This is a genomic window from Streptomyces smaragdinus, assembly GCF_009604385.1.
In the GTDB taxonomy this organism is placed as follows: Bacteria; Actinomycetota; Actinomycetes; order Streptomycetales; family Streptomycetaceae; genus Streptomyces; species Streptomyces smaragdinus.
Map to the genome: position 1 here is coordinate 1 of NZ_WEGJ01000021.1, position 54,333 is coordinate 54,333.

Here is a 54,333-nt window from a genome sequence, read left to right on the forward strand (position 1 = left end):
ACGGGCGTGCCTTCCCGACCCGCGCTGCGAACGCGGGCCTCTACTCGGTGACTTGTAGATCACTCGGGAAGGTACGCCCTTCGCGTCCCGTCCCGAAGACCGATCCACAAGTCCTGAGCATTGCTCCCTGCTTGAGGATGCCCAGTTGATCGCCTCGGAACTGGTCACCAACAGCGTCGCTCATACTCCGTCGCGCTTCCTGCAGGTCATCGCAACCCGCCTGACCGAGGACCGTGTGTGCGTCATAGTCGCCGACACATCGACGGCATCGCCCAGCAGCGGCAGCGCCTCCCAGGACGACGAACACGGGCGGGGTCTGGCAATCGTTGAGGCGATCGCGGACAGAACAGGCACAGACACCTTCGTGTGGGGCAAGCGCTCATGGGCGGAGCTGACCACGGCACCGCCCCCAGGGTCGTAAACCACCTGCTGGCGGGATCCTCTGGCAGCCTGCACTGGCTGCGCAGCTTCAGACGTCTAGCCGCCGCACTCACCGGAATCGGAGCACGCCCATGACCCGGTGGCTTGGTATCGCCCTGCTACCCCGAACAGAAGATCTACTCACAGCAATCCGGATCCAGAGCGACCTCAGCCATGAACACCTACTCCAGCCCGCCTTGTCCTGCGACGGCTGCCTCCCCCACGTCACCCTGTTCCAGGGGCCGTTCGTCGAGGCACTGGACATCAAGCAGGTATTGTCGGACATCACGCACTCACTGGTCCTACCCGACCTCCTATGTCTCGACTTCCAGCTGATCGAGTACAGGCCAGTTGGCTGGCTGTTTCTGACGCTGTCTCGCCCCGCCCTATTGGAGCAACTGCAGGAAGCAGCGATCGCCACCCTCACTCCCTACCTGGACCGCAGTGCACTCCGGTCGTCGACGGACGACCTCCACTGCACCGAGGCCGAGCGCGCAAGCTCCAAAGCTCACGGTTACCGATACACCGGGATGGCATTCCGCCCGCACATCACTCTCGGCCGCACAAGCGAAGAGACAGCCCTCGACCTGGTCCAACACGCCTCCGAGCGAGTAACCACCCCTCCGACCTGGACATTTGACCGACTGAGCCTCTACGCCATGGGCAAGGACGGCGCGCACTCCGCGATCTTGGCCGAGATACCCTTCGCCGATGTCCGACGCAGGGCGGCACGTCCGACATCGGCGCCCGATGGCTGACTAACCCCGCCGCCCTCAGGCTCGTGCCCGAACGAACGTGCCGGGCCGGCACACCGAGAGCCTCACCCGATCTGGAGAAGAAGACCGGCTGGAAGTACTCGACCGTCGCGACCAACATCACCAAACTGTGGGGCTTCGCGGACTCCCACCAGACCTAGTGTCCTGAGTCGCTATTTCGTGTGCAGTAGGCGGCGAGGGTGTCGAGGATGGCGTCGGCGGCCTTGGTCCAGACGAACGGCTTGGGGTTGTCGTTCCACTCGTTGATCCAATGACGGATGTCGCGTTCCAGCTCGGTGACGCTGCGGTGGGCCGAGCGGCGGAGTTTGCGGCAGGTCAGCTCTGCGAACCAGCGCTCGACGAGGTTCAGCCACGACGCGGAGGTCGGGGTGAAGTGGAGGTGGAAGCGCGGGTGCCGCAGCAGCCACTTCTTGACCGCCTCGGTCTTGTGGGTGGCGTAGTTGTCCAGGACCAGATGCAGCTCCAGATCCTTTGGGACGGCCGCATCGATGGTCTTCAGAAAGCGCAGGAACTCCTGGTGCCGATGGCGCCGGTAGTGCTGGGCTATGACCGAGCCTGAGGCGATATCTAGCGCAGCGAACAGGCTGGTCGTGCCGTGCCGGATGTAGTCGTGCGTCATCCTCGCCGGCGTACCCGGCGCTAGCGGCAGCACGGGCTGGGTACGGTCCAGAGCCTGGATCTGCGACTTCTCATCCACCGCCAGCACCAGCGCGTTCTCCGGCGGGGCCAGGTAGATGCCCACCACGTCTCGGACCTTGGTCACGAACTCGGGGTCGGTGGAGAGTTTCCAGGTCTGCACGATGTGCGGCTTGAGTCCGAACGCCCTCCAGATCCTGGAGACCGCGGACTGCGACATCCCCGCCACATCGGCCATCGACCGCGTCGACCAGTGCGAATCCCCCGTCGGTGGCGCCTGGTCCAGCGTCCGGGCGACCAGGCTCTCGACCTGCTCGTCCGTAATCGTCCGCGGGGCTCCAGAACGCGGCTTGTCCACCAAGCCCTCCAGGCGGTCGGCGACGAACCGTGCCCGCCACTTACGTACGGTCTCCCGCGAGATCCCCAGTTTCTCTGCCACCTGCGCGTTCGGTCGTCCTTCCGCACACGTCAGCACGATCCTCGACCGCAACACCAGCGCCTGAGACGCCGTCTGCTTCCGCAACCAGCCCCGCAGCACCCTGCGTTCGCGATCGGACAACACCAGCACCAGCGGCTTAGGACCAGGCATCACCCCACCCTACAACCGCCAGCGAAATTCCGACTCAGACGCCAGGACGGCATCGCCGTGTCGTGAGCCAGGTAATCCTTGCACCGTGCCGCATTCAGATCGCCGCTCCGTATCCGGTCGAGCCGTCCAAGAGCCGAGCGAACCTATCCGGATGAGCCACGGCGATAGCCCGAGCCTGACGGAGCACGTGGACTGCCTCGGGCGGGTAACGCCCGGGGCCGAGGGGGAAGGCGGTGTGCAACTGCTCCTGCAGATCGACGTCGGGGCAGTGCACGAACGCCTCCAGCGCTGCCAGCCAGAGATCGGGCCACAGATCTGCCACGTAATGGCTATCTCGTTGGTCCACCACCGGCCGACGCGGCGCCCAGGCCCTGACCCAGTAGGCGGCTGACGCAGCGTTCGCCCTGGCCGCCCACTCGCCTACACGCGCCGCCTGGATGAGGTAGTCCAGCACGCGTCGACGACCCAGCGCCGCGATCAGCGGGTGGACCAGTTGGTCGGTCCGGTTGGATTCCAGCAGGAGCAGCCTCAGCACGTCCGGGGACAGCCGACGGGTCAACTCCACGTCTCGGGTAAGGGCGTCGCCGATACGCAGTCGCGTGGCCTCGACGAGCTCGTAACGCCTGCTTACCGGGTCAAGCTCGACGGGGAACTCGATCGGGGTGGCGCTCTCGCTGGGCGAGATGCGAGCCCAGAGCATCTCCAGCCCATCCAGTAGCGGATCTGGCGTCACACTGCCTCCCCTTGCTCGCCCTGCCTTCGCGATCGGACTACACCAGCACCAGCGGCTTAGGACCAGGCATCACCCCACCCTACAACCGCCAGCGAAATTCCGACTCAGGACACTAGCAGATAGACGCAACACAGGCCACCTGTAATGCGTCTGGTTCGTTTCGGTCACGGCATTTCGCTTGTACGGATGAAGCCCTCGAGTCCTTCCTCCCAGCGTTTCTCAAAAAATTCTTCGGAAGTTTCTTCGGCTTGCATGTCGGGGTTGTTCGATAGCTCCTCCCAAGATGGAACTGGGTCAGGGCTGAGAATTACTCCACAACGCACCCGATTGTTTTGATCGACACAAACAAGTCGCCCATCTATATACTGAGCCACCTTCCGCAGCTCATATCCCGCAGGTCCAATTTCCGCGACGAATTCGAAAGGCAGCTCATCGCGAGGCGAGTAATCGAGAGTTATCAAATACCACGGCTTAGGCTCAGCCCCATGCTTCCGTCGAAGCCGAGCAGCCAGTGTCTGCTGAGGCTGAAAAGGGGGACGCCGTACACAGTTCACAGCGTGTGGTTTACATGAAGGCCATGCGCATTGAGAGCCGCATGGCCCTGAAGGGCGCCAACCGAGAAGTGTGGAAATTCTTGAGAGCTCAGCCGCTCCTGAGATCCTGGTGAGAGATAGTTGCTCGATACGTCGAAGGATGACACCATTCTCTCCCTTCGAGGCGATAGCAAATCCATCTTCCCGTTGAGCATTTCGCTCGCGTTCCGCAAAACTAATCGCCTTCAAAGATGTAACCAACTCTGGCCGATCAGCCAACAGACGATCCAGGGCGCTCCACAGTCCCACCGCCCACTCCAGGGTTTTCCCGTGCGCCGACCGCGAATTTCCCGAATAAGTCTCAGCCACAGACAAGGCGATACTAGCGACACTCGATTCGAAGAAGAGGGAATTATCATACTCTAGCATCGGACCGATCGCTTCGCGGAAATCGTCGAGTTCAATGAGAACGCCATCCGCAATCTCGCCAGAATTCATATAATCCCGAACGAAATTATCAATCGAATGCCTCAACGGCGACTGAAGCGCGTCCAGAAGAGGAAGGAAGCGAATCAGGCACAAAATTCCGTTCATGACACCTATTCAATCCATCGTTTGAGAAGTGCGATGATTCGGGTGGATGTTTGTTCGGGAGATTACTTCACCCACCCGAACAAACACCCACCCCAGGGCCGATCAGTAATCGCCCAGGTCGACGAACTGGGACGCCCATGTCCTGAAGCGATCGTCGAGCTCCTTTCGTTCGGCCCAGAGCGCCTCCACGTCCTCAGGGGGTTCGAGGCCGAAGGTCTGGTGTAGCCAGGTGAGGTACTCGTGGTGGCCGGGGCTGTGTTCCTCGGCGCTGTCGGGAGTGTGGAAGCCCATGTCGGAGAAGGGCTCGCTGTCGATGGCCAGGAGCTGGAACAGCTCAGGCAGGTTTCGGGCGATTACGTAGAGGGCGCCTTCGTCGCCGATCATGACGATGGGCAGGGTCGCGAGGTCTCGTCGGTCGTCGCACCGCCACAGGGCGTAGTCCGAGCCCGAGCCGTTGGCCTGGGCGAAGGGGATGAAGCGGGTCAGGAAGTCCGGGTGGTCCGACCAGGTGTCGAGGCCTGAGTCCGCGTTGTACTCGCGTAGCTCGAAGCCGTCCGAGTAGTAGATCGGGCCGAGCCGGTTCTCGAACTCCTTGAGGAGGTTCAGTTCCGGGATCGGTGAGTACGCCTCGCTCATGTGGCCTCCTGGGCGGGGGCGCCCTGCGCCTGGGACGTCTTGAATCGTCAGGTGATGCTATCCGCGTGAGATGACACTCGGGCGGTTCCACCAGCCCGCGCTTCAGGCGGGAATTTTGTCCGGGAGGGCTGTTTGTTCGGGCTGTGTCCGGCGCCCGGGGCGAGATCGACGTACCGTGGTCAGATTCGATCACGGACGGAAGGGCGTCGCCTGATGGCCGACAGGATTGAGCTTCCCACAGTGCCGTTTCCGCTCAGCGCGTCGCACGACGGTGTGTGGCGGCGCGACGAGGGAGGTCTCGTCGCCGATGCTCCGGGCCACACGGACTTCTACGTCAACCCCGGCGGGGCCGAGTCCGGTGACGCCGAGAGCATGCTCAACGCCGCGACCCTGCTGGGCATGCCGCCCGAGGGGGACTTTCAGTTCAGCGCTCGGGTCAGCGTGGGGTTTCGGGCTCAGTACGACGCCGGGGTGTTGTTCCTGTGGAGCGGTGCGGCGAGCTGGGCCAAGTTCTGCTTCGAGTTCTCTCCCGACCGGGAGCCCATGGTCGTTTCCGTCGTTACGCGCGGAGTGTCCGATGACGCCAACGCCTATACCGTTCCCGGGCAGTCCGTCTGGCTGCGGGTTTCTCGTATCGGGCGGACGTACGCGTTTCACGCCTCTGGGGACGGCAAGACGTGGCGGTTCATCAGGGTGTTCAGCTTGGGTGACGAGGTGGGCAGTCATCGGATCGGGTTCGAGGCCCAGTCGCCTACCGGGGACGGGTGCAGCGTCACCTTCGACGACATCCGGTTCGTGTCGGAACGGTTGGTCGAGCTCCGCGACGGGTCCTGAGCCGGGGCCTCCCCGGCGGCCGGCGGGGTCGGGATCGTCGTCGCCAGCCAGCCGTCCGGGGTCGCGGTGAAGTGGGGTGCCGCGGTCGTCTCCCACCAGGAGCGGATCGCCGTCGTGCGCACCGTCTCCCGGGTGCGTTTGTCGACGTACTCCACCGGGCGCTCCCCCGTGCGGCGGACGGTGACGCGGCCGCGTTTGCAGCCGTCGGGGTAGTCGGTCCACGTCACGCCGGCCTCGGTGCGGAGTAGTTCCTGCATGCCCTCCGTGGATACGCCCTGCAGGCGGCGGTGGGAGAAGTGGGACTGGGCGGCCATGCTGATGCTGTTGCGGATCGCGTCGCGTTGGCGCCAGAGGAAGTAGTTCGCCGCCTCCACCGGGTCCGGGATCGTGAAGACGCGGGCGTCGAACAGGGCGCGTTTGCCGGGGCGGCGTTCGTTCAGGACGGCGGTGGCCAGGGATGCGGCTATGGAGAGCTGCTTTGCTGCGACGCCGCCGAACCAGGGTTCCGTCTCCTCCGCTTCGAAGTCGGTGAGCAGCACGCTTATCTCGTCCGATTGGGTGTACGAGAACTGAGCTCCGGAGATCTCCTGGCACAGTGCCTCCGCGACCGCGTCCATGTCGGACATGAAGCCCTCGTCGAAGGGCTTCTTCGCACCTCGGAGGTAGGAATGGAAGGCCCGCCCGTCGACCCGGAGCAGGGTTAGGGTGCGGCGCGGGAGGATCGCCCGGTGCGCCGCCTCGTAACGCTTCATCCGGTCGCCGAGTGCGGTGGAGTCTGCCATGCGGCTCAGTGTGGCAGTGGGGTGTACGACGCCGCTGTTCGTTTTCCGTAGCTGGCCGAGCCTCGCCCTCCTCGTCGCACAGCAAGGACACACCGGTCCCGGGATGAAGATCGTCGGGCAGTAGGGTCGTGCTGCAACACGACGCGAAGGGACTGGTCGGTGGCGCGGGTTGCGGTGATCGGTGGGGGTATCGGCGGGCTGGGGACGGCGCTCATGTTGGGGCGACGGGGGCACTCCGTGGTTCTGTTCGAGCAGGATGCTCGGCGGGCCGGGGGTGATGTGGATCGGGACTTCTTTCGGTGGGAGCGGCCTCGGGTGCCGCAGGCGAGTCATCCGCATTCGTTGCTCGCGCCCGTGCGGTCCGTGTTGCGGGCCGAGGTGCCTGATGTTTATGCGGATCTGTTGGTACGGGGCGCGCGGGAGTATCACGAGTTCGACTGGTTCGACGAGCATCCGCCGGAGCGGGACGGTGACGAGGAGCTGGTGACTCTGCGCACCCGGCGGATCGTGCTGGAGGCCGCGCTCACCGCGGTCGTGGGGCGGGAACCGAATGTGGAGGTTCGCCAGGGGTGTCGGGTGAGCGGGCTCGTCTTTCGGGAGGGCGAGCGGGTCAGCGGCGTGCGGGCCGGCGACGCGACGTATCCGGCGGATCTTGTCGTCGACGCGTCCGGTCGTCGGTCGCCGGTGCCGGGGTGGCTGAAAGCAGCCGGCTGCCGCCCGCCCGTCGTCGACAGTCACCGGGCCGGGATCGTGTACCTGTGCCGCTGGTACCGGCTGCGTCGCGACGGGCCGCAGGATCCCGGGCGGGTGAAGACCGGGTCCGCCGCTCCGTACGCGCTCGCCGGGATCTTTCCCTCCGACAACGGCACCTTCGCCGTGAGTGTCGTCCTGGCGGCAGGGGATCCGAGTCGGGGCGCGCTGATGGATCCGGCGGTGTTCGAGGCCGTCGCGCGGCGGTTCCCCTCGATCGGGGCGTGGCTGGGGCTGGATCCCGAGCCGTGCTCCGACGTGCTGGCGATGGGCGGGCTGGACAATCGGTGGACCTCCCTCGTCGATGACGCCGGGCCGGTTGTTACGGGGCTGGTCAGCGCGGGAGACAGCCTCATCCACACCAATCCCACCTTCGGTCACGGCGTGGCCCTCGGACTGCGGGCGGCTCAGTACCTCGCCGCCCATACGGACCAGATCGTCGCGGACCCCATGGGCTATCACCGCTGGGCGGAGCGGACTCTCCGCCCCTGGTTCGACGCCCAGGTGACGTCCGACGAGAACAACGGGCGGCGGCTCGCAGAAGGTTCACCGGCCGGTGATCGGCGGGCCGCCGCCGTGGCCGTGTGCGCCTTCGAGGACCCCGTCGTCATGCGGGCCCGGGCTCAGGTGCGGCATCTCGTACACCTGGCTGACGACGCGTACGGCACCGATGAGATCGACCGGCACGTCACCGCCTGGCTGGACGCTCACCCGGACTTCACACCGACGCACGACGGGCCGACGCGGGAGGAGTGGGACGCGCTCGTCGGTGGGCGGACAATGCCGGGGTGACTTCGCCCAGGATCCGTGTCGCCGCGTATGTCATCCGTGCCGGGCGTGAGCTGCTGGTGTTCGACCATGTCGGCATGCCCGAGGCCGGCACCCAGATCCCCGCGGGCGGTGTCGAGGAGGGCGAGGGGCTGCGCGAGGCCGTCCTCCGGGAGGTCGCCGAGGAGACCGGGCTGCGGACCGCCGTCGTGGTGCGGGAGCTCGCCACGGAGGACAAGCCCCATCCCACGACGGGTGAGCCGCGGCGCACCGTCTTCTTCCGCCTCGAGGTGCCGGGCGATACGCCCGACGCGTGGGTGCACGAGGTGAGCGGTGACGGGGGTGACGCCGGGCTGCTGTTCGCGTGCCGGTTTCTTCGGCTTCCGCTGGAGGAGCCTCTCGTCGACGATCAGCATGTGTGGCTCGATCTCTAGCCCCGGGCCTTCCGGCGTGCGCCGCTAATTCCCCTGTCGCGACTGCGGGCTGTACGGGACCCTGGGCGCATGCCTCGACGCCTCATGTTCGTACAGCTGAAGACTGGTTACGACACCGACCGTGGGCCCTCGTGGATCGGTTGGGTCGATTTCTCGAAGACGTGGAGTACCGCGTATTTCCGGGGAAGGACCCTGCGCCGGGCAGGTGGGATGTGGGACGCGAACTTCTACGACACGAAGACCGACGAGGAGTTCTGGATCTCCGGACCGAAGCGTGACCGCACGGACACCCGCTACGGCCCCTCCGGCCCGGAAGTCGAGCCGGATGCCGTCGCGACGTACTACGCGTTTCTGGATGGCGCGCCGCTGCCGGGCCGGGAGAACGGCTGACTCCCTGCCGCCCGCCCGGCAGCAGCGGAACGCACGTCGGGGGTTTCCATCGGGTCGTCGCGGAGATCGGCGATTCTGGCTCGGGTGAGGGGGCTGTCGGGGGCCTGGTCGATGGCCTGCAGCCGGCTGTTTTCCTCGCAGTCCCACAGGGATTCGGTGTGGGCGTAGTCCAGGCCTGTCCGGTCGATCGCTGCCAGCGCCTGCAGGTAGGCGGCCCGTTCGTAGGAGTGCGGGGTTCGCAGCCAGAACCAGCGCAGGTGTGTCAACGCGTCGGTGGCCGCGGAGCCGAAGCGGGCGAGGCGGCGCGCGCCGGCGTCGGGGCCGCACCAGGTATGGGTCCTGCGCAGTTCGGCGAGGCGGTCGATCAGGAGCGGTATCGCCTCCGGTACGAGCTGGTCGGCGAGTGTGGTCGCGCCGAGGTAGGCCAGCCGCGGGAATTCGTGGTGCGCCCAGGCGTGGGCTGCCGGGACGGCGGCGGGGCCGAGGTGTTCAACGGCTCGGTAGATCTCGGGGAGGAGGCGGGTGTCGTCCGGGGTGACGAGTGTCGGTACGAGAGGGAGCAACGCGTCCAGCGCGTCGCGGTGGCGCAGCTCGCGGAGGGCGTCGACGCGGATGCGGTTCTTGGGTTGCTGGGTTTCTGTGAGCAGGCCGTACAGGGCATCGATCGTGTGTCCGGACAGGTCGCGGCGAGACGGTCGGGGAACGGGGTGACTGATGTCTATCCCGAATCGGATCCACGCGGGGTTGGTCAGGGGCGGTTCCAGTACGTCGACGATGCGGGTGCGGGCAATGTCGCCGAGGTCGTCCCACCAGGGTGTCGGCCAGTGGTGCGCCACTTCCTCGAGCACGTACATCCAATGCGCGCCGTCACGGATGTGGGCGCGCAGCGCGTCACGGGCTTCGTTCGATCCGTCCAGTGCGAGGACCACCAGCACGTCCGTGGCGCGGGCGTGTTCGTGCGAGGAGCCCGACAGCTGTTCCGCCACGGGCGTCGGGGACAACCGGAGGTCGCGGATCAATCGGGCCAGGTAGATCGCTCGTTCGTCGGGGAAGCTCCCTGACCAGTCGCGCCGGATCGAGTCGTAGACGAAAGGTGCGGCCTGCTGGGGATCCTGCGCTGCTCGTATCGCTCCGAGACCCCGCCCGCGTTGCAGGAGTCCCTCCACGGATTCGGGGTGGGCGTAGAACATCTCGTCTTCGTCGGTCATCATTCGAGACCATGCCCGAACGGACGCCGGGCTACCAGGCGATTTCTCCGGCACGCACAGCCCGCCTGAGGTCGGACGACTCCGGTAGGCGTGGCCGTCTCGTCGGCCGGTCGCCCTGGGGGCCGGGGACGGCGACACCCGTGCGTCGGTCACTCCGCGGGCGTCGCCGCCGATCTGCCGCGCGGGGCGCTACACCTCGTGCGTCGCGAACAGCTCCAGGCGCCCGCACTTGGCGCAGCGGTACGCCTCTATCTGGCGCCGGAGCCGCCACATCCGCTTGGCGCCGCCGAAGATTCCGCGTTCCAGTCTGCCCTCGATCCAGCGGGCGTAGCCGCGGGAGCCGTCGCCCGCGTCCTCGATGAAGCCTTCGGCGAGGCCGCCGACCGTGCCGCAGTTGGGGCATGTGTAGGTGTCCACCTGCTTGATGACAGGGGGTGGAGGGGGCGCGGTTCCGGGATTCCGGGTCGGGGGTGGGGAATTCCGCGGGCGGCCGGGTTTCCGCCTCGCGCGGGCCCGTGGCCGGTGAGCCGTAAACGCCCCAGGTTGCGCGGCGGTTGACTGTTCATTGACAAGCGTAAAGGCGTGGCCGTAGCTTCCCGATCAGCAGCGTCGTCGAGCAACTCCCCCCACCGGAGGACGCCATGGCCTCAGCCACCGCCGTAAGCCACCGCGCGCTCGACGGCGCGGCGTACCGGCTCGAGAGCGATCTCGACCTGCGGGAGCCCGCCACCTCCGCCCTCGAGGTCATCGTCGGCGGGCGGCTCGTGGAGTTCACCGCGGGCGACGCCTCCCTCGGGGATTCCGTCGCCGCGTCCCTGGGGGTCGAGGGGTTCGACTCCGAGCTGAGCTTCGCCGGGGGCATCCTGCAGACCGCCGTCACCGAGGAGCGCGAGCCGCGGTCGGGGCTCGTCGAGCGGCCGTTGCTCGTGGTCTGGCGCGGGCGGCGGTACGCCATGGTCACGCGCCTGTACGACATCGGCACCACCGAGGTCCTCGGCCTGCTGCGCACCCTCCGCGTCCAGGAGACCGCGAACGGCCTCACCCTCACCCCGGACCGCACCGCGGGCAGCGCGAACGCCGCCGCGGCGACCGTCATCAAGGAGATTCCCGGACTCGGGCTCCTCGAGCTGACCCGCCGCACCAAGGCCCACGCCGCCCAGTTGCCCCCCTGGAAGGGCGTGGCGACCGCGGCCGGAGACCTCTACCGGGACACGTTCACCGACGGCACCCCCTTCTTCGTCCTCTCCGGCCCCGAGGTCTGGGCGACGGTGGCCCCCTTGCCGTCCACGACCGTCGAGAAGGTCCCGGACCTCGTCGGCCGCCTCACCCTCGCCCTCGCGTGACCGCCTTCTACGGCGCCCTCTGCGCCCTGACCACCGCCCTCACCCTCCTCGCCGGCGCCGCAGCCCACCTCACCCGCCCCACAGCCCTCCCCCACGCCCTCCGCACCCACCGCGTCCTCCCCCCAAAAGCCGTCCGCCCCCTCTCCCTCACCGTCCCCCTCACGGAAGCCGCCCTCGGCGTCGCAGCCGTAACCGGCTCCCGCATCGCCCTGGCCGCAGCCGCCGCCCTCTTCGCCGCATACGCCGCCTACTCCCGCCGCGTCCTGACCCACGGCGCCGGCGGCCCCTGCGGCTGCTCCCGCACCGAGGTCCCCATGTCCGTCTGGGTGACCCGCCGCGCCGTCGCCCTCACCGCCGTCGCCGCGGCCGGCGCCGCCCTCGGCCCCGGGACACCCTCCGGCGCCCGGCTCGCGACCCTCCTCCTCGCCGCCCCCGCCTGCGCCGCGCTCCTCTGGTCGCTCCCGGCCGCCATGCACCAGCCCGCACCCGTCACCGCCGAAGGACGCCCATGGACTTCACCACCAGTGCGCTGATCGCCTCCTGGGCCGCCATCCTGCTGCTGGCCCTGGTGGTGTCCGGCCTCATCCGCCAGGTCCACCAGCTCACGCGTGAGCGGACCCAGCACCACCCCACGGCCGTCGGCATCCAGCCGGGCGCGGCCGCCCCGGGCCTGGCCGGAGTGCTGGAGCCGGGGCGGGACGGTGTGCTGCTGTTCCTCGACGCCGACTGCCGTACCTGCGGCGAGGTGCTGACGGAGGCCGCCGCCTGGGCGAGCCGGCACGGCTCCGGCGAGGTGCAGCTGCACGCCGTGTACGCGGGCGCGCCGGTGTCCGGCGGGGAGCTGCCGGTCACCGGTCACCGGCCGGACCTGTTCGAGGCGTACGACGCGATCGCGACCCCGTTCGCGGTGGCCACCGACCCGCGCGGCCGGGTGCTGCGGTCCGAGCCCCTGGGGTCCGCGACGGCGCTGCTGCGGCTGCTGGACGACATCCACCCGGGACAGCTGAGGAGTGCCTCATGACGACGCTCGACGACGTACCCCTGCTGCGCCGCCCGGGCGGCGCGAGCCGCCGCCGCTCACCGGCCGAGCGCGGGTTCGCCCTCCCCCGGCGTACGGTGCTGCAGGCGGCGACGGCCGCCGGGTTCGCCGCGATGGGGGTGTTCTCCGCCGCCCGGGAGGCGTACGCCGACGGCTACGACATCTGGACCGGGGCGTGCCCCTCGTACGCCGACGGGCACAACTGCTCGCCGGGGTGCGGTCCGAGCACCGTGTACACCGACGCGTGCGCGACGTCGGGGACGTACGCGGGGTTCCACAAGAACGACGGCGTGACGTGGACCCTGCGGCCCAACCAGTGCTACTCGGGCACGTACGACGGCTGGCTGTGGCGCTACAGCAGCGCGTGCGGCGAGTGCGGCTGCGGTATCGAGCGGCGCTGCCACGACGGGTACCGCAACACCGGGTCCGGGTGGGTGAAGTCGATCTGCCGTTACACCACGGAGTGCGACTGCCCCGGCTCGGTGACCTGGCCGACCATCGCCAACGGCGCGACGGGGCCGGACGTGTACGCCGTGCAGTTCCTGGTCACGTACCGCGGCTTCAGCACCACCGCCGACGGCATCTTCGGCGCGAAGACCGAGACGGCGGTGGAGAAGTTCCAGACGGCGAACGGACTGAGCCCGACGGGCAGCGTGGGCGCGGCGACCTGGCCGGTGCTCGTCGTGACCGTACGCCGCGGCGACATCAACACGGCCGTGCGCGCCGCCCAGTGGGAGCTGAACAAGCACGGGTACGGGCTCACCGTCGACGGCAACTTCGGCACCCTCACGGACACCGCGGTGCGCGGCTTCCAGAGCGCGAACGGGCTGTCCGTCGACGGCGTCGTGGGCCCGAACACCTGGCGCGCGCTCACGGGGACGGTCTGAGTGACCACACCGGCCGAGGCCCGGATCCGGTTCGCCGACCCGGCGCTGCCCGTCGCGGTGCTGGCTGTCGCGGCCGTGGTGTCGGCCCTGTACGCGCCGGCGCTGACGTGGGCGGTGACGGGCGGGCTCGCCGGGTACGCGCTGTCCGGCTCCGTTTGAACGCGTAACAGCGCATTCGCGCTGGCCTCGCCAGGTTGGCGGGCCTTGCACCGGCAGGTCAGGATCCTCGGCGTGTTCACGACCGGGCTGCTGCTGGGCGCCCTGCTGTCGGTGGCCGTCCTGTGGCTGCTGTCCGGACTGTTCGCGCCGGTCCCGGCGGTCTGGCGGGAGGGCGTGATCGTGGCGGCGGCGGTGCTCGCGGTCCTGCGCGACCTCGGGGTGCTGACGGTGCGGCTGCCGCAGAACGCCCGGCAGATCCCGCAGGACGTGCTGAAGCGGGATCTGGTGCGCGGGACGCTGCAGTTCGGCTTCGAGATGGGCACGGGGGTACGGACCTACGTATCGGCCTCCGCCCCGTACGCGCTGGTCGTGGCGGTGCTGCTGGCCGGCGGCGGCTGGGCCCCGGCGCTGGCGGCGGGCCTGGGCTTCGGCCTGGGCCGGGCGCTGACGCCCGCGCTGCGGCTGGCGTCGGGGGCGGCGGAGGAGTGGGACGCGCGACTGACGGTGCGGCTGACGGCGATGAAGACGGTCGCGGCGGGAGCGATGGCGGTGGCGTTCGCGGTGCTGTGGGCGGCGGGGCTCTCGTAGGGTGGGCGCCATGGCGCGATTCGACGAGATCCTGGCCACGTTCTGGGCGCCCGACGAGAGTTACGGCAGTCAGCCGGCGCTCACGGACGAGGCGGTGCGGGAGGCCGAGCGGGTGCTCGGGGTGACGCTGCCGTCGGGGCTGCTCGAGCTGCTGCGGGTGCGCAACGGTGGGGTGGTGGCCGCCGGTCACCGGGTGTTCCGGACCAGCCGGCCGACGTCGTGGGACGAGGACCGGGTGCCCTTCGAGACCGTGCTGGGCATCGGGAAGCCGGGGCTCATGAGGTCGCTGCTCGACTCACCCTATCTGGCCGAGGAGTGGGGGCTGCCGTCGCCCGTCGTGATCCTCTCCGGCGAGGGACACTGGTGGATCGCGCTCGACTACCGGGAGTGCGGGCCCGCCGGGGAGCCGTCGGTGACCTGGTTCGAGACCGACTTCGACACCGAGCTCGCCCTGGCCGGGGACTTCCGGACGTTCGTCGAGGGACTCACACCCTCCTGACGCCGGACACTCGGGCGCGCCGTCCGGAGGTTCCGTACCGACCCCGAGAAAATGACGCCCATGGCGAGCACAGGACATCACGCCGGTTCGTACCGCGACGGCCGGGGGCGCAACGAGACGCCCGAGGAGCGGGCCGACCGGCGGTGGGGGGAGCTGCTGCAGGAGCTGCGGGTCACGCAGACCGGGGTGCAGATCCTCTTCGGGTTTCTGCTCACCGTGGTGTTCCAGCCGGGGTTCGACGGGCTGGGCGACGCCGACCGGCGCATCTACGTGCTGACGGTGATGCTCGGGGCGGCGGCGACGGGAGCGCTGATCGGTCCGGTGTCGATCCACCGGTTTCTGACCGGGCGGCGGCTGAAGCCGCAGACGGTGGAGTGGGCGGCGCGGCTGACGATCGTGGGGCTGTTCCTGCTGCTGTGCACGATGGCGTCGGCGCTGCTGCTCATTCTGCGGGTCGTGACGTCCGACGGTCTGGCGCTGTGGCTGGTGGGCGGGATGGTGGTGTGGTTCGCGGTGTGCTGGTTCCTGCTGCCGGTGTGGGCGCGGCTGGCTTCGGCGGAGGAGTGACTACGGGGTGGAGCCCCAGGAGAGCCCCACCCCGTTGGAAAAGCATCAGCCGAGCGTGCAGGCCTGGCCGTTGAGGGCGAAGGACGCGGGCGAGGAGTTCGTACCGCTGTAGTTCGCGATGAAGCCGAGGGTCACCGAGCCGGCCGCCGGGATACGGCGGGTGTAGTCGGCCGGGGTGACGGAGACGTCGGCGCCGGTCTGGTGGGGGGTGCCGCCCCACATGTTCTGGATGACCTGGTTGCCGGGGAAGGTCCAGGTGAGGGTCCAGCCGTCGATCGCGGTGGTGCCGGTGTTGGCGATCTGCACGTCACCCTGGAAGCCGCTGCCCCAGTCGCCGGCCTTCTTGTACGTCACCTTGCACTGGCCCGGGTTCTGGTCGGGGGACTTGGTCGTGAAGGTGACCGTCGCCGAGCGCGGCGAGCGCAGGCCGGCCGCGTCGCGCGCGTAGACGGCGAAGGTGTACGCCGTGCTCGGGCTCAGCGACGTCAGGGTCGCCGAGGCGGTGGACGAGGTGGACCAGGGGGTCTCCGTGGTGCCGGTGACCCGGACGATGTCGTAGCCGGTGACGCCGACGTTGTCCGTCGAGGCGGTCCACGTCAGGCGGGCGCCGGTGGAGGTGACGTCCGAGGCGGCGGGGGTGCCGGGCGTCGTGGGCGGGACGAGGTCGTCGTCGCCGCCTCCGCCGTAGATCCCGGCCTCCTTCGCGGTCGCCGCGATGCCGTTGGGGCCGTTGAAGATGCGGGTGCCCCAGGGGGTGAGCTGGGCGGGGTCGAAGGCGGTGACCATGTCGAGGTACTCGACGCCGCCGCCGTTGCCGCTCCACGACCATCCGAGGTAGCCGAGGCCCAGCTGCTGGGCGGTGCCCATGATGGCGTCCTCGTCGGGGTCGCCGTCCGAGTGCATGTTCCCGAACTCGCCGACGACCAAGGGCAGCTTGGCGGTGACGAAGGCGTTCAGATAGTCCTGGACCTTGGCGGCGGTGTTGTAGACGCCGTACATGTGGATCGAGAAGATCGTGTTGCGGTCGGGGTCGGCGGCGAACACCGAGGCGGCGTTGGCGCGCATCACGCCCGCCCAGTCCTGGCCCCAGTTGGGGGCGTCGACCATGATCGCGTTGTTGAAGCCGGCGCCGCGCAGTTTGGTGATCGCGGCCTTGGTGTCGGCGGTCCAGGCCTCGTAACCCTGGTTGCCGTAGGGCTCGTTGCCGATGTTCAGGATGACGTAGTCCTCCTGGCCCTGGAGCGCGCTCTTGACGCTGATCCAGTAGTCGGCGGCCTGGGAGAGCGTGGCGGCGCCGGCCTGCTCGCCGTAGCCGGTGGTGTCGTGGACCTCGAGGACGCAGATGAGCTTGTTCTGCTTGCAGCGGTTGACAACGTTGCCAACGTCGGCGGCGTCGTTCTTGGTCCAGCGCTGGCCGGAGGCGAGGACGACCCGGATCGCGTTGGCGCCCTTGGCCTTGATGTCGGCGAAGGAGGCGGTCTGCGTCTGGTACCAGGTGTGGGCGTGGCTGACGCCGCGCAGCACCAGGTCGGAGCCGTCGCCCTCGACGACGCGGCCGGCCGCGCTGACGTGGATGCCGGTGGGGGCGGCGGCCGCGGGTGGGGCGGTCCAGAGGCCGGCCAGGACCGCTGCGGCGCCGAGGAAGGCTGCCGCGCGGGTCAGTGCTCTCATCTTTCGACTCCTGTCGGAGGTGGGGGCGAGGATATGGGAGCGCTCCCATAGAGCCACGATGTCGCGTGCGCGTCAAGTGTTCGCACCGCGGTCGACCTGAGACATCTCAGGGACAGGGCAGGGCAGAACATGACAGAGTGGAGGGCGCGTCGGGCGGACGCCCGGGGCGCCATCAGCAAACGGGGGAGACACCGATGGGCGTACGACACAGGACCGCAGGACTGCTCGCCGGGACCGCGCTGGTCACCGGCGCACTGCTCGCCGCCGCCGGGCCGGCCGGGGCCTACAGCCCGAACCCGACGGGGCGCGTCCAGTACCGCGACACCGACACCTGCCCGTGCTCGCTCTCCGACCCGTTCGACGGGACGTACTTCGAGCAGGACGCGGGCGGTTCGGCCGTCAAGATCGAGCTGATCGACTCCGCCGGCCGGTACCTCGGCAAGGTGGAGTTCCACCCGTACGACGAGAAGCTCTGGGTCTACGACACCCTGAACGACGGCGACGGGTTCTCCACGAACATCACGTACTGGTCGGGTGGGACCGCGCACGACCTGGGTACGTACTCCCCCGCGGGCACGGACGCCGTGATGGACTACACGGTGAAGGACTTCGACATCCCCGAGGGCGCCTCGGTCGACATCCAGGTGTACGACGACGCCGGAAGGACGGACTACGTCGCCGGCGCACGCGGTACGGGGAGCGCGACCGCCTGACAGCGGAAGGAGCCGTATGGCGGGGAAGCCCGACAGCACGCAGGCCGACCTCGTCGTGACCGGCTGCACGGTCCTGACCCACGACCCCGACGGCGCCGTCGCGTTCACCGAGGACGCGGCGGTCGTCGTACGGGGCGGCGTGATCGACCGCATCACCCCCGCGGCGGAGGCCGACGCGCTGCCCGCCGCCGAGCGGATCGACGCACGCGGGCAGGTCGCGCTGCCGGGGCTGATCAACTGCCATACGCACGCCGCGATGACGGCCCTGCGCGGGTACGCCGAGGACGTCCCGGTGGAGGAGTGGTTCAACGACTGGATCTGGCCGGTCGAGAGCAACCTCACCCCCCGGGACGTCGAGCTCGGCACCCTGCTGGCCTGCGCGGAGATGATCCGCGGCGGGGTGACCACGTTCGCGGACCACTACTTCGCCATGGACCGGGTCGCCGCGGCGGTACGGGAGTCGGGCCTGCGCGCGAACCTCGGCGCCGCCTTCTTCTCCTCCCAGGGCCCCGAAGGCCGCGACGCCTCCCTGGAGTTCGCCCTGAGCCACCGGGGCGCCGCCGGCGGACGCATCACGACGTCCCTGGCCCCGCACGCCCCGTACACCGTCACCGACGCCGACCTGACCGCGACCGCGGAAGCGGCGCGCGAGCACGGCCTCCCGGTGCACATCCACGCCGCGGAGAACCGCGAGCAGACCGAGGCCGGCCTCGCCCGTGACGGGATCACCCCCGTCCAGGCCCTGGACCGCGCCGGCCTGCTGGACGGCGACCTGCTGATCGCCCACGGCACCGGCCTGACGGACGCGGACGTGGCCCTGCTCGCGGGGGCGGCGGGGCGGGTCGGGGTGGCGACGGCGCCGCGCGGCTACCTCAAGTTCGGCTGGGGCACCACGCCGGTGCGGGCGCTGACCCGGGCCGGGGTGCCGGTGGGGCTGGCCACGGACGGGGCGGCGTCGAACAACAACCTCGACGTGTGGGAGAGCATGACGCTCACGGCGCTGACGCAGAAGGCCGCCGAGGGCGATCCGCGCTGGGCGACGGCGCGGGAGGTCCTGTCGTACGCGACGACGCAGAGCGCCCGGGTCGTCGGGCTGGGCGACGCGATCGGATCGCTGGCGCCGGGCCGCCGCGCGGATCTGGTGCTGGTGGACCTCTCGGGTCCGCACACCCAGCCGGTGTACGACCTGGCGGGCACGCTGGTGCACAGCGCGCGCTCGAGCGACGTGACGACGACGGTGGTCGACGGCCGGGTCCTGATGCGCGACCGCCGGCTGCTCACCCTGGACGTCCCGGCGATCGTCGGGGAGCTCACGGGGCGGCTGGCGGCCCTCACCGACCGTGGCCATGACCGGCGGATCCAGACCTACCGGGGGTGAGGGCGCTGGATTCGGGGGTGGCTGGAGCCGCGCCAAGCGGGTCCGCGGCTCCACCCTCCCCCTCGTACGCCCGGGCCCGGCGCGGCCGGGGCGTCCTTCACGGACTGTTCGCCGTGGATCTCCACTCAACAGGAAGCACGCTGTGCACGGATAGACGCATTGCGTCACCTCGGTGTGTAATGCGACATGCGAACGGAGGGGATCCATGACCGTGTCCGACCCGCCCGATACACCGCCGATCGTCGACCTGGTGTCCACGGACATCGACGCGACACGTGAGCTGACCGCCTCTTTCTTCGGCACGCTGGTGATGTACGAGCCGCCGGCCCGCCCGGCCGGCTTCCGGTTCGGCGTACGCGGCATCCGGCTCGGCCCGCTCTGTGTCTCCCGGGTGACGTCGGACTATCCGAGCCACTGGATCGCTCCGGGGGTGAATTCCCTGTACGTGCTGGTCATGCCGCGTACGGGCGGGGTCCGCATGGCCCAGTCGGGGCAGAGCGGCGAGGCGGTCGGCGGCGGTGACACCGCGGTGACGCTGTCGCCGCTGGCGCCCACGTACACGACGTACGGCGCCGGGAGCTCCGCCGTCGACGTGATGATCGATCATCAGGCGGTACGGGCGGAGCTGGAGGAGGAGCTCGGCCGCCCGGTGCGCGCTCCCCTGGCCTTACCGCGCGGGCTGCGGATGACGGGTCCGGCGCGGGCCTTCGCCCGGCAGGCGCACATGCTGGCCGCCGAGCTCGACGCCGCCGGCCTCGGCCCCAGTGCCCTGGACCGGCCCCGGGTACGGGACAGCCTGGGGGCGGCGCTGCTCACGACGTTCGTGCACACGCTGCCGCACCAGTACTCCGACGACCTGGCCCGGCCCGCCCCGTCGCCGGCACCCCGGCAGGTCACGCGGGTGATGGACGCCGTGCAGGCCGATCCCGCGTATCCCTTCACCGCCGCGGACCTCGCCCGGATCGCCGGTGTGAGCGTGCGCACACTGCAGCGCGGGTTCATCGCGTACATGGGGATGCCGCCGATGGCGTATCTGCGGGAGGTGCGGCTGCAGCGCGCGCACCGTGAGCTGCAGGTGGCGCGGGCGACGGACACCACGGTCACGGATGTCGCCTACCGGTGGGGGTTCACGCTGCCGTCGCGGTTCGCCGGGTACTACCGCGACCGGTACGGGGTGCGGCCGTCCGACACCCTGCAGGGATGACGAAAGCCGCCCGGCCGGCCCCGATGCGGGGCCGGCCGGGCGGAACGTATGTGTGTGGGCTGGTCACAGGGACTTCGGGCCACAGACCGGCCAGGCGTTGACGCCCTGCTCGGCGAGGACCTTCTTGGCGATGTTGACCTGCTCCTTGGGCGTGGCCTTGTCGGCACGCGGGGCGTGCTTGTGGCCGCCGAAGGCCTTCCAGGTCTGCTGCGTGAACTGCAGACCGCCGTAGAAGCCGTTGCCCGTGTTCGCGTCCCAGTGGCCGGAGGCCTCGCACTGGGCGAGCTTGTTCCAGTTCGACGGGACGGCGGAGGCGGCCGACGCGTTCCCGGTGGCACCCATCATCAGCACACCGGCCGTACCGAGAACGGCGGCGGCGCCGGAGATGCGGGTCAGACGGTTCGTGCGAAGGGCGGAGAACACAGATGCAACCTTTGTTCGGGGACGGAGACCGTGCCGTGGGATCCGGGGTCCGGCTCCTGGGCACGTCATCCACTCTCCCGTCCGGCACCCCCTCGATCCCACGGGCTTCCGACAGGTATCGGGGCGGTCGAAGGTCCCGCGCGGCCCCCGTCCCGAGCGGGCCGAAAGGTACGGGACTTTGGTCCTGAAGCGGGCATATTGCCTGGTCATGGGGGTTCGGAGAGCCGCCGCCGCGGTGTAGGTTGCTCGCGGCATGATCGCGACGGCGTACGGAGGGCTCATGGGCAGCGACCGCGCACGGGATCTGGGACTCGGGGTGGGGCGGTTTCCGACCGGCCCGTACAACGCGCTGACGGATGTGCCGGGCGTACGGGTCGGGCACCGCACGGTGCGGGTGCCGCCGGACGTGCACAGCGGCGTGACGGCGATCGTGCCGGAGGGTGTGTCGCCGGTGGCGCCGCTGCCCGCGGGGCTGTTCGCCGGCAACGGGTACGGCAAGCTCATCGGGGTGACCCAGCTCACGGAGCTCGGCGCGCTGGAGACGCCGATCCTGCTGACGTCCACGCTGTCGGCGTTCCGGGCGGCGGACGCGCTGGTCGGGGCGCTGCTGGAGGAGCCGGGTCATACGGAGGCGACGAGCCTGAACCCGGTCGTCGGGGAGTGCAACGACGGCTTTCTGTCCGACATCCGCTCGCGGCCCGTGCGGGAGGAGCATGTACGCGACGCCCTGGCCGCGGCGGCGGACGGTCCCGTCGCCGAGGGGTGTGTCGGCGGGGGTACGGGGCTGGGGGCGCTGGGGTTCAAGGCGGGGATCGGTACGTCCTCGCGGCGGCTGGAGGTGGCGGGCGCCGAGGTCACGGCGGGGGTGCTGGTGCAGGCGAACTTCGGCGGCACGCTGCGCGTGGGCGGGCGGGAGGTGACGCCCCGGGATGTGGCGGTGCCGGGCGGGCGGGTGCCGGAGCGGGGGTCGTGCATGGTGGTCGTGGCGACGGACGCCGCCGTGGACGCGCGGCAGCTCACGCGGCTGGCGCGGCGGGCGGTGTTCGGGCTGGCGCGGGCGGGGGCCTCGTACGGGCACGGCAGCGGGGACTACGCGGTCGCGTTCGGTACGCGGCGGGGCGCCGTTGCGGTGCCGGACGGGGAGCTGAATCCGCTGTTCGCGGCGGTGCTGGACGCCGTGGAGGAGGCGGTCCTCAATTCCCTGCTCGCGGCGGTCACCACGACCGGGTTCCGGGGGCGGACGCTGCACGCGCTGCCGGCGGCCCGGCTGCGGGAGCTGCTGGGGCGGTGAGCGGCGTCAGGTGTCGGACGGGCGGAGGTGTGCGCCCGCGATCTCGTTGGCGGTGCTCATGATCCCGGCGTAGAGCTGGGTGCAGGTGAAGAACCGCTGGGTCGAAGCCGGGTCGGTGGTGACCTCGGCCACCAGGGCGCAGGTCTTGCCGTAGTAGTCCGCGATCTTCCCGTCGAGCGTGGTGACCCGGTCCAGGGTGTCCTTGAACCCGGCCTTGTCGTCCCGCTTCTGGATCGCCTCGTGGAGCCGGCCGAGGATCGTCTCCACCTCTTTCACATGGGCCTCGCAGCCGTCGCCCACGCCCGACTTGCAGCCCTCGGGGCGGTTCGAGGTGGCGTCGGTGATCTGGTCCTGCCACTCGTTCTCGATCTCCAGCGAGTCGTCGCCCCCGCCGCCCGCGCAGCCCGCGACGGCGACCAAGAGAATCCCGCCGGCCAGCAGTGATCTCAGCCTTCCGAACGTACGCATGGAACCCCCACCACACCCGTTTCCCCCCGCCCCCACCGGGCGAGCCGCCGCGAGTGTAGTGGAAGTGGGCAGTGTTTCCGGGGGTGTTGACCGTTTCGCGATCGTGCAGGTGGGCCCCCTTGCGGAGCACTGGTTAGGTTAGGCTAACCTTCGCTCATGCGAGCTGGTGAAAAGGGCTCCGCGGCACCGGATTCCCGGGAATCCCGGGGCCCGCGCGGGCATGAGCTGTCCGCCACGGACGTGACCGTGGCCTACGACGGCGTGGACGTGGTGCACGGCGCCTCGATACGACTGCGCCCCGGCGAGGTGACCGTCCTCGTCGGGCCGAACGGCAGCGGGAAGTCGACGCTGCTGCGGACCGTCGCCCGCCTCCAGCGGGCCCGCGCCGCCACCGTGCTGATCGACGGCGACACCGACGGCCTGGCCCTCTCTCCCCGGGACTTCTCCCGGCACGTCGCCCTGCTCACCCAGGGCCGGCCCACACCCGGCGGGCTCACCGTCCGGGACGTCGTGGAGTTCGGGCGCTACCCGTACCGCGGCCGCTGGGGCCGGGCGGATCCGGACGGGCCCGCCGCCGTGGACCGTGCGCTCGCCCTGACGGGTGTCACCGAACTCGCCGGGCGCGGCGCCGAGCATCTGTCCGGCGGACAGCTCCAGCGGGTCTGGCTCGCCGGCTGTCTGGCCCAGGAGACCGGCGTCCTGCTCCTGGACGAACCCACCACCTATCTCGACCTGCGCTACCAGGTCGAACTCCTCGACCTCATCCGCGACCTGGCCGACGACCACGGCATCGCGGTGGGCACCGTGCTGCACGACCTCGACCAGGCGGCGGCCGTCGCCGACCGGATCGTGCTGCTCGACGCCGGCCGGATCGCCGCGGACGGCGCCCCCGAGGACGTACTCACCCCCGAGCGGCTGACCGATACGTACGGCATCCGCATCGACGTCGACACCGACCCCCTGACCGGCCGGCTGCGCACCCGCGCCATCGGCCGGCACCACACCCGAACCGAAAGGCTCAGCGCCACCTCATGAACCGCCTCCTGATCACCGCGGCGACCACGGTCACCGCGGCCCTCGCCCTGACCGCCTGCGGCACCACCGAGCCCGCCGCGGACGCCGAGCCCGAGAAGACCGGGACGGCCATCACCCTCACCGACGCCTCCGGCGCCACCGTCAAGCTCGACGCCCCGGCCACCAAGGTCGTCGGCACCGAGTGGAACGTCGTCGAGAGCCTGGTCTCCCTCGGCGTCGACCCCGTCGGCGTGGCCGACGTCAAGGGCTACAACACCTGGGACAAGGCCGCCCCGCTGACCAACGACCCGAAGGACATCGGCACCCGCGGCGAGCCCAGCGTCGAGTCCGTCGCCGCGCTCTCCCCCGACCTCATCATCGCCACCACCGACCTGCCGCCGGCCGCCGTGAAGCAGCTGCGCGAGGTAGCCCCGGTGCTGAACGTGACGTCCGCCGACGCGTCCGACCCGATCGGGCAGATGACCGAGAACCTCGATCTGATCGCGAAGGCCACCGGCACCACGGACAAGGCCGACGAGCTGAAGAAGACCTTCGAGTCGAAGATAGCCACGGGCAAGAAGGCTCTCGAGGACGCCGGTCTGGGCGGTGCCGGCTTCGCCTTCGCGGACGGCTACGTCACCTCCAACCAGGTCTCGATCCGGCCCTTCACCAGCGGCTCCCTGGTCGGCGCGGTCAGCGAGCGGCTCGGCCTGAAGACCGCCTGGAAGGTCAAGGGCGACGAGGCGTACGGGCTCGGCTCCACCGACGTCGAGGGCCTGACGAAGCTCGGCGACGTGCACTTCGCCTACGTCGGCAACAACGGCGACAAGAACAGCACCCCGTTCACCGGAGTCCTCGCCAAGGACGCCGTGTGGACGTCGCTGCCGTTCGTGAAGGCGGGCAACGTGCACCGGCTGCCCGACGGCATCTGGATGTTCGGCGGTCCCGCGTCGATGAACCAGTACGTCGACTCCCTCGTCGCCGCGCTGACGAAGTAACGCCATGGCCGTCACCGCAACCCGTTCCTCGCCGGCCCCCCTCATCGCCCGGACAGGAGCAGCCGCGGTGACGGCCGTGCTGCTCTTGCTCGTGGCGGCCCTCGCGGTCGTCGACATCACCCAGGGCACGGCCTCCACCGGACCGTCCGAGGTGCTCAAGGCCCTCACCGGGCGCGCCTCGGACACCGACACGTCCGTCGTCGTCGCCTCCCGGCTGCCCCGGATGACGGCCGGGCTCCTCGTCGGCGCCGCCCTCGGCGTCGCGGGCGCCGCCCTGCAGGCCGTCAGCCGCAACGTCCTCGCCTCACCCGACACCCTCGCGGTGAACGCCGGCTCGTACTTCGCCCTCGGCGTCACCGCCGTCACCGGCGCGTCACTGCCGCTCTTCGTCTCCTCCGGGATCGCCTTCGCCGGAGGGCTCGCGGCGGCGGCCGTCGTGCTCGGGCTGTCGGGGCTGGGGGCGGGCACGGTACGGCTGGTCCTCGCCGGCAGCGCCCTGACGCTGGGGCTGACCGCGCTGACGGAGGGGATGCTGCTGCTGTTCCCGGAGGAGACGCAGGGGCTCTACCAGTGGAACCAGGGTTCCATCGCCCAGGGTTCCGGCTTCGGTTCCGTGGTGCGGATCGCGCCGCTGGTCCTGGTCGCGGTCGCCGGGCTGCTGGTGTCCGCGCGGCGGATCGACGCGCTGGCCCTCGGCGACGACGCCGCACGGGGGCTCGGGGTGCCGGTGCGCGCCACCCGGGTCACGGCGGTCGTCCTCGCGGTGCTGCTGTCGGCCGCCGCTGTCACCCTCGCGGGGCCGATCGGCTTCGTCGGGCTGTGCGCACCGGCGCTGGTACGGCTGTTGTCGCACCGGGTGCGGGGGCTCGGGCGGGCGCGGGTCACGCTGCCCGTCGCCGGGGTGGTCGGGATGGCGCTGGTACTGGGGTCGGACGTGCTGCTGCGGGCGCTGGTCCCGGCGGACACGGCGGTGGCGGTGCCGACAGGGGTCGTGACGAGTCTGGTCGGTGCTGTGTTTCTCGTGGCGCTGGCCACCCGGGTGCGGGACTCCGGTGGGGTGACGGAGGTGGACCGGCTGCGGATCCGCAGCAGGCGGGCGTTCGTCGTCACCACTGCCGTGCTGGTCGTCGCGCTGGCCGGGGTGACGGTGGCGGCGGTGCTGCTGGGGGACTCCGGGCTGCTGCTGGGCGATGTCGTCAACTGGGCGCAGGGCAGGGCCGGTCGGTCGGTGTCGTTCGTGCTGGATACCCGGGTACCGCGGGTGACGGCAGCGCTGCTGGCCGGTGCCGCGCTGGCGCTGGCCGGGACGCTCGTGCAGGCGGTGACCCGTAATCCGCTGGCCGAACCGGCGGTGCTGGGCATCTCCGGCGGGTCCGCGCTGGGGGCGGTGTTCCTGGTGACGACGGTGCCGCTGGCCGGGTCGTGGGGGATGGCCGGTGCGGCGTTCGGCGGGGCGGCCGTGGCGGCGCTGGTCGTGTTCGGGCTGTCGGCGCGCGGGGGGTTCCGGCAGAACCGTCTCGTGCTGGTCGGCATCGGCTTCGCGACCGGGGCGACGGCGCTGATCAGTCTGCTGATCGTGCTCACCGACCCGTTCAACGCGACCAAGGCGCTCACCTGGCTGTCGGGTTCGACGTACGGCCGCTCCTTCGCCGACTCCGGACCGCTGGCGGCCGTCGTGCTGGTGGGCGCGGTCCTCGCCGCCGTGCACCGCACGGAGCTGGACCTGGTGTCGCTGGACGAGGACACGCCCCGGCTGCTGGGCCTGGACCTCGGGCGGGGGCGGCTGGGGTTCCTGGTCGTCGCCGTGCTGCTCACGGCGACGGCGGTGGCCGCCGCGGGCACCATCGGCTTCGTCGGCCTGGTCGCCCCGCACGCGGCGCGCGCCCTGGTGGGCCGCCGGCACGTCCGGGTGCTGCCGGTCGCGATGCTGCTGGGCGCGGTGCTGGTGTGCGGCGCGGATCTGCTGGGGCGGACGGTGATCGCGCCGGCCCAGCTGGGGGCGGGGATGATGACGGCGGTGGTGGGGACGCCGTACTTCCTGTGGCTGCTGGTGCGGAGCCGGCGGTGAGCATGCGTACGGGCGTCGGCTGAGTATTCGTACGGATCCGTGGGGCGGAGGGGGCGTCGTACGGTCGGCGTATGTCGACCGACACCTCGTCCGCCCCCGGCCTGCGCGCGATGGGCATCGGCTGCGCGGTGCTTGTGGCGTTGCCAGTGCTGGTGGTGCTCGGGTTCCTGGTGGTGCTCGAGGTGGAGAGCTCGACGCCGGAGGACTACCCGACCGTCGCGCCCGAGGAGACCGCCCGGCAGATGTTCGCCGTCTCCCAGGACGCGTACGCGGTCCTCGGATTCGCACCGGAGGTGCCGCCGGGCAATTTCACCACCGGCTCGGACGTCAGCGAGAACGGCTTCGACGACCTCGACTACTGCTACCCCGACGGGCTGGAGAGCATCAACGACCAGCCCGAACCCAACGCGTACAGCTTCGGCCACAGCTGGGCGATCAGCGGAGTGGACGCCGGTGAGGCGCGCGCGGGAATGCGCCGCCTGCGCGCCCACCTCGAGAAGCAGGGCTGGAGTGTCGAGGACCCCGGGACCGGGTCGGGAGAGCTGGGTCTGAGCGCGACGAAGGGCCACGGGGACAGCACGACCACGGCTTCCTTCTGGTGGCAGCCCCGGCAGGGCGGACGCTTCGACGGCGGAGTCGGCTCCGGCTGCGCCTACGCGCCCGACGACATCGACGCGGAGTCCGTCGACACCATCGCCTTCGACGTCCCTCCCCTGCGCCCCACCCCGCGCTGACGCGTCACAGGCCCACGACCGACTTGGCCGCCGACAGCTCGTACACCAGCGTCACCTCACGCCGGGTACCCGGGCGCAGACCGATCCGGTACGTGACCAGGCCGTCGTCGTCCGGGCCCTCGTCGGGGGCGGGGTCGGACGCGGTGCGGTCGAGGGTGATCTCCACCGCGGATATCTCCGACACCGGGACGCGTTCGCGTACGACCAGCTCCGTTTCGGAGCCGTCCGCGTCCGCCGCCTCGACGCGGGAGACGAACAGCCGGACCGTGCGTGTGATCACCGTGCGGTGGCCGAGGGTCGTGGTGTCGCGGCTCTCCTCCGTGTGGCGGACCACGCGGTAGGTGTCCTCGCTGCCGAACGACAGCGTGACCTCCTCCCCCGTACCCGCGAACCGCAGCTCGCCGCGGCCCGTGAAGCCGCTGCCGCGGACCAGGTCGACCGGGCCCGCGAGCAGCACGTGGCCGGCGTCATTGGTGAACCGGGCCACCTGCGACACCAGCGGTGACAGCTCGGGCGCGCAGGCCAGTTCGGACCGGGCGGGCGCCGTGAACGCCGACAGGTGCACGCGGTGGGGGCGGCCGTCGGACGGGACGGTCGCGGTCGACGGCGCGCGCAGCACGCGGACCTCGCCGCCGTCCTGGAGGCCCGGCAGCTCGGCGGTGCGCACCGGGCCCGCGTCGGGGGACTCGCCGCCCAGGGTGCTGATCTCCTCCTCGCGCAGCTCCACGTCGACCGTACGGCGCTCCTGGGCCGTACGGTCGCGCAACGTCAGGACGTCTTCCGTGAGTTGCGGCGGCGCGGCGGCCAGCGTGGTGCGGGCCGTGGACAGCGCGAGGGAGACTCCGGGCCAGTCCTCGCCGGTGCGCTGCCAGACCACGGCCTCCGTCCTGAGCTCCACGGACCGGCCGTCGGCCGCGAGGGTGGCGCGGTAGGCGGGGCGCCACAGCGCGCAGGGCACCAGATGGGTGACGGACAGGTCGGCGGGGCCCGGGCGGTCGGCCTCGACGACGACCTCGACGTAGGCCGTGACCTGCGGCGGTTCCTCCTCGATACGGCGCAGGGCGGCGTCCACGCCCTTGAGCTCATCGACGAGGACGGCGTGGTGGGCGGTGGCCTCGCGGACCGTGTCGTGGCAGCGGTCCAGCTCGGCGTCGAGCAGCTGCGACTGTCCGGCCCAGCGCTCCGGGTCGGGCTGCCCGGCCGTCGTGGCGGCGGTGATCTCGCGGTGCAGCTCCTCGCGGGCCTGCTGGACCACGGCCAGCCGGCTCCCGAGCCGCCGTCCGCGCCGGTCGGCCGTGCGTATCGCCTCCTCCAGCTCCTTCTCCCGCAGCCGCAGTTGCGACGCGTCGGGGTCGGCGGCGTCGGGATGCGTGGGGGTGTACGCGCGGACCAGGCGGGCGTCGACCACGCCGACGCCGGACGTGGTGGTGGACGCGCGCAGGGAGTGGTCCACGGCGAGGGGGGTCACGGGGCCCAGGCGCAGGCGGGTGACGCCCGCGGGGAGGTCGACGGTGGTGCGGCGTTCGAGCTGGGCGCGGTCCTCCAGGCAGGTCACCGTGCTCGGCGGGAGGGGGGTCAGGTCGTCGGTCATCCGGGCGGTCAGTCCCTTCGGTTGCCGCCGTGGACGGCCTTGTCGGAGGGGATACGGATCTCGTAGCCGCCGCGCAGCACGGTGGTACGGCCGGGGGCGACCTCGACGCGCCAGACGCGGGCGCCGCGGACGAGGCCCTGGCCGTCGTCGAGGGGTTCGTCGGGGGCGAACCAGGCCGGGTCGGCGCGGTGGTCCTCGACGCGTACGTCCTTGTCGGTGCTGACGGGGACCCGCTCGCGGACCTCCACCAGCACCGGGTGTGCGAGGCGGTTGGCCAGCTCGATCTCGACGCCGTGGTCGAGGACGGTCGTCCCGCCGCGCAGGCCGGCGCTGGACTCGGTCATCCGGGTGCGCCGGGCGACCTGGACGCTCTCCGCCACGCCGACGCCTATCCGGCGGCGCTCGCCGGGGGCGAGGGTGGGCAGCGGGGTGGTGAGGACGTAGTCGCCGTTCACGGTGACGTCGGCCGGGCCGGCGAGGAGGGCGTGGCCGGAGGTGTTGGTGAGCAGCACCGTGCCGTACACGGACTCGTCGGCGGCGGGGACCGTGACGTACTCCTGGCGGGCCTCGACGGGGATCACGCAGACGGGCACCGTGTGCCAGACGCCGTCGGCGGCGACGTCCACGGGGGCGGCGGTGTCGAAGCGGTAGTCGAAGGAGCCGGCGGACTGCCGGACGTCGACGGTGTGCTGGGGCCGGCGGGCCACGGGGGTGGTCTCGCGGTACGTGACGGGCGTACGCCGCGGGCGCAGGGTGCCGCGGGCGGTGGGGTCCTCGGGGCCGGCCAGCTCGAGGCGGGCGTAGTCGAGGAGGTCCGCGGTGGGGGCGGGCGCCGGCGGCTGGGCGGCGGGCGCGGCCTGGGCGCCGTCCCACGGGGGTGCGCCGTACGCGTCGGGAGCGCTGCGGGAGCGGAAGCGGGCGGCGCCGCGGGCGGAGCGGGGGGCGGGACGCGGCGCGGCGCTCTGGGGCATCGGGGCGGCGCCCGGGGCCGGGGGCGGCGGGCCGGAGGGCGCGGCGACGGGGCCGGCGAAGGCGGGCGGGGGCAGCGGCGGGGCACTCTCGGCGCCTTGCCTGGCGTCGCCGCTGGCATAGCTCACGTCCAGGTCGTCCATCACCTCCGCGGCGCCCCCGGCGAACCCCGCCGGCCCGGCTACGGCCACCGGTGCGGACGCGGGCTCCGGCCGCGCCGCCACCGCCGCGTCGTACGGCGTGAACAGCTCCGCCAGCCCCGCCGGCGGCTCCCGCCAGCCGCCCGGCACCGGCTCGGCCTGCCGCCGCCCGATGCGCAGCGACCGCAGCTCCGGCAGGTCGGTGCGGCGCTGCAGATCGGCGGTGGACAGCCCCAGCCGTACGCCCGTCCAGTCCTCCCCCGTGCGCTGGGCCACACAGGCGCGCAGCACCAGCGTGCTCCGCTCCCCGTCGAGCCGCAGCTGATACACGGGCAGCCAGGCCGCGCCCGGGACGAGGTACTCGACCTCGAACTCCGCCTCCCGCACCGCCCCGTCCAGCGTGATGACGGCGGCGGCCGTCGTCCGCACGGGACCGGTCGGCTCCGCGGTGGAGAGCCGGGCCAGCCGGTCACGCAGGACACCGGTCTCGTGGTCGGCGCGGCGCAGCTCCTCCTCCGCCGGGCCGAGGCGCTCGTACAGCTGCCGCATCCGCCGGTCGACGAACGACGCCAGCGCCAGCAGCGACTCCACCGGCGCCGGAGCACGCCGGTTGGCGACGGACGCGGCCCGCAGCCGCTCGGTGCGCTCGACCTCCTGCGCGAGCCGGGCACAGCGCTCGCGCAGCGCGTCGCCGCGGGCCACGGCGTCCTTCAACTCCCGCTCGATCAGGGCGCGTTGCCCCGGATCCTGCACGGCGGCGGCAAGCTCGAGCCGTACGTCGGTGACACGCATCCCCGGCGGACCCGAGCGGATCCGGGCCCGCAGCGAGTGCTCGGCCAGGGTGTCGGGCAGCCCCTCGACGACCAGCCGCCGTCCGCCGGGCTTCCCCGCCGCCCGGCGGACGCAGACGGCGCCGGCCGCGTGCACGACGACGGAGGCCAGCCGGGACTCGAGTCTGGTCTCCACCCCGTCGGTTGTCTCCGTCATACCGTCCCCCCGCGATCCGCCCCCGTGCCCGTCAGGGGGCACGATAGCGGGCCGGTCGGACAGTCACTTACGGAACCGGGCCACCGCCTCCTGGATCGCCGGACCGGTCGCGGAGGCGGCCTGCGCCCAGGACTCGAACTCGAGGGTGGCGTCGAACCCGGCGGTCTGCGCCATCCCGACGGCGCTCTTGATGTCCCGTACCAGATCGGCGTCCAGCCCCGCCCATCGCGCGGCCGTCTCGTGGGCCTCCGCCACCGGATCGTCGGCCACGCGCAGCGCGATCCCCTCGCGGACGGCCGCCTCGGCGTCCAGCGCCCCTCCGTCGAGCAGCAGGGCGAGGGCCTTCTGCGGGCCCAGGGCGTCGACGAGGAAGTACGTGCACCCGCCGCCCGGGTGCAGGCCGATGCGCGTGAAGGTGGCGGCGAACGAGGCGCGGGGGCCGGCGATCCGTACGTCGCAGGCCATCGCCAGATTGAGGCCGGCGCCCACGGCGTGGCCCTGGACGGCGGCGATCGTGGGGATCGTCAGGGCGCGCAGGCGCAGGAAGCTGTCGTACACCTGGTGCAGATGGCGCCGGGTCTCGGGGACATCGCGTCCCTCGGTGCCGAAGAGGGCGGGAAGGTCCGCGCCGGCGCAGAAGGACGTGCCGGCGCCGGTGACGACGAGCGTGCGGGCGTCCTTCGCGGCGCCGACGGCGGCGACCGCCTCGCCCAGCTCGCGGCACATCGCCTCGTCGAGGCAGTTGCGCCGGTCGGGGTCGTCGAGGGTGAGCGTCCAGCGGCCGTCGTCCTCGACCAGGTCGACCTTCGTCATCGGTTCGCGCCTTCCGTGCTGTCCCGGGTGTCGGCGCCCAGTATCGATCACCGGCGCCGCGCGGGTCGCGTACGGTGTCGCCCCCGCTGTGACAGGCTCAGGGCCCATGGATCCCTCGAGCATGACCACCGAACAGCGCAACGCACTCAACCAGCAGGTCATCGACCAGTTCCGGGAGCAAGGGGGCACGGGGCCCATCGGCGAGATGATGCACGCCGACCGGATGGTCCTGCTCACCCACACCGGGGCCCGCACCGGCACGCGGCGCACGACCCCGATGGGCTTCTGGCGGCTCGACGGTGACCGGGTGTGCGTCGTGGCGTCCAACATGGGAGCGGTCCACGCGCCGGACTGGTACCACAACGTGGTGGCGCACCCCGAGGTCACCGTCGAGCTGGGCGCCGAGCGGTACGCGGCCACGGCCGTGCCGGTCACCGGGGCCGAGCGTGACCGGCTGTGGGCCGAGCTGCTCACCGCCGCGCCGTTCTTCGCGGATCACGAGAAGCAGGCCGGCCGCACGATCCCGCTGGTGGAGCTGCGCCGCCGGCCTTGATCCGCGTCAGGGGGCAGGGGTGGCGGGCGCCTGCTCCGTGGTCCGGTCCGGCGTGGTGGCCGCCCGCGCCGGACGGTCGCCGACGAGGGCCCAGCGGCCGGGGCCGAGGGCGGCGACGAGGAGGAACGACCAGCAGAACATGGCCGCCGCCTCACCGCCGTTCTCGATGGGGAACAGCGCGTCGGGCTGGTGCTTGGTGAAGTACGCGTAGGCCATCGACCCCGAGCAGACGAGCGCCGCGCTGCGGGTGCCGAGACCGAGGAACACCAGGGTGCCGCCGACGAGCTGGATGACGGAGGCCCACCAGGTGGGCCACTCCGCGAAGTCGGGCGTGCCCGAGTACGAGCCGCCGAGGACGTCGAAGAGGGTGGCGATGCCGTGGCAGGTGAACATCAGCGCGACGACCATTCTGAACAGGCCGATGACGTGTTCTCTGCCGCGATCGGGCAGATCTCCGAGGAGACCCGCAGGCGTCTCGCTTCTCATGTGCGCTCCCGTCGTAGTCCGTGAATGTGGGGGGCCTGGACCAGCGGGAAGGGCTGCTCGCGCGCCGGGCGCGGGCGCGCGAGCCACCGCGGGACCAGAATGGTGCGGACTTGGTCTATACCAAGTCAGACGCTAGCGGGCCCGCACAGGACATGTCCATACCAATGACGGAGCGTGTCTACTCGGGGAGCCGGGGTCGCCGAATCGCCCCGGAATACGCCTGGTTGGGACCGGACGCCGGTTACGCCTGGACCGGCTGCGGCTCCGACGGCTGCAGCGGCGGTACGGGCTTGGGGTCCCACACCCTCGCGTACCGCAGCACATAGGCGGTGATCACCGAGCCCGTCGCGAGCAGGAGCAGCGGGCCGAAGAGCCACGGGCGGGCGGCCATCTCCACCGGCAGGAAGCGGTACGAGACCAGCAGCGCCACGAACACGGCCGTCCCGTGGCCGACCAGCCGCACGGCCGGCCAGTCCCAGCCGCGGTCGAACGCCCGCAGCGCGGCGTCGATCGTGAGCGTGAACACCACACCGGCGATGATGTCCGCGCCGTAGTGGTAGCCGAAGCCCAGCGTCGCGGTGAGGGTGCCGACGAGCCAGAACGTGCCGGCCCAGCGCAGCGGGCGGGCGGCCTTGCGGGAGTGGATGAAGATCGCGGTGGCCCAGGCGGTGTGCAGGCTGGGCATGCAGTTGCGCGGGGTGATCTCGTCGAACGGTATGGAGTGCGGTCCGGTGATCGGCGGCAGGGTCCCGGGCCACAGGTCGGCCAGCGCCCACTGGCCGCCGTCGGCGCCGTACGCGTAGATCGGGCCGACCACCGGGAAGAGCATGTAGATGCCGGGGCCGAGGAGGCCGATGACCAGGAAGGTGCGCATCAGATGGTGGCCGGGGAAGCGGCGCTCGACGGCCACGTGGCGCAGCTGGTAGAGCGCGAAGACGGCCGCGGCGAGCGGGAGCTGGCCGTAGACGGCGTTCAGCAGGACGGTGCTGAACGGGTCGGTGGCCTCGACGAACCGGCCGACGAGCCAGGAGGGGTCGCCGAGCGCGTGGTCGGCGGCGGCCACGTAGGGGTCGAGGACCTGGGGGCGGGTCGTGGAGGTGATGAGCAGCCAGGTGGCGCCGGTCTTGTGGCCGGTTATCAGGAGCATGCCGAGCCCGACACCCTTGAGCATCAGGAGGCGTTCGGAGCCCTTCAGCCGGGTGAGGGCGATGACCGCACAGGCGATGATCACCCAGAGGGCGCCGTTGCCGAAGTCCAGCTTGGACCCGATGATCAGCCGGACGACCAGGAAGACGAGGTCGATACCGATCGCCGCGGCGGCGGCGACGGCCCGCTGGCGCCAGGTGAGTACGACCATCGTCAGCGCGAGCCCGCCGTAGAGGGCCGGTCCCGAGTACGGGGCGACGATCACCTCGCTCGCCATGGAGGTGAGGGGGCCGCGCAGTGCGTAGTGGCGGGCGACGGCCTCCATCGTGACGAGGAACCCGAGGACCGCGACACCGGCCGCGGCCCAGAGCATCGTCCGGGGTTGACGCCATGCGTCGGACGCGAAGACGCGTCTCATGCGCTCGGACAGGGACGATGCCGTAGATATCAAGAAAATGACCGATTTTGCTAGTGTCTGCGATGAAATGGCGCTCCTACTACGCCAGATGGCATGGTCCGTCAGCCCGGGCGCGCGATCAAGAGGAATGACAGTGACTTGCGTCACGCCACCTCCATCCCCGCCCAGAACGGCTGCAACCCCGCCTGGGACAGCCGGCGGCCCCTGACCGGCGGCACGGACGCCTCGACGATCGCGGCCATCCGGGCCGCGGGCGGCGACATCGTCCCGTCCATCGGCGGCTGGAGCGGCAGCAAGCTCATGCCGTTCGACTTCAACGGCCACGCCGACATGTACGGCGCCACGGTCAACGCGACCGAGGTCCTGAAGACCAAGCTGAAGTCCGTCTTCGGCTGGTCGGACGCGACGGCCTACGCCCATATCGGCATCTCGGGCATGAACAACAACTCCGACAGCGGCGAGGTCACCACCCCGCAGATCTGGACCCAGATCCGCGACTGGGCGAACGGCCACCTGACGGCCGGACCGTACGAAACGCCCCGGGGACAACTCCCCGGGGCGTTTCGTCGTGCCTCGTCAGTCAATGCGCGGAATATCCAAACCTCGGCGTAGCGTAATCCACGCCACTTTCCCGGGATCCATTCATGGTGCAAGCATCTGGGATGATGACCATGCCACAACGGTTCTGTACGTCGCCTTCGTGAGCGCCGGAGCGTGCGGGTCCGGGCGACGCCCTCAATGAGGAGGGGGACCGCGGGTGCCCCCGGGACGGGGCACCTTTGCGCGCGATTCCGACTCACGGAAGGTACAGGTACGACCCCCATGCGTGTCATCGAGCCGCTGTACGCGGAGATCCTCCGCCGCAACCAGGGTGAGCACGAGTTCCACCAGGCGGTCTGGGAGGTCCTGGAGACCCTCGACCCGGTGCTCGAGCAGCGTCCCGAGTTCGTCGACGCCCGGATCATCGAGCGGGTCTGTGAGCCGGAGCGCCAGCTGATCTTCCGGGTGCCGTGGGCGGACGACTCGGGCGACATCCACGTCAACCGCGGCTTCCGCGTCGAGTTCAGCAGCGTGCTCGGCCCGTACAAGGGCGGACTGCGGTTCCACCCGTCCGTCAACCTCGGCATCGTGAAGTTCCTCGGCTTCGAGCAGATCTTCAAGAACGCCCTCACCGGCATGCCCATCGGCGGCGGCAAGGGCGGCGCGGACTTCGACCCCAAGGGCCGCTCCGACGCCGAGATCATGCGGTTCTGCCAGTCCTTCATGACCGAGCTGCACCGCCACCTCGGCGAGTACACCGACGTGCCCGCGGGTGACATCGGTGTCGGCGGCCGGGAGATCGGCTACCTGTTCGGCCAGTACAAGCGGATCACCAACCGCTACGAGTCCGGCGTCCTCACCGGCAAGGGCCTGGGCTGGGGCGGCGCGCAGGCGCGTACCGAGGCGACGGGCTACGGCTGCGTCCTCTTCACCTCCGAGATGCTGCGCACCCGGGGCGAGTCCCTCGAGGGGCAGCGCGTCGCGGTGTCCGGCTCGGGCAATGTGGCGATCTACGCGATCGAGAAGGCCCAGCAGCTCGGCGCGACCGTGGTGACGTGCTCCGACTCCGACGGCTACATCGTCGACGAGAAGGGCATCGACCTCGAGCTCCTCAAGGAGATCAAGGAGGTCGGCCGGGGCCGTGTCGCCGAGTACGCCGAGCGCCGCGGCAGCCATGTGACGTACGTCCCCGGCAAGGGCGTGTGGAGCGTCCCGTGCGACGTGGCCCTGCCCTGCGCCACGCAGAACGAGCTGCACGAGGCCGACGCCGCGGCGCTGGTCGCGAACGGTGTGAAGGCCGTCGCGGAGGGCGCCAACATGCCGACCACCCCGGAGGCGGTGCGCGTCTTCCAGGAGGCGGGCGTGGCCTTCGCCCCCGGCAAGGCCGCCAACGCGGGCGGGGTGGCGACGAGCGCCCTGGAGATGCAGCAGAACGCGTCGCGCGACTCGTGGACGTTCGCGCACACGGAGGAGCGGCTGGCGGAGATCATGCGCCACATCCACGACTCCTGCTACACGACCGCCGAGCGCTACGGCAAGCCCGGCAACTACGTCGCGGGCGCGAACATCGCCGGCTTCGAGCTGGTCGCCGAGGCGATGCTGGCGCAGGGTCTCATCTGACCTTCCGTTGTACGAACCCGGCTCCCCCTCACCGCATGCGAGGGGGAGCCGGGCATTTCCGGTGCCCCGGTAACGCAGCGCACCGCGCCCCCTACTCCATCCCCGATGCCCGACGTCTTCGCAGCTCACCGGGCCGTTTCAGTCACGTCCGGGATTCGCGGGCCGCGGGGCGGTCTCGTGGCCCGTGCGGTGGCCTGCGGCGTGGCTCAGCGCCGGGGTCTCGCCGCTGAGGCGCACCGTGAGCTCGGTGGCGGTGATCGTGGGGAAGGCGTGGATACGGCGGACGCCGACGGTGAGGCCGCGGGCGATCGGGTGGCCGTCGGCGAGGACTTCGTGGGCGGTGACGCGCTGGCCGGTGGTGAGGTCCTCGGTGAGCTCCAGGTGGTCGAGGGTCACCGGGGCGGGGAAGCGGAGCGTGTACTCGCCGGGCTCCTCGGCGTCCAAGGCGGCCTCGATCGGGCTCCCGAAGCGGCGGGCGATCTCGTCGGTGAACTCCAGCAGCCGGGCGCGGTCGCGGTCGTCGATCAGGCCGCGGCGGTCCGGCGGGGTGTTGAGGAGGAGCCCGGCGCCCAGGCCCACCGAGCGGTACCAGATGCCCAGCAGGTGTTCGCGGCTCTTGAGGGTGTCGAGGTCGTCCGGCTGCCAGAACCAGTTGGCGCGGATCGGCACGTCGCACTCGGGCGGGAGGTAGCGGCCCTCGCCGAGGGTGATGACGTCGTCGGTGAAGAGGTTGAGGTCGGTGCTGCCGGTCACGTACTCGACGGGGTCGGAGGCCAGACCGTCCTCGTTGCCGGCCCAGCGGATGGTGGGGCGGCCCATGTTGAAGACCATGGCGTCCGGCTGGTGTTCGTCGACGACGGCCATGATCCGGTCCCAGTCGTACGCGCGTCCCTCGGAGCCCGCGCCGTCGAACCACACCTCGTACAGCGGCCCGTAGCCCGTGCACAGCTCGGTGAGCTGGCAGACGTAGAAGTCGTCGTACGCGGCGGGGTCGGCGTAGCTTGCGGCGTTGCGGTCCCACGGCGACAGATAGAGCCCGAAGCCCAGCCCGGCGGCCCGGCAGGCGTCGGCCAGCTCGCGGACCACGTCGCCCCGGCCGCCGCGCCACGGGGAGGAGGCCACGGAGTGGGCGGTGGTGGCGGTGGGCCACAGGCAGAAGCCGTCGTGGTGCTTGGCGGTGAGGACGACGTACTTCGCCCCGGCCCGCACGGCGGTGTCCGCCCACTGGGCGGCGTCCAGCTCCGCCGGGTCGAAGCGGGCGGGGTCCTCGGTGCCGTCGCCCCACTCCTGGCCGTAGAAGGTGTTGATGCCGAAGTGCAGGAACAGCCCGAAGCCGTTCTGCTGCCAGCGCAGCTGGCCGGGGCTGGGGGCGACGGGCACGCGGTGTCCTCCCGGGACGGATGATCTTGTCGACGGGCCGAGTCTGTCACCGGTCGGTCCTCGAAGCGACAGCCCCGGATCTCTTGAAGGAATACGGGAGCCGGCGGCCGGGGTGTCCCGGCCACCGGCTCCCACGAACCGCTGAGGCTCATCAGCCCTTCGCGACCAGCTCCCTGAGCGCGATGTTGAGCTTGAGCACGTTCACCGTGGGCTCGCCCATGAAGCCGAGGAGGCGGCCGTCGGTGTTGTCGTCGACGAGCTTCCGCACCTGGGCCGCGTCCAGCCCGTTCTTCTCCGCCACCCGGTGCACCTGGATGTCGGCGTAAGCGGGCGAGATGTGCGGGTCCAGACCCGACCCGGAGGAGGTGACGGCGTCCGCCGGCACGTCCTCCGGCTTGACCCGGTAGTCCGCGGTGGAGTTGTCCTTGACCACGGCGGCCTTGGCGTCCTTCACCCACTGGATCAGCTCCTCGTTGTCACCGGAGCGGTTGGTGGCTCCGGAGAGGATCAGCGCGTACTGGGTGTTGACGCCGTTGGTGCCCAGGCCGTTGGAGGGTCGCGGCTGGAACCAGCGCAGGTCCGGGCGCGGGGCCTCCTCGGGGTCGTCCGGGTTCTTCGGCGGGAGGTTGTACGTCTGGCCGATGAGCTCGGAGCCGACGACCTTGCCGGTGTGGTCCTTGATCTCGGAGCCGTTGGCCTTGTCGCCGAAGGCGGCCTGGGCGATCCCGGTGACGAGCAGCGGGTAGAGCACGCCGGTGACGACGGACAGGACGAGCAGGGCCCGCAGGCCGGCCCACAGCAGCCGGGTGGTGTTCGCTACGGAGGTGTTCATTGCGATCAGCCGATTCCGGGGACGAGGGAGAGGAGCAGGTCGATGATCTTGATGCCGATGAACGGGGCGATCAAGCCGCCGAGTCCGTAGATGCCGAGGTTGCGGCGGAGCATCCTGTCGGCGCTGGTCGGCCGGTACCGCACGCCCTTGAGGGCGAGCGGCACCAGGGCCACGATGATCAGCGCGTTGAAGATCACCGCGGAGAGGATCGCGGACTCCGGGGAGGCGAGCCGCATGATGTTGAGCTTGTCGAGGCCGGGGTAGGCCACCGCGAACATCGCCGGGATGATCGCGAAGTACTTCGCGACGTCGTTGGCGATGGAGAACGTGGTGAGCGCGCCGCGGGTGATCAGCAGCTGCTTGCCGATCTCGACGATCTCGATCAGCTTCGTCGGGTTGGAGTCCAGGTCCACCATGTTCCCGGCCTCCTTCGCGGCCGAGGTACCGGTGTTCATGGCCACCCCGACGTCCGCCTGGGCCAGCGCGGGAGCGTCGTTCGTACCGTCGCCGGTCATCGCGACCAGCTTCCCGCCCGCCTGCTCACGCTTGATGAGGGCCATCTTGTCCTCGGGCGTGGCCTCGGCGAGGAAGTCGTCGACGCCCGCCTCCTCGGCGATGGCCCTGGCGGTCAGCGGGTTGTCACCCGTGATCATCACGGTCCGGATGCCCATGCGGCGCAGCTCGGTGAACCGCTCGCGCATGCCGTCCTTGACGACGTCCTTGAGGTGGATCACCCCCAGGACCCGGGCGCCGCGGTCGTCCTCGACGGCGACCAGCAGCGGCGTACCGCCGGCCTCGGAGATCCGGTCGGAGACGCGGTCGGCGTCGTCGGCGACGGTGCCGCCGTGCTCCCGTACCCAGGCGAGTATCGAACCGGTGGCGCCCTTGCGGACCTTGCGGCCGTCGGCGTCGACGCCGGACATCCGGGTCTGGGCGGTGAAGGGCACCCACTCGGCGTGCGACAGTTCGCCCTGGTGGCGTTCGCGCAGGCCGTACTTCTCCTTCGCCAGTACGACGACGGAGCGGCCCTCGGGGGTCTCGTCGGCCAGCGAGGACAGCTGGGCGGCGTCGGCCAGTTCGGCCGCCGTGGTGCCCCGGACCGGGACGAATTCGGCGGCCCGGCGGTTGCCGAGGGTGATGGTGCCCGTCTTGTCGAGCAGCAGCGTGGACACGTCGCCGGCGGCCTCGACGGCGCGGCCGGACATCGCCAGGACGTTGCGCTGGACGAGGCGGTCCATGCCGGCGATGCCGATGGCCGAGAGCAGCGCGCCGATCGTCGTCGGGATGAGGCAGACCAGCAGTGCGGTGAGCACGATGAGGGAGGTCTCGTCGTCGGCGCCCGCGTAGATCGCGAAGGGCTTGAGGGTGACGACGGCGAGCATGAAGACGATGGTGAGCGAGGCGAGCAGGATGTTCAGCGCGATCTCGTTCGGCGTCTTCTGCCGGGCGGCGCCCTCCACCAGGGCGATCATGCGGTCGATGAAGGTCTCGCCCGGCTTGGTGGTGATACGGATCTCGATCCGGTCGGACAGCACCTTCGTACCGCCGGTGACGGCCGAGCGGTCGCCGCCGGACTCCCGGATGACGGGGGCGGACTCGCCGGTGATGGCGGACTCGTCGACGCTCGCCACACCGGCGACGACGTCACCGTCGCCGGGGATGATGTCGCCGGCCTCGCAGACAACCAGGTCGCCGACCGTGAGTTCGGTGCCGGGCACCCGTTCCTCGCGGCCGCCGACGAGCCGGCGTGCCACGGTGTCGGTCTTGGCCTTGCGCAGGGTGTCCGCCTGGGCCTTGCCGCGGCCCTCGGCGACGGCCTCCGCGAGGTTCGCGAAGATCACGGTGAGCCAGAGCCAGACGGCGATGACCCAGCCGAACCAGTCCCCGGGGTCCGAGATCGCCAGGGCGGTCGTGACCACCGAGCCGACCAGGACGACGAACATCACGGGGGACTTGACCATCACCCGCGGGTCGAGCTTGCGGACCGCGTCCGGCAGCGACTTGACGAGCTGACCCGGGTCGAAGACGCCGGCGCCGACGCGCCCGCTCCCGGGCCTGTGACCGGAGGGCACGTCGCTGTGGGGCGCCCGGGTCGGAGTTGCAGTGGACATGCTGTCCTCGGGGTGTGTTCTCTTCGTGTGGGTCGACATCACGCCAGACCTTCCGCGAGCGGGCCGAGGGCCAGGGCCGGGAAGTAGGTCAGACCGGTGATGATCAGGATGGAGCCGACCAGGAGGCCGGTGAACATCGGCTTCTCGGTACGCAGGGTGCCCGCCGTCTCCGGGACCGGCTTCTGCTCGGCGAGCGAACCGGCCAGAGCCAGGACGAACACCATGGGCAGGAAGCGGCCGAGGAGCATGGCCAGACCCACGGTGGTGTTGAACCACTGGGTGTCGGCGTTCAGCCCGGCGAACGCGGAGCCGTTGTTGTTGGCGCCGGAGGTGAAGGCGTACAGGACCTCGGAGAAGCCGTGCGCGCCCGTGTTCGTCATGGAGTCCGGCGGGGTGGGCAGCGCCATCGAGGCGGCGGTGAAGCCCAGGACCAGCGCCGGGGTGACGAGGATGTAGCAGGCGGCGAACTTGATCTCGCGGGTACCGATCTTCTTGCCCAGGTACTCGGGCGTCCGGCCGACCATCAGGCCGGCGAGGAACACGGCAATCACCGCCATGATCAGCATGCCGTAGAGGCCGGAGCCCACACCGCCGGGGGCGATCTCGCCGAGCTGCATGCCCAGCAGGTTGATGCCGCCGCCGAAGGCGGTGTTGGAGGAGTGGAAGGAGTTGACCGCGCCGGTCGAGGTCAGCGTGGTGGCGACCGAGAAGATCGCCGAGCCGCCGATGCCGAACCGGTCCTCCTTGCCCTCCATCGCCCCGCCGGCCGCCTCGAACGCCGGGCCGCCGCCGTGGAACTCGGTCCACATCATCAGGGCGGTGAAGCCGAGCCAGATGACGGCCATCGTGGCGAGGATCGCGTACCCCTGCTTCACGCTGCCGACCATCCGGCCGAAGGTGCGGGTCAGGGAGAACGGGATGACGAGGATCAGGAACACCTCGAGGAGGTTCGAGAAGGCATTGGGGTTCTCGAACGGGTGGGCGGAGTTGGCGTTGAAGTAGCCGCCGCCGTTGGTGCCCAGCTCCTTGATGACCTCCTGCGAGGCCACGGCGCCGCCGTTCCACTCCTGGGTGCCGCCGGAGAACTGGCCGACCTCGTGGATGCCGGAGAAGTTCTGGATGGCACCGGTGGCGACCAGCACGACCGCGGCGACCACCGCGATCGGCACCAGGATGCGGACGACGCCGCGGACCAGGTCGGACCAGAAGTTGCCGAGCTCGCCGGTACGGGTGCGGGCGAAGCCGCGGACCAGCGCCACCGCCACCGCCATGCCGACGGCCGCGGAGACGAAGTTCTGCACCGCCAGGCCGCCGGTCTGTACGACGTGGCCCATGGCCTGCTCGCCGTAGTACGACTGCCAGTTGGTGTTGGCCACGAACGAGGCGGCGGTGTTGAACGCCTGGTCCGGGTCGATGGAGGAGAAGCCCAGCGAGCCGGGCAGCGAGCCCTGGAACCGCTGCAGCCCGTAGAGGAACAGCAGGGAGGCCAGGGAGAAGGCGAGCACGCCGCGCAGATAGGCGGGCCAGCGCATCTCGGTGTCGGGGTTGGCGCCGATGGCCTTGTATATCCACCGTTCGACCCTCAGGTGCCGGTTCGAGGAGTACATCGTGGCCATGTAGTCACCCAGCGGACGGATGACCAGGGCCAGTGCCGCGGCGAGTGCGGAAAGCTGCACTGCGCCGGAAAGGACGGGACTCATGGCGCTGACCTAGAACCTCTCCGGGTGGACGAGGGCGAGGACCAGGTATCCGAGGAGTGCGACGGCCACGATCAGGCCGATGATGTTCTCGGCGGTCACAGCTTCGTCACCCCCTTCGCGACAAGTGCCACCAGCGCGAAGACCGCGATCATGGTGACGACGAAGGCCACGTCGGCCATCGTGTGCTCCCTGAGTGAGTCGTAGGTGTCTGACCACTCGAGGAAACAGCCGGTACGGCCGGATGTGATCGGTCCTTGACAGGTCCCTTACGCGCCTTGATCGGGCTTTGACGCCTTCCTAACGGTCTCGGGACCAAATATGGCTGATCGGGGCAAAACCCTCGGCCGCGACCACCCGCATATGATCACCCGGTGACTCACACCGCCACCCTCCGCACGGCCGCCCCGCCGACCGCCCCCGGCCTCGCCCTGCGCCCCTGGCGGCCGGCGGACGTGCCGGCGCTGGTCGCGATCGGCCGGGACCCGGACCTGCTCCGCTGGACCAACACCCCCGTGTCGGACGAGGCACAGGCGGCGGAATGGGTACGGACCCAGAACCGCGGCCGGGAGTCCGGGGAGCGATTCGCGTTCGCCGTGCTCGAGGGCCTTGCGCCGGTCGGCCACGTCGTGCTGAAGATCGCGGGGCCCCGTGCCGAGGTGGGCTACTGGACCGTTCCGCGGGCGCGCGGGAAGGGAGTGGCGGGCCGCGCCCTGGAGGCGGTCACGACCTGGGCCTTCGACGCCGGGCTGACCCGCCTCGAGCTCCTGCACCAGGTGGACAACGCCGCCTCGTGCCGCGTGGCGGAGCGGGGCGGGTACGCGTACGACCGGACCCTGCCGGCCGCGCCGCCCGCGTACCCCCACGACGGCCATCTGCACGTCCGCCGCCCGAGCGCCTGACCGGCGATGGCGGGCGGACACCCCGCCACCGCCGGCCCCTCCACCGCCGGCTGCAGACCGGCGGCGGGCCGGCTACGCCCGCGACAGGCGCAGCTCGTTCGCGCGCGCGACCCCGGCGTACCAGCGGGCGCTGGCCTTCGGGATCCGCTTGCCGGTGGGGTAGTCGACGTACACGGCGCCGAAGCGCTTGCTGTAGCCGTAGCCCCACTCGAAGTTGTCCAGCAGCGACCACAGGAAGTAGCCGCGTACGTCCACGCCCGCCTGGATCGCGCCGTGGACCGCCGCGAGGTGGCCCTCGAGGTAGGCGATCCGGTCGGGGTCGTTCACCTCGCCCTGCGGGTTGACGTAGTCGTCGAACGCGGCGCCGTTCTCCGTGACCAGCAGCGGGAGTTCGGGGACCTCGGCCTTGAGCTTCAGCAGCAGGTCACCCAGGCCGGACGGGTCGACGGCCCAGCCCATCGCCGTGGTGGAGCCGGGCGGCTGGTGGAAGACGACGTCGTCGGCCGCCGGCCACGGGCTGTACGCGCTGTTGCCGTGGCCGTCCGCGCCGTGGCTGGTGCCGGCCGAGCCGCCGGAGACGACGGTGGGCGTGTAGTAGTTGACGCCGAGGAAGTCGAGCGGCTGGTGGATCGCCTCCAGGTCGCCGCGGCGGACGAAGGACCAGTCGGTCAGCGCCGCGGTGTCCTCGAGGAGGTCCTCCGGGTAGGCGCCGTGGAGCATGGGGCCGGTGAAGGTGCGGTTGGCGAGGGCGTCGATCCGGCGGGCGGCGTCGGCGTCCTGCGCGCTCTCGGTGAGCGGTCTGACCTGGTGGAAGTTGAGCGTGACCGAGACCTCGGCGGTACGGGGCAGGGTCGCGCGCAGCGCCTGCACGGCGAGGCCGTGGCCCAGGTTGAGGTGGTGCGCGGCGCGCAGCGCGGCCACCGGGTCGGTGCGGCCGGGGGCGTGCACGCCGGAGCCGTAGCCGAGGAAGGAGCTGCACCACGGCTCGTTCAGGGTGGTCCACGTCCGCACCCTGTCGCCCAGGGCCTGCGCGGCCAGGCCCGCGTACTCGGCGAACCGCTCCGCCGTGACGCGCTCGGGCCAGCCGCCGGCGTCCTCGAGGTGCTGCGGGAGGTCCCAGTGGTAGAGGGTGGCGACCGGCTGGATGCCCTTGTCGAGCAGCTCGTCGGTGAGCCTGCGGTAGAAGTCCAGCCCCTGCTGTACGGCGGGGCCGCGGCCGGTGGGCTGGATCCGGGGCCAGGCGAGGGAGAAGCGGTACGCGCCCACGCCGAGGTCGGCCATGATCGCGACGTCCTCGCGCCACCGGTGGTAGTGGTCGGTGGCCACGTCACCGGTGTCACCGTTGCGGACCTTGCCGGGAATACGGGAGTAGGTGTCCCAGATGGAGGGGGTGCGCCCGTCCGCGGCGGCGGCACCCTCGATCTGGTAGGCGGCGGTGGCCGTGCCCCAGAGAAACAGCGGGGGAAAGGCCAGGATCTTGTGCGACCCGGCCTGGGACGCGAGATGTCCGACTGCGGTTGCCACGGGGTTCCTTCCGAACGAGCGATGTCACAGCACTTCAGGGGTGGGGCGGAGGGCTAGCCCTTGACCGCGCCCTGCATGATGCCGCCGACGATCCGGCGGCCGAAGACGACGAACATGACCAGCAATGGGAGCGTTCCCAACAGTGCTCCAGCCATAATGACGGATTGATCGCGGACATATCCGGCACTGAGCTGGGTGAGGGCCACGGGGACGGTGGGGTTGGTCATGTCCAGCACGATGTACGGCCAGAAGAAGTCGTTCCACGCGTGCACGAATGTGATCATGAACAGCACGGCCATGGCGGGCCGCGCGACCGGCAGCACGATGCTCCAGAAGATACGGAGCGAATGGGCGCCGTCCACCCGCCCGGCCTCGACGAGTTCGTCGGGCAGCGCGTCGCTCAGATACTGCCGCATGAAGAACACGCCGACGGCGCTGACCAGGGTCGGGAAGATGACGGCGGGCAGCTTCTGCCCCCACCCGAGCTCGGTCATCATCATGAACAGCGGCACCACCGCGAGCTGCGGCGGCACCATCATCGTCCCGATGACGAGCATCAGCAGGACGTTGCGCCCCTTGAACCGCAGCTTGGCGAAGGCGAATCCGGCGAGCGTGGCGAACAGCACGGTGGAGGTCGCGATGGCGCCGGCCACGATCATGCTGTTGATCATCGCCCGGCCCATCGCCGCGTCCGTCCAGGCCTTCCCCAGGTTCTCGAAGAGATTGGGGCCGGGCAGGAACGGCGGCGGGCTCTGGGTAACCCGGGTGTTGTCGGTCGAGGCGGCCACCATCGTCCAGTACAGCGGGAAGAGCGAGGCGAGGGTGGCGATGCCGAGCAGGATGTACGCGACCGGGCCGGCGTGATGCTGCCGCCCGGCGCGGATCCTGACGGGCAGCCGCGGACCGCGGCGCCCGCCGGGAGGTGTCTCGAGACGGGGGGCCCGAAGGGTTTCGGTGGTCATGGGTGGCATCTCCCGGTCAGGACGTGCGCGCCGAGCGCCACCGGCTGAGCAGGCGCTGCAGGACGAAGACGATGATGAGCAGCATGAACATGACCCAGGCCACGGTCGCCGCGCGGCCCATGTGGTAGAACTTCCAGCCCTCCTCGTACAGCAGCAGACCGAGGGTCTGGTACTGGTTGTCGGCCCCGCCGCTGATGCCGTTCGGCCCCTGGCCGAAGATCAGCGGCTCGCCGAAGAGCTGGGTGGCGCCGATGGTGGACAGCACGATCGTGAAGACGATCGTCGGCCGGATCCCGGGGATGGTGACCTTCAGGAACTGCTGCCAGCGCGAGGCGCCGTCGATGGCGGCGGCCTCGAAGCGGTCACGCGGGATGGCCTGCATGGCGGCCAGGTAGAGCAGGGCGTTGTAGCCGGTCCAGCGCCAGATGACGATGGAGGAGATCGCCAGCTGGGCGGCCCACTTGTGGTTCTCCCAGTCGATCTCGCCGAAGCCCACCGCGCCGAGCGCCCAGTTGATCATGCCGAAGTCACGCTCGAAGAGCATGGTGAACACCAGCGCCGCGGCGCCCACCGACGTCGCGTACGGCGTCAGCGCGGCGACCCGGAAGAACGTCGAGCCGCGCAGCCGGTAGTTCAGCAGATGCGCCAGCCCGAGCGCCATGAGGAGCTGCGGCACGGTGGAGAAGACGCCGATGGTGACGGTGTTGAGCAGGGCGTTCCAGAAGCGCTCGTCCGTCAGGAGGTCGGTGTAGTTGTCGAACGCGACCCACTCCATGATGTCCATGGTCGCGAGGTCGACGTCGTGCAGGGAGATCCACGCCGTGTAGACCAGCGGGTAGAAGCTGAAGGCGGCGAAGACCGCGAAGAAAGGGACGACGAAGGCGTACGGCGCGCCCCTGACGTCCAGGCGGTGCAGCAGGCCGGCGCGCCGGTCCGCCCCGGGTCCGGCGTTCTTGTCCGCGGCAGGCGGCGGGGCGCTCGAGGTATGAGAGGCCACCGGGTGTCCTTACGTGGGTGGGTGGACGTGCGCGAGGATCCCGGCGGCCGCCCGCCGTCGGTGCGGGCGGCCGCCGGGAGTCGGGTCAGCCGACGGCCTTGTCGATCCGCTCGCCGGCGGTCTGCCACGCCTCGTCGGCGCTCTTGCCGGACGACTCGATCAGGCTCAGCGCCTGGGAGAAGATGTCCTTGATCGTCCCGTCCTTCGGGCCCAGGACCTGCTCCTTCGGCATGTCCTCGGCGGCGGCCGCGAAGATCTGCCCGATCGGGGCCCCGGAGAAGTACTCGGACTTCATGTTCACGACCTCGGGCGCGGTCAGCGCCTCCTGCGAGGAGGGGAAGTTGCCCAGCGACTCGAAGATCCGGGCCTGCTGCTCGGGCGCCGTCAGCCAGGCGACGAGCTTCTTCGCCTCCTCCTTGACCGGGCTCTTCTCCATCACGCCGAGGAAGGAACCGCCCCAGCTGGCGCCCTTGGGGGCCTTGGCGACGTCCCACTTGCCGGAGTTCTTCGGGCCGGCCTTCTCACTGATGTGGGCGAGCATCCACGCCGGGCACACCGCCGTGGCGAAGGTGCCGTTGGCCAGGCCCGGGTCCCAGCCGGCCTGGAACTGGCGCAGCTTGGCGCTCAGCCCCGAGGCGGCGGCCTCCGAGGCCAGGTCCCAGGCCCCGGTGATCGTGGGGTTGTCCTGGTAGATGAGCTCGCCGGACTTGTCGTAGAACTGCTGGGAGTCGCCGTAGATCATGGCGTTGAACAGACCGCTGGAGGCGTCCATGTAGGCGACCTTGCCGCCCTTGTACCCGGCCTTGAACTGCTTGCCCACCTCGACGTACTTCTTCCAGTCGCCCGCCCACAGCTCGGCGACGGCCTCGCGGTCGGTCGGCAGTCCGGCCTGCTCGAAGTAGTCCTTGCGGTAGCAGACGGCCAGCGGGCCGGTGTCCGTGCCGACGCCTATGACCTTGCCGTCCTTGCCCGTGACCTGGCTCTGCTTCCAGGGCAGGAAGTGGTCCGTGCCGGGCAGCTTCGACAGGTCGACGAAGCGGTCGGCGCGGGTGTCGAGGAGTTCCTTGGCGCGGCCGATCTCGATGCCCTGGATGTCCTTGAGGCCGCTGTTGGCCGTCATGTGGGTCTGCAGGGCCGTGTAGTACGTCTGCTCGTCACCGGCGATGTCGGCCTTGATGATGACGTTCGGGTGCTGCTTCTGGTACTCGTCGAGGATCCCGGACTCCTTGATGCCCATCACCCCGAACAGCCCCATGGTGATGGTGGTCTTGCCGTCCTTGGTTCCTCCGCCGGTACCTCCGCTCTCGCCGCCGCAGGCGGTGAGCAGGCCGAGGGCCGTCACCACCGAGACGACGGCGGCGCCTCTCGTGCGCATCAGCTTCCGGGTCTTCTTCATGAACGTCCTCTCTGGGGCGGCGCGGCTCGGACGCACCGGCGAGATGGACCAGCCGGCCTGCCGACGAGGGTCCGGCAGGGCTTGGGAACGTTCCCAACGACTGGTGGGAACGTTCCCATTTTGGGGTGGGAACGTTCCCATGGCGCGTTCGAAGAGTGACCCCGAGTCGGACACCGTGTCAAGAACTTGAATCCATTCCGTTGCCGGGACATGTCCCGCGTCCGGCCGCGCAACTCCCCGGCGGACGGCTCGTACACCGCCGCCATCTGGCACAATCGCACTCGCGAACGGCGTGCAGCCGTTGGTGGACGAGGGGAAAGACATGGGGGCACAGCACCGGCCGACCATCAAGACCGTGGCCGCACGCGCCGGCGTCGGACGCACCACGGTGTCACGGGTGATCAACGGTTCCGAGCTCGTCAGCGACGAGGCCAAGGCCGCCGTCCTCGCGGCCATCGCCGAGCTCAACTACGTCCCGAACTCGGTGGCCCGCGGCCTGGTGACCCGGCGGACGAACTCCATCGCCCTGGTGATCCCGGAGGCCGAGAGCAAGGTCGGCGCCGAGCCCTACTTCTCCGCCGTGATCCGCGGGGTGAGCGCCGCCCTGCGCGACACCCGCACCCAGCTCCAGCTGGTCCTGGTCCGCGACCGCGACGAGCGCGACCAGCTCACCGGCCATGTCGCCGAGCGCCGCGTGGACGGCGTCCTGCTCCTCTCCGTCCGCCGGCACGACCCGCTCCCGGACATCCTCGAGCACCTGGGCCTGCCGACCGTCCTGGCCGGCCGCCGCGACGCCGACGAGTCCCTGAGCTACGCCTGCTCCGACAACCTGGGCGGCGCCCGGGAGGCCGGCCGCCATCTCGTCGCCTGCGGCCGCACCACGATCGCCACCATCACCGGCCCCCTGGACATGGAGGTGGGCCGCAGCAGGCTGCGCGGCTGGCAGGACGCAATGGACGAGGCGGGCCTCGCGGTCGAGGACTGCCCCGTCGCCACGGCGGACTTCACCGAGGAGGGCGGCATGGCCGCCATGCGATCACTTCTTGAACGCAACCCGCGGATCGACGCCGTCTTCGCCGCCTCCGACGTGATGGCGGTCGGCGCCATGCTGGAGCTGCGCCGCCAGGGCCGCCGGGTCCCCGACGACGTCGCCCTCGTCGGCTTCGACGACTCCTACATCGCCCGCTACGCCTATCCGCCCCTCACCAGCGTCCGCCAGCCGGTCGAGGAGCTCGGCTCCACCATCACCCGCATCCTGCTGGCGGAGATCGCCGACCCGGGCGCGGGCCACACCCACCGGGTGCTGCCCACGGAGCTGGTCGTACGGGAATCGACAGCGCCGCGCCGGTGACGGTCAGGTGTTCCGCACCAGGCCGAGCGCCGTCTCGCTGAAGGCGCGGACGCGGGCCGTCGCGCCGTCGGCGGGCCATACAAGGCCCCATTCCACGGGCGGGGCGTCCTCGAAGGGGACGTAGACGACGTCGGGGCGGGCGAAGTAGCGCCTGGTGTGGGCGCCGACGGTGAAGACACCCTCCCCGGCGCCGACGAGGGTCAGCGTCTCGTTGCAGGTCGCCGCCGAGGGGCCGGGGGTGATGGGCTTGCCCGAGGGGGTCAGGCGTGGTGCGAGGTCGTCGCGCAGGGATTCCGGGAGCGTGTCGGGCAGCCGCAGTACGGTGACGCGGGCCAGGTCCTCGGCGGAGACGGTAGCGCGGCGGGCGAAGGGGTGCGCTGTCGGTACGGCGAGCATACGCGCCTCCCGTACCAGGACCGGTCCCATGGTGATGCCGTCCTCGCGCATGGGATGGCAGGTCAGCGCCAGGTCCGCGGCGCCGTCGCGCAGCCAGGGCAGGACCTGCGGCAGGTGCGCCTCCTTGAGCCGGACCTCGCAGTCGGGGTGCCGTTCACGGAACGCCTGGGCGGCCCCGGCAAGCAGCTGGCCGGCCGCCGGTCCGGTGAAGGCGACCCGCAGCAGGCCGGTCAGCCCGCGTCCGGCGTCGACGGCCCGCTCGACCGCGGCGGTGATCCGGGACCAGGCGGGACGGGTCTCCTCGTACAGCTCCCGTCCCACGGGGGAGAGCTCCACCCGGCGGCTGGTGCGGTTGAACAGGGGGACGCCGATACGGCGCTCGAGTTTGGCGATGATCTGGCTGATCCGGGCCGTGGAGACGTGCAGCCGCGCGGCGGTGCGGCCGAAGTGCAGCTCCTCGGCGAGCGTCAGGAACGCCTCGAGCTCGTGCCGTTCCAGCATCCCTCGCCCTCCCGTCGTTAATCGGGGCTTCACGATTGTTGCGCGGATGCGCGTTGATGCGCTTTTCGGACCGCAGCAGGATCGAAGGCGTCGAGAGGCCCACCACCTGCCCGGGAGAACATCATGTACGTCACCCACGACCGCGCCCTGACCGCCCCCGCCGACGACACCGCCGCGGTCGTCGCGGAACTCGGGGACCGTGCGGAGATCACCGACGCGCTGTACCGCTTCGGCCTGGGCCAGGACCTCAAGGACAAGGACCTCTTCGCCTCGGCCTTCGCCGCCGACGCCGAGCTGGACTTCCGCCCGGCCGCCGCCAAATGGGGAGGCGAACCGCCGCTGATGACAGGGCGCGACAGCATCGTCGGCACCATTCTGGCCCTGTTCACCGGCCGGGTGGACACCACGCACCAGGTCACCAACGTCCGGATCGCGATCGAGGGCGACACCGCGCGGCTCACCGCGCTGGTGGAGGCCCAGCACCTGCTCGTCGCCGATCCCGCCGTACACGCGCTGCTGAAGAACCCGTACGACGTCGAGCTGGTCCGCGAGGGCTCGCGCTGGGTCATCCGGCGGCTTCGGATCGCCAATGCCTGGTACACCGGCGAACCCACCGCGATCTTCGGCTGAGTCCCTACGCCTCGCGCGCCCGTGAGCGGAACGTGCGGCGGTAGCTGTCCGGGGGCACGCCGACCGTGCGGTTGAAGTGGCGGCGCAGGGTGGTCGCGGTGCCCATGCCGGTCGTGTCCGCGATGCGGTCGACGCTGTCGTCGGTGTGCTCGAGGAGTTCCTGGGCGCGGCGGATGCGCTGGGTGTGCAGCCACTGCAGCGGGGTGGTGCCGGTCGCGGCGTGGAAGTGGCGGGTCAGATGGCGCGAGCTCATCCGCGCCCGGCGGGCCAGGTCCTCCACGGTCAGCGGCTGGTCCAGGCGCTCCAGGACCCACGGGAGCAGGTCGGCGAGCGGATGGTCGTCGCGGGCGGGGACCGGTGTGGTGACGAACTGGGCCTGCCCGCCGGCCCGGTGCGGGGGTACGACGAGCCGGCGGGCGGCGATGTTGGCGACGGCGGAGCCGTGGTCGAGGCGGATGAGGTGGAGGCACAGGTCCATCGCGGCGGCCTTGCCGGCGGAGGTGAGGACGGTGCCGTTGTCGACGTAGAGGACGTCGGGGTCGACCTCGACCCGCGGGTATCTCGCGGCCAGGGCGTCGGTGTGGGCCCAGTGGGTGGTCGCGCGCTTGCCGTCCAGCAGCCCGGCGGCGGCCAGTACGAAGGCGCCGGTGCACAGGGAGGCGATGCGGGCGCCGGCCTCGTGGGCGGCGCGTACGGCGTCCACCAGGTCGGCGGGCAGATCGCCGTCGATGTCGTCCCAGCCGGGGACGATCACGGTGTGGGCGCTCGGGAGCCGGTCGAGGCCGTGATCGGGCTCGAGCAGGAAGCGGCCGAAGCGGACGGGGGCCGGTCCGCAGACGTCGAGGTCGTACCAGGGGCCGGGGACGGCGTCGGGGGCGGAGCCGAAGACCTCGTGGGCGAGGGACAGTTCGAAGTGCAGCATGCCGTCGGTGGCGACGAGGGCGACTGAGTTCATGTCGGGAATTGTACGGGGCATGTCGTTCCGGACGCTGGTGGCCGGGTGCCCGTCCCAGCAGGATGGTTCTCGTTGATCGATTCGAGGGCGAGGACGGGAACCATGGGTTCGGTTGCGGTATTCGGTGCGTACGGGCACACGGGGCGGTTCGTGGTGGCGCGGCTGCTGGAGCGGGGGTTCACACCGGTGCTGGTCGGGCGTGACGGCGCCAAGCTGGGTGACCTGGCGGCGTCTTACCCCGGGCTCGAGGCTCGTACGGCGTCGGTGGACGACCCTGCCTCGCTCGACGGTGCGCTGTCCGGCGCCGACGCCGTGATCAACTGCGCGGGGCCGTTCGCGACGACGGCGGCTCCGGTGATCGAGGCGGCGCTGCGGGCCCGTATCCCGTACGTGGACGTGGCGGCGGAGATCGAGGCCAACGCGGACACGTTCGCGGACTTCGGGGACCGGGCCGGGGACGTGACGGTCCTCCCGGCGATGGCGTTCTACGGCGGGCTGGGCGACCTCCTGACGACGGCCGCGATGGGCGACTGGACGTCGGCGGACGAGGTGCACGTCGCGTACGGCCTCGACAGCTGGCACCCCACGGAGGGCACCCGCGCGGCGGGCAAGGTCTCCGGGGAGCGGCGGAACGGGCGCCGGGTGCGGTTCACGGACGGTCGGCTGACGTATCACGACGACGCGCTGCCCACGCTGAAGTGGCCGTTCCCCGAGCCGCTGGGCATGCGGTCGGTGATCGGGGAGTTCACGATGGCGGACGTCGTCACGATCCCGAGCCATCTCGCGGTTCCGGAAGTCCGGACGTATATGACCACGGAGGCGGCCGGTGACCTGGCGTCGCCGGAGACACCGTCGCCTTCGGCGGTCGACGAGCGCGGGCGGTCCGGGCAGACGTTCGTGGTGGATGTCGTGGTCCGCTCCGACGGCGCCGAGCGGCGTGCTGTGGCGAGGGGGCAGGACATTTATGCGGTGACGGCGCCGTTGGCGGTGGAGGCGGTGGAGCGGATCCTCTCCGGGCGGACGCGGACGACGGGGGTTGCTTCGGCTGGGGAGCTGTTCGACGCGGGGGATTTCCTGCGGGCGCTTGCTCCGCATATCGCGGTGGAGCTGTCGTGAGGGCTGCGGTCGGATGGCGCCGGCATCAGGTCGGGTAAGGCAACTGGATGGCGTCTACACGGACACGGCTCCGGCGTGTCCGTGGCTGCCACGACCTCGCGTCGAAGTCCCGCGAGAATCGGGCCCAGCACCCGGTCCGGGCCTCGGCCGCCATTGTGGGACAGTCCATGGTGAGGTCGTGTTGTAGATGCGCCGACTTGGCCGCTGCCGCACAGTGTCTTGTGTGACCGAATAGCGATGCCCTTGAGTTTCTGTGGTTACGCATCGCTAGTCCAGTCGGGTCTCAGGAGAGGCAACGCAATGACAGAGAGCGCAAACGAAGACACCGCAAGGCTGGAAGGCGTCAAGTCGAAAAAATGCAACGATGACCCCCCAGTTGACTCGATTTCAATCCCGATCGAGCCGGATCGCGAAATCTCCAGAGAACCTCGCGTACAAAAAACGTGCCCGTGGCCGGAGGGTACGCGGATCAGCGTCGGGAACTGCGTCATTGAGCCACTGAGGATCATCTTCTGGTCAGACGGAAGGGCTCGCTTCGAGTCCCGTGTCGCGACGTCGTCGTTCGGCTCCGGCGATGTCTGGGTGTTCTACGGCGGGATCTCACTTCGAGACTTCAACGGTGCCACACTGTGGACCTCCGAGAAGGTCGTCGGTCCGGAAATGCCTGGCCCGGGCTTCCAGGACTGGAATCATGGATTCGCCTTCCCGGTGGTATTCTTCGACCACATCAATACCGCCAGACTGAACCAGATGCACTGCTGACCATTCTGGACAGTTATGGTGGGGCCTCTTCCCAACAGGAGAAGAGGCCCCAGAACCTTCTGAGCCACTTCGCGATCTCGTCGAGCTACTTCTGGGTGCACCGGGAAGGGGCTCGAACGCCACCCGCGCGCGCCTCGAACTTCATACCCGACACAGGCAGGACGAGTCGATGCAAGCGCCGACCTCGCGCACCGACGGGTCGGTAATCCGTGGGGATTACCCGCTCCAATTTCTCGCCACAATTCTGCAGGATGCATCTGCGCTCGGGATCAGGGTCTCGGTTGATCCGGTCACAAGACCATCTCGCCTGACAGCGGTTCTATCCGAACAGGTCGTTGGAGAAGCCAGCTGCGGGCAACAGCACCTCCTCGTTCATCCACGATGACACGGTGTTGATCGCGAGTTCCCTGTCGATGAAGCAGTCGCCCGGA

General features: G+C 70.6%; 57 protein-coding genes and 1 pseudogene (1 of these 58 only partly in view). 31 read left to right on the forward strand and 27 right to left on the reverse strand.

Going from position 1 to position 54,333, the window contains the following annotated elements; all coding sequences use genetic code 11:
• Positions 1–127 precede the first annotated feature (127 nt).
• From SRB5_RS37750 to SRB5_RS37205, 3 genes are all read left to right on the forward strand, one after another.
• Entirely contained in the window at positions 128–421 is a 294-nt protein-coding gene (locus SRB5_RS37750; RefSeq protein WP_407703959.1) for an ATP-binding protein, read from the forward strand.
• Between the two features lie 91 nt (positions 422–512).
• A complete protein-coding gene (locus SRB5_RS22890) occupies positions 513–1,178 on the forward strand; it encodes a 2'-5' RNA ligase family protein (RefSeq protein ID WP_153455056.1) in 666 nt (221 codons plus the stop codon).
• Positions 1,179–1,201: 23 nt separating this feature from the next.
• Positions 1,202–1,336: a hypothetical protein gene (locus SRB5_RS37205; RefSeq protein WP_267132608.1), complete on the forward strand. Its 135-nt coding sequence runs from the start codon at positions 1,202–1,204 to the stop codon at positions 1,334–1,336.
• On the opposite strand, the gene SRB5_RS22895 is transcribed toward SRB5_RS37205, so the two are convergent.
• From SRB5_RS22895 to SRB5_RS22910, 4 genes are all read right to left on the reverse strand, one after another.
• Complete coding sequence (locus tag SRB5_RS22895) at positions 1,333–2,421, reverse strand: IS630 family transposase (RefSeq protein WP_153455058.1); 1,089 nt, start codon at positions 2,419–2,421, stop codon at positions 1,333–1,335. The two genes, SRB5_RS37205 and SRB5_RS22895, sit on opposite strands and share 4 nt — an antisense overlap.
• A gap of 94 nt (positions 2,422–2,515) precedes the next feature.
• Positions 2,516–3,154, reverse strand: a complete 639-nt coding sequence (locus tag SRB5_RS22900) for a hypothetical protein (protein WP_153455060.1) — start codon at positions 3,152–3,154, stop codon at positions 2,516–2,518.
• Between the two features lie 164 nt (positions 3,155–3,318).
• Entirely contained in the window at positions 3,319–4,281 is a 963-nt protein-coding gene (locus SRB5_RS22905; RefSeq protein WP_153455062.1) for a DUF6881 domain-containing protein, read from the reverse strand.
• A 102-nt stretch (positions 4,282–4,383) separates the two neighbouring features.
• Positions 4,384–4,917 carry a hypothetical protein gene (locus SRB5_RS22910; protein ID WP_153455064.1) on the reverse strand — a complete coding sequence of 178 codons (534 nt, stop codon included), beginning with the start codon at positions 4,915–4,917 and terminating at the stop codon, positions 4,384–4,386.
• 213 nt (positions 4,918–5,130) lie between these two features.
• Here SRB5_RS22910 and SRB5_RS22915 point away from each other — a divergent pair, with 213 nt between their 5' ends.
• The gene (locus SRB5_RS22915) at positions 5,131–5,751 is read left to right on the forward strand and encodes a DUF1349 domain-containing protein (RefSeq protein ID WP_153455066.1); all 621 of its coding nucleotides are present in this window, start codon (positions 5,131–5,133) and stop codon (positions 5,749–5,751) included.
• On the opposite strand, the gene SRB5_RS22920 is transcribed toward SRB5_RS22915, so the two are convergent.
• On the reverse strand, positions 5,640–6,533 hold the full coding sequence (locus tag SRB5_RS22920) for a tRNA(His) guanylyltransferase Thg1 family protein (RefSeq protein WP_153455068.1): 894 nt from the start codon (positions 6,531–6,533) through the stop codon (positions 5,640–5,642). The two genes, SRB5_RS22915 and SRB5_RS22920, sit on opposite strands and share 112 nt — an antisense overlap.
• A gap of 159 nt (positions 6,534–6,692) precedes the next feature.
• Here SRB5_RS22920 and SRB5_RS22925 point away from each other — a divergent pair, with 159 nt between their 5' ends.
• From SRB5_RS22925 to SRB5_RS22935, 3 genes are all read left to right on the forward strand, one after another.
• Positions 6,693–8,075: an NAD(P)/FAD-dependent oxidoreductase gene (locus tag SRB5_RS22925; RefSeq protein WP_323378319.1), complete on the forward strand. Its 1,383-nt coding sequence runs from the start codon at positions 6,693–6,695 to the stop codon at positions 8,073–8,075.
• Positions 8,072–8,485, forward strand: a complete 414-nt coding sequence (locus tag SRB5_RS22930; RefSeq protein ID WP_323378320.1) for an NUDIX hydrolase — start codon at positions 8,072–8,074, stop codon at positions 8,483–8,485. Before SRB5_RS22925 ends, SRB5_RS22930 begins: the two co-directional genes overlap by 4 nt.
• A 69-nt stretch (positions 8,486–8,554) precedes the next feature.
• Positions 8,555–8,875 carry a hypothetical protein gene (locus tag SRB5_RS22935; RefSeq protein ID WP_153455074.1) on the forward strand — a complete coding sequence of 107 codons (321 nt, stop codon included), beginning with the start codon at positions 8,555–8,557 and terminating at the stop codon, positions 8,873–8,875.
• Here SRB5_RS22935 and SRB5_RS22940 read toward each other — a convergent pair.
• Entirely contained in the window at positions 8,827–10,083 is a 1,257-nt protein-coding gene (locus tag SRB5_RS22940) for a hypothetical protein (RefSeq protein WP_153455076.1), read from the reverse strand. The genes SRB5_RS22935 and SRB5_RS22940 overlap by 49 nt on opposite strands.
• 189 nt (positions 10,084–10,272) lie before the next feature.
• A complete protein-coding gene (locus SRB5_RS22945) occupies positions 10,273–10,500 on the reverse strand; it encodes a hypothetical protein (protein ID WP_323378321.1) in 228 nt (75 codons plus the stop codon).
• 224 nt (positions 10,501–10,724) lie between these two features.
• On the opposite strand from SRB5_RS22945, the gene SRB5_RS22950 reads away from it, so the two are divergent.
• The 8 genes from SRB5_RS22950 to SRB5_RS22985 all read left to right on the forward strand — a co-directional run bounded on the left by SRB5_RS22950 (position 10,725) and on the right by SRB5_RS22985 (position 15,165).
• The gene (locus tag SRB5_RS22950) at positions 10,725–11,426 is read left to right on the forward strand and encodes a hypothetical protein (RefSeq protein ID WP_153455078.1); all 702 of its coding nucleotides are present in this window, start codon (positions 10,725–10,727) and stop codon (positions 11,424–11,426) included.
• Positions 11,423–11,959 carry a MauE/DoxX family redox-associated membrane protein gene (locus tag SRB5_RS22955; protein WP_323378322.1) on the forward strand — a complete coding sequence of 179 codons (537 nt, stop codon included), beginning with the start codon at positions 11,423–11,425 and terminating at the stop codon, positions 11,957–11,959. The genes SRB5_RS22950 and SRB5_RS22955 overlap by 4 nt, the downstream gene beginning before the upstream one ends.
• On the forward strand, positions 11,935–12,447 hold the full coding sequence (locus SRB5_RS22960) for a hypothetical protein (protein WP_153455080.1): 513 nt from the start codon (positions 11,935–11,937) through the stop codon (positions 12,445–12,447). Before SRB5_RS22955 ends, SRB5_RS22960 begins: the two co-directional genes overlap by 25 nt.
• Positions 12,444–13,352, forward strand: coding sequence for a peptidoglycan-binding domain-containing protein (locus SRB5_RS22965; protein ID WP_153455082.1), 909 nt, complete (start codon positions 12,444–12,446; stop codon positions 13,350–13,352). The genes SRB5_RS22960 and SRB5_RS22965 overlap by 4 nt, the downstream gene beginning before the upstream one ends.
• Positions 13,353–13,511, forward strand: coding sequence for a hypothetical protein (locus tag SRB5_RS22970; protein ID WP_153455084.1), 159 nt, complete (start codon positions 13,353–13,355; stop codon positions 13,509–13,511).
• 72 nt (positions 13,512–13,583) lie between these two features.
• Positions 13,584–14,099 carry a hypothetical protein gene (locus tag SRB5_RS22975; RefSeq protein ID WP_323378323.1) on the forward strand — a complete coding sequence of 172 codons (516 nt, stop codon included), beginning with the start codon at positions 13,584–13,586 and terminating at the stop codon, positions 14,097–14,099.
• 10 nt (positions 14,100–14,109) lie between these two features.
• A complete protein-coding gene (locus SRB5_RS22980) occupies positions 14,110–14,598 on the forward strand; it encodes an SMI1/KNR4 family protein (protein ID WP_153455088.1) in 489 nt (162 codons plus the stop codon).
• A gap of 51 nt (positions 14,599–14,649) precedes the next feature.
• On the forward strand, positions 14,650–15,165 hold the full coding sequence (locus SRB5_RS22985) for a DUF6328 family protein (protein WP_407703956.1): 516 nt from the start codon (positions 14,650–14,652) through the stop codon (positions 15,163–15,165).
• 45 nt (positions 15,166–15,210) lie between these two features.
• Here SRB5_RS22985 and SRB5_RS22990 read toward each other — a convergent pair whose 3' ends face one another.
• Positions 15,211–16,836, reverse strand: a complete 1,626-nt coding sequence (locus SRB5_RS22990; protein ID WP_153455092.1) for a cellulase family glycosylhydrolase — start codon at positions 16,834–16,836, stop codon at positions 15,211–15,213.
• 194 nt (positions 16,837–17,030) lie between these two features.
• Here SRB5_RS22990 and SRB5_RS22995 point away from each other — a divergent pair, with 194 nt between their 5' ends.
• The 3 genes from SRB5_RS22995 to SRB5_RS23005 all read left to right on the forward strand — a co-directional run bounded on the left by SRB5_RS22995 (position 17,031) and on the right by SRB5_RS23005 (position 20,131).
• The gene (locus SRB5_RS22995) at positions 17,031–17,549 is read left to right on the forward strand and encodes a hypothetical protein (protein WP_153455094.1); all 519 of its coding nucleotides are present in this window, start codon (positions 17,031–17,033) and stop codon (positions 17,547–17,549) included.
• A 16-nt stretch (positions 17,550–17,565) separates the two neighbouring features.
• Positions 17,566–18,927, forward strand: a complete 1,362-nt coding sequence (locus SRB5_RS23000; RefSeq protein ID WP_153455096.1) for an amidohydrolase — start codon at positions 17,566–17,568, stop codon at positions 18,925–18,927.
• 205 nt (positions 18,928–19,132) lie between these two features.
• A complete protein-coding gene (locus SRB5_RS23005) occupies positions 19,133–20,131 on the forward strand; it encodes a helix-turn-helix transcriptional regulator (RefSeq protein WP_153455098.1) in 999 nt (332 codons plus the stop codon).
• 63 nt (positions 20,132–20,194) lie between these two features.
• Here SRB5_RS23005 and SRB5_RS23010 read toward each other — a convergent pair whose 3' ends face one another.
• Positions 20,195–20,554 carry a transglycosylase family protein gene (locus SRB5_RS23010; protein ID WP_323378325.1) on the reverse strand — a complete coding sequence of 120 codons (360 nt, stop codon included), beginning with the start codon at positions 20,552–20,554 and terminating at the stop codon, positions 20,195–20,197.
• A 280-nt stretch (positions 20,555–20,834) separates the two neighbouring features.
• Here SRB5_RS23010 and SRB5_RS23015 point away from each other — a divergent pair, with 280 nt between their 5' ends.
• The gene (locus tag SRB5_RS23015; RefSeq protein ID WP_228390372.1) at positions 20,835–21,845 is read left to right on the forward strand and encodes a P1 family peptidase; all 1,011 of its coding nucleotides are present in this window, start codon (positions 20,835–20,837) and stop codon (positions 21,843–21,845) included.
• A 6-nt stretch (positions 21,846–21,851) separates the two neighbouring features.
• On the opposite strand, the gene SRB5_RS23020 is transcribed toward SRB5_RS23015, so the two are convergent.
• Positions 21,852–22,313: a hypothetical protein gene (locus SRB5_RS23020; protein ID WP_153455102.1), complete on the reverse strand. Its 462-nt coding sequence runs from the start codon at positions 22,311–22,313 to the stop codon at positions 21,852–21,854.
• Positions 22,314–22,469: 156 nt separating this feature from the next.
• Between SRB5_RS23020 and SRB5_RS23025 the strand changes: the two genes are divergently transcribed.
• The 4 genes from SRB5_RS23025 to SRB5_RS23040 all read left to right on the forward strand — a co-directional run bounded on the left by SRB5_RS23025 (position 22,470) and on the right by SRB5_RS23040 (position 27,127).
• Positions 22,470–23,348, forward strand: coding sequence for an ABC transporter ATP-binding protein (locus tag SRB5_RS23025; protein ID WP_153455104.1), 879 nt, complete (start codon positions 22,470–22,472; stop codon positions 23,346–23,348).
• Complete coding sequence (locus SRB5_RS23030; RefSeq protein WP_153455106.1) at positions 23,345–24,325, forward strand: ABC transporter substrate-binding protein; 981 nt, start codon at positions 23,345–23,347, stop codon at positions 24,323–24,325. The genes SRB5_RS23025 and SRB5_RS23030 overlap by 4 nt, the downstream gene beginning before the upstream one ends.
• A 4-nt stretch (positions 24,326–24,329) precedes the next feature.
• Entirely contained in the window at positions 24,330–26,393 is a 2,064-nt protein-coding gene (locus SRB5_RS23035; RefSeq protein WP_153455108.1) for an iron ABC transporter permease, read from the forward strand.
• A gap of 71 nt (positions 26,394–26,464) precedes the next feature.
• Positions 26,465–27,127 (forward strand): hypothetical protein, encoded by a 663-nt coding sequence (locus tag SRB5_RS23040; protein ID WP_153455111.1) that lies wholly within the window; start codon positions 26,465–26,467, stop codon positions 27,125–27,127.
• Positions 27,128–27,131: 4 nt separating this feature from the next.
• Here SRB5_RS23040 and SRB5_RS23045 read toward each other — a convergent pair whose 3' ends face one another.
• From SRB5_RS23045 to SRB5_RS23055, 3 genes are all read right to left on the reverse strand, one after another.
• Positions 27,132–28,718: a mucoidy inhibitor MuiA family protein gene (locus tag SRB5_RS23045; protein WP_153455113.1), complete on the reverse strand. Its 1,587-nt coding sequence runs from the start codon at positions 28,716–28,718 to the stop codon at positions 27,132–27,134.
• Between the two features lie 8 nt (positions 28,719–28,726).
• On the reverse strand, positions 28,727–30,814 hold the full coding sequence (locus SRB5_RS23050; RefSeq protein ID WP_153455115.1) for a DUF4139 domain-containing protein: 2,088 nt from the start codon (positions 30,812–30,814) through the stop codon (positions 28,727–28,729).
• 63 nt (positions 30,815–30,877) lie between these two features.
• Positions 30,878–31,627, reverse strand: coding sequence for an enoyl-CoA hydratase (locus tag SRB5_RS23055; RefSeq protein WP_153455117.1), 750 nt, complete (start codon positions 31,625–31,627; stop codon positions 30,878–30,880).
• 121 nt (positions 31,628–31,748) lie between these two features.
• On the opposite strand from SRB5_RS23055, the gene SRB5_RS23060 reads away from it, so the two are divergent.
• Positions 31,749–32,180 carry a nitroreductase/quinone reductase family protein gene (locus tag SRB5_RS23060; protein WP_153455120.1) on the forward strand — a complete coding sequence of 144 codons (432 nt, stop codon included), beginning with the start codon at positions 31,749–31,751 and terminating at the stop codon, positions 32,178–32,180.
• Between the two features lie 6 nt (positions 32,181–32,186).
• Here SRB5_RS23060 and SRB5_RS23065 read toward each other — a convergent pair whose 3' ends face one another.
• Together SRB5_RS23065 and SRB5_RS23070 are read right to left on the reverse strand one after the other, a co-directional pair.
• On the reverse strand, positions 32,187–32,666 hold the full coding sequence (locus SRB5_RS23065) for a DoxX family protein (RefSeq protein ID WP_153455122.1): 480 nt from the start codon (positions 32,664–32,666) through the stop codon (positions 32,187–32,189).
• Positions 32,667–32,907: 241 nt separating this feature from the next.
• Positions 32,908–34,185 carry a phosphatase PAP2 family protein gene (locus tag SRB5_RS23070; RefSeq protein ID WP_153455124.1) on the reverse strand — a complete coding sequence of 426 codons (1,278 nt, stop codon included), beginning with the start codon at positions 34,183–34,185 and terminating at the stop codon, positions 32,908–32,910.
• A 201-nt stretch (positions 34,186–34,386) separates the two neighbouring features.
• Between SRB5_RS23070 and SRB5_RS23075 the strand changes: the two are divergent.
• Both SRB5_RS23075 and gdhA read left to right on the forward strand, forming a co-directional pair.
• Positions 34,387–34,743, forward strand: a pseudogene (locus SRB5_RS23075) (hypothetical protein); the annotation flags it as partial.
• 309 nt (positions 34,744–35,052) lie between these two features.
• On the forward strand, positions 35,053–36,390 hold the full coding sequence (gene gdhA / locus SRB5_RS23080) for an NADP-specific glutamate dehydrogenase (RefSeq protein ID WP_153455126.1): 1,338 nt from the start codon (positions 35,053–35,055) through the stop codon (positions 36,388–36,390).
• Between the two features lie 138 nt (positions 36,391–36,528).
• Here gdhA and SRB5_RS23085 read toward each other — a convergent pair whose 3' ends face one another.
• From SRB5_RS23085 to kdpF, 5 genes are all read right to left on the reverse strand, one after another.
• Positions 36,529–37,770 (reverse strand): alpha-L-fucosidase, encoded by a 1,242-nt coding sequence (locus SRB5_RS23085; RefSeq protein WP_323378326.1) that lies wholly within the window; start codon positions 37,768–37,770, stop codon positions 36,529–36,531.
• 151 nt (positions 37,771–37,921) lie between these two features.
• Positions 37,922–38,602, reverse strand: a complete 681-nt coding sequence (locus SRB5_RS23090) for a potassium-transporting ATPase subunit C (RefSeq protein WP_153455128.1) — start codon at positions 38,600–38,602, stop codon at positions 37,922–37,924.
• Between the two features lie 5 nt (positions 38,603–38,607).
• On the reverse strand, positions 38,608–40,713 hold the full coding sequence (gene kdpB, locus SRB5_RS23095) for a potassium-transporting ATPase subunit KdpB (protein ID WP_407703957.1): 2,106 nt from the start codon (positions 40,711–40,713) through the stop codon (positions 38,608–38,610).
• Between the two features lie 38 nt (positions 40,714–40,751).
• The gene (kdpA, locus tag SRB5_RS23100) at positions 40,752–42,413 is read right to left on the reverse strand and encodes a potassium-transporting ATPase subunit KdpA (protein WP_153455132.1); all 1,662 of its coding nucleotides are present in this window, start codon (positions 42,411–42,413) and stop codon (positions 40,752–40,754) included.
• Positions 42,414–42,422: 9 nt separating this feature from the next.
• Positions 42,423–42,512, reverse strand: a complete 90-nt coding sequence (gene kdpF / locus SRB5_RS23105; RefSeq protein WP_323378327.1) for a K(+)-transporting ATPase subunit F — start codon at positions 42,510–42,512, stop codon at positions 42,423–42,425.
• 272 nt (positions 42,513–42,784) lie between these two features.
• Here kdpF and SRB5_RS23110 point away from each other — a divergent pair, with 272 nt between their 5' ends.
• Positions 42,785–43,312 carry a GNAT family N-acetyltransferase gene (locus tag SRB5_RS23110; RefSeq protein WP_323378329.1) on the forward strand — a complete coding sequence of 176 codons (528 nt, stop codon included), beginning with the start codon at positions 42,785–42,787 and terminating at the stop codon, positions 43,310–43,312.
• A gap of 72 nt (positions 43,313–43,384) precedes the next feature.
• On the opposite strand, the gene SRB5_RS23115 is transcribed toward SRB5_RS23110, so the two are convergent.
• The 4 genes from SRB5_RS23115 to SRB5_RS23130 form a co-directional block, all read right to left on the reverse strand.
• A complete protein-coding gene (locus SRB5_RS23115; protein ID WP_407703958.1) occupies positions 43,385–44,836 on the reverse strand; it encodes a GH1 family beta-glucosidase in 1,452 nt (483 codons plus the stop codon).
• A 53-nt stretch (positions 44,837–44,889) separates the two neighbouring features.
• A complete protein-coding gene (locus tag SRB5_RS23120) occupies positions 44,890–45,798 on the reverse strand; it encodes a carbohydrate ABC transporter permease (RefSeq protein ID WP_153455134.1) in 909 nt (302 codons plus the stop codon).
• 16 nt (positions 45,799–45,814) lie between these two features.
• Positions 45,815–46,795 carry a carbohydrate ABC transporter permease gene (locus tag SRB5_RS23125; RefSeq protein WP_323378330.1) on the reverse strand — a complete coding sequence of 327 codons (981 nt, stop codon included), beginning with the start codon at positions 46,793–46,795 and terminating at the stop codon, positions 45,815–45,817.
• 85 nt (positions 46,796–46,880) lie between these two features.
• Positions 46,881–48,191, reverse strand: coding sequence for an extracellular solute-binding protein (locus tag SRB5_RS23130; protein WP_153455135.1), 1,311 nt, complete (start codon positions 48,189–48,191; stop codon positions 46,881–46,883).
• A gap of 322 nt (positions 48,192–48,513) precedes the next feature.
• On the opposite strand from SRB5_RS23130, the gene SRB5_RS23135 reads away from it, so the two are divergent.
• On the forward strand, positions 48,514–49,542 hold the full coding sequence (locus SRB5_RS23135; RefSeq protein ID WP_153455137.1) for a LacI family DNA-binding transcriptional regulator: 1,029 nt from the start codon (positions 48,514–48,516) through the stop codon (positions 49,540–49,542).
• 3 nt (positions 49,543–49,545) lie between these two features.
• On the opposite strand, the gene SRB5_RS23140 is transcribed toward SRB5_RS23135, so the two are convergent.
• Positions 49,546–50,439 carry a LysR family transcriptional regulator gene (locus tag SRB5_RS23140; RefSeq protein WP_153455139.1) on the reverse strand — a complete coding sequence of 298 codons (894 nt, stop codon included), beginning with the start codon at positions 50,437–50,439 and terminating at the stop codon, positions 49,546–49,548.
• 123 nt (positions 50,440–50,562) lie between these two features.
• Between SRB5_RS23140 and SRB5_RS23145 the strand changes: the two genes are divergently transcribed.
• The gene (locus SRB5_RS23145; protein WP_153455141.1) at positions 50,563–51,069 is read left to right on the forward strand and encodes a nuclear transport factor 2 family protein; all 507 of its coding nucleotides are present in this window, start codon (positions 50,563–50,565) and stop codon (positions 51,067–51,069) included.
• Between the two features lie 4 nt (positions 51,070–51,073).
• Here SRB5_RS23145 and SRB5_RS23150 read toward each other — a convergent pair whose 3' ends face one another.
• On the reverse strand, positions 51,074–52,024 hold the full coding sequence (locus SRB5_RS23150; protein WP_153455143.1) for a helix-turn-helix domain-containing protein: 951 nt from the start codon (positions 52,022–52,024) through the stop codon (positions 51,074–51,076).
• Between the two features lie 102 nt (positions 52,025–52,126).
• Between SRB5_RS23150 and SRB5_RS23155 the strand changes: the two genes are divergently transcribed.
• A complete protein-coding gene (locus SRB5_RS23155) occupies positions 52,127–53,140 on the forward strand; it encodes a saccharopine dehydrogenase family protein (protein ID WP_153455145.1) in 1,014 nt (337 codons plus the stop codon).
• Between the two features lie 300 nt (positions 53,141–53,440).
• Entirely contained in the window at positions 53,441–53,902 is a 462-nt protein-coding gene (locus SRB5_RS23160; protein WP_153455147.1) for a DUF6294 family protein, read from the forward strand.
• A gap of 319 nt (positions 53,903–54,221) precedes the next feature.
• Here SRB5_RS23160 and SRB5_RS23165 read toward each other — a convergent pair whose 3' ends face one another.
• Positions 54,222–54,333 carry the end of a hypothetical protein gene (locus SRB5_RS23165; protein WP_153455149.1) on the reverse strand. It continues 335 nt past the right edge of the window, so the window shows 112 of its 447 coding nt (coding positions 336–447); its start codon lies off the right edge, out of view — the gene reads right to left on this strand; the stop codon is at positions 54,222–54,224.

What these genes read in the sequence shown, in the direction of transcription:
- SRB5_RS22980 (WP_153455088.1), top strand. Translation starts at nt 14,110, where the DNA reads ATGGCGCGATTCGACGAGATCCTGGCCACGTTCTGGGCGCCCGACGAG.
- SRB5_RS23065 (WP_153455122.1), bottom strand. Translation starts at nt 32,666, where the DNA reads ATGAGAAGCGAGACGCCTGCGGGTCTCCTCGGAGATCTGCCCGATCGC.
- SRB5_RS22990 (WP_153455092.1), bottom strand. Translation starts at nt 16,836, where the DNA reads ATGAGAGCACTGACCCGCGCGGCAGCCTTCCTCGGCGCCGCAGCGGTC.
- SRB5_RS22895 (WP_153455058.1), bottom strand. Translation starts at nt 2,421, where the DNA reads ATGCCTGGTCCTAAGCCGCTGGTGCTGGTGTTGTCCGATCGCGAACGC.
- SRB5_RS23000 (WP_153455096.1), top strand. Translation starts at nt 17,566, where the DNA reads ATGGCGGGGAAGCCCGACAGCACGCAGGCCGACCTCGTCGTGACCGGC.
- SRB5_RS23005 (WP_153455098.1), top strand. Translation starts at nt 19,133, where the DNA reads ATGACCGTGTCCGACCCGCCCGATACACCGCCGATCGTCGACCTGGTG.
- SRB5_RS22935 (WP_153455074.1), top strand. Translation starts at nt 8,555, where the DNA reads ATGCCTCGACGCCTCATGTTCGTACAGCTGAAGACTGGTTACGACACC.
- SRB5_RS22960 (WP_153455080.1), top strand. Translation starts at nt 11,935, where the DNA reads ATGGACTTCACCACCAGTGCGCTGATCGCCTCCTGGGCCGCCATCCTG.
- SRB5_RS23060 (WP_153455120.1), top strand. Translation starts at nt 31,749, where the DNA reads ATGACCACCGAACAGCGCAACGCACTCAACCAGCAGGTCATCGACCAG.
- SRB5_RS23120 (WP_153455134.1), bottom strand. Translation starts at nt 45,798, where the DNA reads ATGACCACCGAAACCCTTCGGGCCCCCCGTCTCGAGACACCTCCCGGC.
- SRB5_RS23150 (WP_153455143.1), bottom strand. Translation starts at nt 52,024, where the DNA reads ATGAACTCAGTCGCCCTCGTCGCCACCGACGGCATGCTGCACTTCGAA.
- SRB5_RS22950 (WP_153455078.1), top strand. Translation starts at nt 10,725, where the DNA reads ATGGCCTCAGCCACCGCCGTAAGCCACCGCGCGCTCGACGGCGCGGCG.
- SRB5_RS23020 (WP_153455102.1), bottom strand. Translation starts at nt 22,313, where the DNA reads ATGCGTACGTTCGGAAGGCTGAGATCACTGCTGGCCGGCGGGATTCTC.
- kdpB (WP_407703957.1), bottom strand. Translation starts at nt 40,713, where the DNA reads ATGTCCACTGCAACTCCGACCCGGGCGCCCCACAGCGACGTGCCCTCC.
- SRB5_RS23070 (WP_153455124.1), bottom strand. Translation starts at nt 34,185, where the DNA reads ATGCTCTGGGCCGCGGCCGGTGTCGCGGTCCTCGGGTTCCTCGTCACG.
- SRB5_RS23025 (WP_153455104.1), top strand. Translation starts at nt 22,470, where the DNA reads ATGCGAGCTGGTGAAAAGGGCTCCGCGGCACCGGATTCCCGGGAATCC.
- SRB5_RS22995 (WP_153455094.1), top strand. Translation starts at nt 17,031, where the DNA reads ATGGGCGTACGACACAGGACCGCAGGACTGCTCGCCGGGACCGCGCTG.
- SRB5_RS23130 (WP_153455135.1), bottom strand. Translation starts at nt 48,191, where the DNA reads ATGAAGAAGACCCGGAAGCTGATGCGCACGAGAGGCGCCGCCGTCGTC.
- SRB5_RS23040 (WP_153455111.1), top strand. Translation starts at nt 26,465, where the DNA reads ATGTCGACCGACACCTCGTCCGCCCCCGGCCTGCGCGCGATGGGCATC.
- SRB5_RS22920 (WP_153455068.1), bottom strand. Translation starts at nt 6,533, where the DNA reads ATGGCAGACTCCACCGCACTCGGCGACCGGATGAAGCGTTACGAGGCG.
- SRB5_RS23135 (WP_153455137.1), top strand. Translation starts at nt 48,514, where the DNA reads ATGGGGGCACAGCACCGGCCGACCATCAAGACCGTGGCCGCACGCGCC.
- SRB5_RS22915 (WP_153455066.1), top strand. Translation starts at nt 5,131, where the DNA reads ATGGCCGACAGGATTGAGCTTCCCACAGTGCCGTTTCCGCTCAGCGCG.
- SRB5_RS22965 (WP_153455082.1), top strand. Translation starts at nt 12,444, where the DNA reads ATGACGACGCTCGACGACGTACCCCTGCTGCGCCGCCCGGGCGGCGCG.
- SRB5_RS22905 (WP_153455062.1), bottom strand. Translation starts at nt 4,281, where the DNA reads ATGAACGGAATTTTGTGCCTGATTCGCTTCCTTCCTCTTCTGGACGCG.
- SRB5_RS23055 (WP_153455117.1), bottom strand. Translation starts at nt 31,627, where the DNA reads ATGACGAAGGTCGACCTGGTCGAGGACGACGGCCGCTGGACGCTCACC.
- SRB5_RS22940 (WP_153455076.1), bottom strand. Translation starts at nt 10,083, where the DNA reads ATGACCGACGAAGACGAGATGTTCTACGCCCACCCCGAATCCGTGGAG.
- SRB5_RS23155 (WP_153455145.1), top strand. Translation starts at nt 52,127, where the DNA reads ATGGGTTCGGTTGCGGTATTCGGTGCGTACGGGCACACGGGGCGGTTC.
- SRB5_RS23160 (WP_153455147.1), top strand. Translation starts at nt 53,441, where the DNA reads ATGACAGAGAGCGCAAACGAAGACACCGCAAGGCTGGAAGGCGTCAAG.
- SRB5_RS23140 (WP_153455139.1), bottom strand. Translation starts at nt 50,439, where the DNA reads ATGCTGGAACGGCACGAGCTCGAGGCGTTCCTGACGCTCGCCGAGGAG.
- SRB5_RS23015 (WP_228390372.1), top strand. Translation starts at nt 20,835, where the DNA reads ATGGGCAGCGACCGCGCACGGGATCTGGGACTCGGGGTGGGGCGGTTT.
- SRB5_RS22985 (WP_407703956.1), top strand. Translation starts at nt 14,650, where the DNA reads ATGACGCCCATGGCGAGCACAGGACATCACGCCGGTTCGTACCGCGAC.
- SRB5_RS22910 (WP_153455064.1), bottom strand. Translation starts at nt 4,917, where the DNA reads ATGAGCGAGGCGTACTCACCGATCCCGGAACTGAACCTCCTCAAGGAG.
- kdpA (WP_153455132.1), bottom strand. Translation starts at nt 42,413, where the DNA reads ATGAGTCCCGTCCTTTCCGGCGCAGTGCAGCTTTCCGCACTCGCCGCG.
- gdhA (WP_153455126.1), top strand. Translation starts at nt 35,053, where the DNA reads ATGCGTGTCATCGAGCCGCTGTACGCGGAGATCCTCCGCCGCAACCAG.
- SRB5_RS23050 (WP_153455115.1), bottom strand. Translation starts at nt 30,814, where the DNA reads ATGACGGAGACAACCGACGGGGTGGAGACCAGACTCGAGTCCCGGCTG.
- SRB5_RS22890 (WP_153455056.1), top strand. Translation starts at nt 513, where the DNA reads ATGACCCGGTGGCTTGGTATCGCCCTGCTACCCCGAACAGAAGATCTA.
- SRB5_RS23035 (WP_153455108.1), top strand. Translation starts at nt 24,330, where the DNA reads ATGGCCGTCACCGCAACCCGTTCCTCGCCGGCCCCCCTCATCGCCCGG.
- SRB5_RS23045 (WP_153455113.1), bottom strand. Translation starts at nt 28,718, where the DNA reads ATGACCGACGACCTGACCCCCCTCCCGCCGAGCACGGTGACCTGCCTG.
- SRB5_RS23090 (WP_153455128.1), bottom strand. Translation starts at nt 38,602, where the DNA reads ATGAACACCTCCGTAGCGAACACCACCCGGCTGCTGTGGGCCGGCCTG.
- SRB5_RS23030 (WP_153455106.1), top strand. Translation starts at nt 23,345, where the DNA reads ATGAACCGCCTCCTGATCACCGCGGCGACCACGGTCACCGCGGCCCTC.
- SRB5_RS23145 (WP_153455141.1), top strand. Translation starts at nt 50,563, where the DNA reads ATGTACGTCACCCACGACCGCGCCCTGACCGCCCCCGCCGACGACACC.